Source organism: Planococcus sp. APC 3900 (assembly GCF_030407735.1).
GTDB classification, from domain to species: domain Bacteria; phylum Bacillota; class Bacilli; order Bacillales_A; family Planococcaceae; genus Planococcus; species Planococcus notacanthi.
This window is the reverse complement of sequence record NZ_JASDCT010000005.1, coordinates 226,388-279,475: the sequence shown is the minus strand read 5'-3', so window position 1 is coordinate 279,475 and position 53,088 is coordinate 226,388. Positions and strand designations below refer to the sequence as shown.

51 protein-coding genes and 1 riboswitch are annotated in these 53,088 nt (G+C 44.3%); of the genes, 42 read left to right on the top strand and 9 right to left on the bottom strand.

Annotated elements, in window-relative coordinates:
• Window positions 1-109: 109 nt before the first annotated feature.
• Window positions 110-391, top strand: a complete 282-nt coding sequence (locus QMA04_RS12620) for a hypothetical protein (RefSeq protein WP_191714178.1) — start codon at window positions 110-112, stop codon at window positions 389-391.
• Between the two features lie 27 nt (window positions 392-418).
• Here the strand turns inward: QMA04_RS12620 and QMA04_RS12615 are convergent, their stop codons facing one another.
• Complete coding sequence (locus QMA04_RS12615) at window positions 419-1,399, bottom strand: alpha/beta hydrolase (protein ID WP_191714179.1); 981 nt, start codon at window positions 1,397-1,399, stop codon at window positions 419-421.
• 12 nt (window positions 1,400-1,411) lie between these two features.
• Window positions 1,412-2,311 carry a hydroxymethylglutaryl-CoA lyase gene (locus QMA04_RS12610; RefSeq protein ID WP_290186133.1) on the bottom strand — a complete coding sequence of 300 codons (900 nt, stop codon included), beginning with the start codon at window positions 2,309-2,311 and terminating at the stop codon, window positions 1,412-1,414.
• Window positions 2,312-2,392: 81 nt separating this feature from the next.
• Here QMA04_RS12610 and QMA04_RS12605 point away from each other — a divergent pair, with 81 nt between their 5' ends.
• Both QMA04_RS12605 and QMA04_RS12600 read left to right on the top strand, forming a co-directional pair.
• Window positions 2,393-3,577: an acetyl-CoA C-acetyltransferase gene (locus tag QMA04_RS12605; protein ID WP_290186132.1), complete on the top strand. Its 1,185-nt coding sequence runs from the start codon at window positions 2,393-2,395 to the stop codon at window positions 3,575-3,577.
• Between the two features lie 12 nt (window positions 3,578-3,589).
• Window positions 3,590-3,799 carry a DUF3886 domain-containing protein gene (locus QMA04_RS12600; protein WP_290186130.1) on the top strand — a complete coding sequence of 70 codons (210 nt, stop codon included), beginning with the start codon at window positions 3,590-3,592 and terminating at the stop codon, window positions 3,797-3,799.
• A 117-nt stretch (window positions 3,800-3,916) separates the two neighbouring features.
• On the opposite strand, the gene QMA04_RS12595 is transcribed toward QMA04_RS12600, so the two are convergent.
• On the bottom strand, window positions 3,917-5,098 hold the full coding sequence (locus tag QMA04_RS12595; protein ID WP_290186129.1) for an MFS transporter: 1,182 nt from the start codon (window positions 5,096-5,098) through the stop codon (window positions 3,917-3,919).
• Between the two features lie 138 nt (window positions 5,099-5,236).
• The gene (locus tag QMA04_RS12590) at window positions 5,237-7,564 is read right to left on the bottom strand and encodes an S-layer homology domain-containing protein (RefSeq protein ID WP_290186127.1); all 2,328 of its coding nucleotides are present in this window, start codon (window positions 7,562-7,564) and stop codon (window positions 5,237-5,239) included.
• 369 nt (window positions 7,565-7,933) lie between these two features.
• On the opposite strand from QMA04_RS12590, the gene QMA04_RS12585 reads away from it, so the two are divergent.
• Both QMA04_RS12585 and QMA04_RS12580 read left to right on the top strand, forming a co-directional pair.
• Complete coding sequence (locus tag QMA04_RS12585) at window positions 7,934-8,971, top strand: zinc-binding alcohol dehydrogenase family protein (RefSeq protein ID WP_290186125.1); 1,038 nt, start codon at window positions 7,934-7,936, stop codon at window positions 8,969-8,971.
• A gap of 148 nt (window positions 8,972-9,119) precedes the next feature.
• The gene (locus tag QMA04_RS12580) at window positions 9,120-9,362 is read left to right on the top strand and encodes a hypothetical protein (protein WP_191714185.1); all 243 of its coding nucleotides are present in this window, start codon (window positions 9,120-9,122) and stop codon (window positions 9,360-9,362) included.
• Window positions 9,363-9,447: 85 nt separating this feature from the next.
• Here the strand turns inward: QMA04_RS12580 and QMA04_RS12575 are convergent, their stop codons facing one another.
• Both QMA04_RS12575 and QMA04_RS12570 read right to left on the bottom strand, forming a co-directional pair.
• Entirely contained in the window at window positions 9,448-11,292 is a 1,845-nt protein-coding gene (locus tag QMA04_RS12575; RefSeq protein ID WP_290186123.1) for a tetratricopeptide repeat protein, read from the bottom strand.
• On the bottom strand, window positions 11,289-11,714 hold the full coding sequence (locus QMA04_RS12570) for a hypothetical protein (protein WP_203339710.1): 426 nt from the start codon (window positions 11,712-11,714) through the stop codon (window positions 11,289-11,291). Before QMA04_RS12570 ends, QMA04_RS12575 begins: the two co-directional genes overlap by 4 nt.
• A gap of 461 nt (window positions 11,715-12,175) precedes the next feature.
• Here QMA04_RS12570 and QMA04_RS12565 point away from each other — a divergent pair, with 461 nt between their 5' ends.
• The 11 genes from QMA04_RS12565 (at window position 12,176) to QMA04_RS12515 (ending at window position 25,136) form a co-directional block, all read left to right on the top strand.
• Window positions 12,176-15,850 carry a nitrate reductase subunit alpha gene (locus tag QMA04_RS12565; RefSeq protein ID WP_290186122.1) on the top strand — a complete coding sequence of 1,225 codons (3,675 nt, stop codon included), beginning with the start codon at window positions 12,176-12,178 and terminating at the stop codon, window positions 15,848-15,850.
• Window positions 15,840-17,426: a nitrate reductase subunit beta gene (narH, locus tag QMA04_RS12560; RefSeq protein ID WP_191714188.1), complete on the top strand. Its 1,587-nt coding sequence runs from the start codon at window positions 15,840-15,842 to the stop codon at window positions 17,424-17,426. The genes QMA04_RS12565 and narH overlap by 11 nt, the downstream gene beginning before the upstream one ends.
• On the top strand, window positions 17,419-17,994 hold the full coding sequence (gene narJ / locus QMA04_RS12555; protein ID WP_191714189.1) for a nitrate reductase molybdenum cofactor assembly chaperone: 576 nt from the start codon (window positions 17,419-17,421) through the stop codon (window positions 17,992-17,994). Before narH ends, narJ begins: the two co-directional genes overlap by 8 nt.
• On the top strand, window positions 17,981-18,670 hold the full coding sequence (gene narI, locus QMA04_RS12550; protein WP_191714190.1) for a respiratory nitrate reductase subunit gamma: 690 nt from the start codon (window positions 17,981-17,983) through the stop codon (window positions 18,668-18,670). The genes narJ and narI overlap by 14 nt, the downstream gene beginning before the upstream one ends.
• Before the next feature lie 38 nt (window positions 18,671-18,708).
• Window positions 18,709-19,167, top strand: a complete 459-nt coding sequence (locus QMA04_RS12545; protein WP_290186119.1) for a GAF domain-containing protein — start codon at window positions 18,709-18,711, stop codon at window positions 19,165-19,167.
• A 32-nt stretch (window positions 19,168-19,199) separates the two neighbouring features.
• Window positions 19,200-20,234, top strand: a complete 1,035-nt coding sequence (locus tag QMA04_RS12540; protein WP_290186147.1) for a sensor histidine kinase — start codon at window positions 19,200-19,202, stop codon at window positions 20,232-20,234.
• The gene (locus tag QMA04_RS12535) at window positions 20,231-20,878 is read left to right on the top strand and encodes a response regulator transcription factor (RefSeq protein WP_191714192.1); all 648 of its coding nucleotides are present in this window, start codon (window positions 20,231-20,233) and stop codon (window positions 20,876-20,878) included. The genes QMA04_RS12540 and QMA04_RS12535 overlap by 4 nt, the downstream gene beginning before the upstream one ends.
• A 25-nt stretch (window positions 20,879-20,903) precedes the next feature.
• Window positions 20,904-21,431: a hemerythrin domain-containing protein gene (locus QMA04_RS12530; RefSeq protein ID WP_191714193.1), complete on the top strand. Its 528-nt coding sequence runs from the start codon at window positions 20,904-20,906 to the stop codon at window positions 21,429-21,431.
• 346 nt (window positions 21,432-21,777) lie between these two features.
• Entirely contained in the window at window positions 21,778-23,307 is a 1,530-nt protein-coding gene (locus QMA04_RS12525) for a nitrate/nitrite transporter (RefSeq protein WP_191714194.1), read from the top strand.
• Between the two features lie 57 nt (window positions 23,308-23,364).
• Entirely contained in the window at window positions 23,365-24,378 is a 1,014-nt protein-coding gene (gene moaA / locus QMA04_RS12520; RefSeq protein ID WP_290186117.1) for a GTP 3',8-cyclase MoaA, read from the top strand.
• A 59-nt stretch (window positions 24,379-24,437) separates the two neighbouring features.
• Entirely contained in the window at window positions 24,438-25,136 is a 699-nt protein-coding gene (locus QMA04_RS12515) for a Crp/Fnr family transcriptional regulator (RefSeq protein ID WP_290186115.1), read from the top strand.
• 63 nt (window positions 25,137-25,199) lie between these two features.
• Here QMA04_RS12515 and QMA04_RS12510 read toward each other — a convergent pair whose 3' ends face one another.
• Window positions 25,200-26,102: an aldo/keto reductase gene (locus QMA04_RS12510; RefSeq protein WP_203339468.1), complete on the bottom strand. Its 903-nt coding sequence runs from the start codon at window positions 26,100-26,102 to the stop codon at window positions 25,200-25,202.
• A 79-nt stretch (window positions 26,103-26,181) separates the two neighbouring features.
• Between QMA04_RS12510 and QMA04_RS12505 the strand changes: the two genes are divergently transcribed.
• The 7 genes from QMA04_RS12505 (at window position 26,182) to QMA04_RS12475 (ending at window position 32,861) form a co-directional block, all read left to right on the top strand.
• Window positions 26,182-26,733 carry an NUDIX domain-containing protein gene (locus tag QMA04_RS12505; RefSeq protein ID WP_191714198.1) on the top strand — a complete coding sequence of 184 codons (552 nt, stop codon included), beginning with the start codon at window positions 26,182-26,184 and terminating at the stop codon, window positions 26,731-26,733.
• A 104-nt stretch (window positions 26,734-26,837) separates the two neighbouring features.
• Window positions 26,838-27,299: a ferric iron uptake transcriptional regulator gene (fur, locus tag QMA04_RS12500; RefSeq protein ID WP_008430965.1), complete on the top strand. Its 462-nt coding sequence runs from the start codon at window positions 26,838-26,840 to the stop codon at window positions 27,297-27,299.
• Window positions 27,300-27,411: 112 nt separating this feature from the next.
• Complete coding sequence (xerD, locus tag QMA04_RS12495) at window positions 27,412-28,314, top strand: site-specific tyrosine recombinase XerD (protein ID WP_290186111.1); 903 nt, start codon at window positions 27,412-27,414, stop codon at window positions 28,312-28,314.
• Between the two features lie 67 nt (window positions 28,315-28,381).
• Window positions 28,382-29,569, top strand: coding sequence for a phosphopentomutase (deoB, locus tag QMA04_RS12490; RefSeq protein WP_290186109.1), 1,188 nt, complete (start codon window positions 28,382-28,384; stop codon window positions 29,567-29,569).
• A 56-nt stretch (window positions 29,570-29,625) separates the two neighbouring features.
• The gene (locus QMA04_RS12485; RefSeq protein ID WP_290186106.1) at window positions 29,626-30,930 is read left to right on the top strand and encodes a pyrimidine-nucleoside phosphorylase; all 1,305 of its coding nucleotides are present in this window, start codon (window positions 29,626-29,628) and stop codon (window positions 30,928-30,930) included.
• 68 nt (window positions 30,931-30,998) lie between these two features.
• A complete protein-coding gene (gene lysA, locus QMA04_RS12480; protein WP_290186104.1) occupies window positions 30,999-32,321 on the top strand; it encodes a diaminopimelate decarboxylase in 1,323 nt (440 codons plus the stop codon).
• A 180-nt stretch (window positions 32,322-32,501) separates the two neighbouring features.
• Window positions 32,502-32,861, top strand: coding sequence for a GNAT family N-acetyltransferase (locus QMA04_RS12475; RefSeq protein ID WP_191714203.1), 360 nt, complete (start codon window positions 32,502-32,504; stop codon window positions 32,859-32,861).
• A 1-nt stretch (window position 32,862) separates the two neighbouring features.
• Here QMA04_RS12475 and QMA04_RS12470 read toward each other — a convergent pair whose 3' ends face one another.
• Window positions 32,863-33,363 (bottom strand): DUF309 domain-containing protein, encoded by a 501-nt coding sequence (locus tag QMA04_RS12470; RefSeq protein ID WP_191714204.1) that lies wholly within the window; start codon window positions 33,361-33,363, stop codon window positions 32,863-32,865.
• Between the two features lie 83 nt (window positions 33,364-33,446).
• On the opposite strand from QMA04_RS12470, the gene QMA04_RS12465 reads away from it, so the two are divergent.
• The 11 genes from QMA04_RS12465 to QMA04_RS12415 all read left to right on the top strand — a co-directional run bounded on the left by QMA04_RS12465 (window position 33,447) and on the right by QMA04_RS12415 (window position 44,628).
• On the top strand, window positions 33,447-34,220 hold the full coding sequence (locus QMA04_RS12465; RefSeq protein WP_191714205.1) for a segregation/condensation protein A: 774 nt from the start codon (window positions 33,447-33,449) through the stop codon (window positions 34,218-34,220).
• On the top strand, window positions 34,198-34,788 hold the full coding sequence (scpB, locus tag QMA04_RS12460; protein ID WP_290186102.1) for an SMC-Scp complex subunit ScpB: 591 nt from the start codon (window positions 34,198-34,200) through the stop codon (window positions 34,786-34,788). Before QMA04_RS12465 ends, scpB begins: the two co-directional genes overlap by 23 nt.
• 262 nt (window positions 34,789-35,050) lie before the next feature.
• A complete protein-coding gene (locus QMA04_RS12455; RefSeq protein ID WP_191714207.1) occupies window positions 35,051-35,782 on the top strand; it encodes a pseudouridine synthase in 732 nt (243 codons plus the stop codon).
• Window positions 35,783-35,873: 91 nt separating this feature from the next.
• Window positions 35,874-36,434, top strand: a complete 561-nt coding sequence (resA, locus tag QMA04_RS12450; RefSeq protein ID WP_191714208.1) for a thiol-disulfide oxidoreductase ResA — start codon at window positions 35,874-35,876, stop codon at window positions 36,432-36,434.
• A 13-nt stretch (window positions 36,435-36,447) separates the two neighbouring features.
• A complete protein-coding gene (locus tag QMA04_RS12445; RefSeq protein WP_290186099.1) occupies window positions 36,448-38,106 on the top strand; it encodes a cytochrome c biogenesis ResB family protein in 1,659 nt (552 codons plus the stop codon).
• Window positions 38,103-39,287 carry a c-type cytochrome biogenesis protein CcsB gene (ccsB, locus tag QMA04_RS12440; RefSeq protein ID WP_290186098.1) on the top strand — a complete coding sequence of 395 codons (1,185 nt, stop codon included), beginning with the start codon at window positions 38,103-38,105 and terminating at the stop codon, window positions 39,285-39,287. Before QMA04_RS12445 ends, ccsB begins: the two co-directional genes overlap by 4 nt.
• A 160-nt stretch (window positions 39,288-39,447) precedes the next feature.
• Window positions 39,448-40,164, top strand: a complete 717-nt coding sequence (locus QMA04_RS12435; protein WP_290186096.1) for a response regulator transcription factor — start codon at window positions 39,448-39,450, stop codon at window positions 40,162-40,164.
• Entirely contained in the window at window positions 40,157-41,938 is a 1,782-nt protein-coding gene (locus tag QMA04_RS12430) for an ATP-binding protein (RefSeq protein WP_290186094.1), read from the top strand. The genes QMA04_RS12435 and QMA04_RS12430 overlap by 8 nt, the downstream gene beginning before the upstream one ends.
• 46 nt (window positions 41,939-41,984) lie before the next feature.
• On the top strand, window positions 41,985-42,518 hold the full coding sequence (sigX, locus tag QMA04_RS12425; protein ID WP_191714213.1) for an RNA polymerase sigma factor SigX: 534 nt from the start codon (window positions 41,985-41,987) through the stop codon (window positions 42,516-42,518).
• Window positions 42,508-43,692: a hypothetical protein gene (locus QMA04_RS12420; protein WP_290186092.1), complete on the top strand. Its 1,185-nt coding sequence runs from the start codon at window positions 42,508-42,510 to the stop codon at window positions 43,690-43,692. Before sigX ends, QMA04_RS12420 begins: the two co-directional genes overlap by 11 nt.
• Before the next feature lie 76 nt (window positions 43,693-43,768).
• Window positions 43,769-43,901, top strand: a riboswitch (FMN riboswitch).
• A gap of 145 nt (window positions 43,902-44,046) precedes the next feature.
• Window positions 44,047-44,628, top strand: coding sequence for an ECF transporter S component (locus tag QMA04_RS12415; RefSeq protein ID WP_191714215.1), 582 nt, complete (start codon window positions 44,047-44,049; stop codon window positions 44,626-44,628).
• Between the two features lie 207 nt (window positions 44,629-44,835).
• Here QMA04_RS12415 and QMA04_RS12410 read toward each other — a convergent pair whose 3' ends face one another.
• Window positions 44,836-45,087, bottom strand: coding sequence for a ferredoxin (locus QMA04_RS12410; RefSeq protein ID WP_142826477.1), 252 nt, complete (start codon window positions 45,085-45,087; stop codon window positions 44,836-44,838).
• Between the two features lie 106 nt (window positions 45,088-45,193).
• Between QMA04_RS12410 and QMA04_RS12405 the strand changes: the two genes are divergently transcribed.
• From QMA04_RS12405 to prsW, 8 genes are all read left to right on the top strand, one after another.
• Window positions 45,194-46,219, top strand: coding sequence for a YpbB family protein (locus QMA04_RS12405; protein ID WP_290186089.1), 1,026 nt, complete (start codon window positions 45,194-45,196; stop codon window positions 46,217-46,219).
• Window positions 46,216-47,643 carry a RecQ family ATP-dependent DNA helicase gene (locus tag QMA04_RS12400; RefSeq protein WP_290186087.1) on the top strand — a complete coding sequence of 476 codons (1,428 nt, stop codon included), beginning with the start codon at window positions 46,216-46,218 and terminating at the stop codon, window positions 47,641-47,643. The genes QMA04_RS12405 and QMA04_RS12400 overlap by 4 nt, the downstream gene beginning before the upstream one ends.
• Before the next feature lie 79 nt (window positions 47,644-47,722).
• Window positions 47,723-48,541, top strand: a complete 819-nt coding sequence (locus QMA04_RS12395) for a LysM peptidoglycan-binding domain-containing protein (RefSeq protein WP_290186085.1) — start codon at window positions 47,723-47,725, stop codon at window positions 48,539-48,541.
• Window positions 48,542-48,613: 72 nt separating this feature from the next.
• On the top strand, window positions 48,614-49,243 hold the full coding sequence (locus tag QMA04_RS12390) for a CBS domain-containing protein (RefSeq protein ID WP_191714219.1): 630 nt from the start codon (window positions 48,614-48,616) through the stop codon (window positions 49,241-49,243).
• 71 nt (window positions 49,244-49,314) lie between these two features.
• Window positions 49,315-50,067 (top strand): metallophosphoesterase, encoded by a 753-nt coding sequence (locus tag QMA04_RS12385; RefSeq protein ID WP_191714220.1) that lies wholly within the window; start codon window positions 49,315-49,317, stop codon window positions 50,065-50,067.
• 66 nt (window positions 50,068-50,133) lie between these two features.
• Complete coding sequence (locus tag QMA04_RS12380; protein ID WP_290186082.1) at window positions 50,134-51,111, top strand: YpdA family putative bacillithiol disulfide reductase; 978 nt, start codon at window positions 50,134-50,136, stop codon at window positions 51,109-51,111.
• 70 nt (window positions 51,112-51,181) lie between these two features.
• Window positions 51,182-52,150: an asparaginase gene (locus QMA04_RS12375; protein WP_191714222.1), complete on the top strand. Its 969-nt coding sequence runs from the start codon at window positions 51,182-51,184 to the stop codon at window positions 52,148-52,150.
• Between the two features lie 88 nt (window positions 52,151-52,238).
• The gene (gene prsW, locus QMA04_RS12370; protein WP_191714223.1) at window positions 52,239-52,934 is read left to right on the top strand and encodes a glutamic-type intramembrane protease PrsW; all 696 of its coding nucleotides are present in this window, start codon (window positions 52,239-52,241) and stop codon (window positions 52,932-52,934) included.
• Window positions 52,935-53,088 lie beyond the last annotated feature (154 nt).

Here is a 53,088-nt window from a genome sequence, read left to right as displayed (position 1 = left end):
TTTATTTTGTTCGAATCTGCTATTAGAATTTCGGATTTCGGGTATTGAGCCAGTAAGATGCCAATTTTTGATGGCGGCTTGTATGCAGAAATCAAAGGAGGAATTCAGGATGGCGGAAAATGAAGAACTGTTGTTTTATTTACCGGTCATTGAAGAAGATGACAAGGAAGCAGGGAAGTTTCATCTTGAAAGCAATCAATTGAAAAAGGCTTTTCCCGTCTCATTGGATAAGATCGATGATTTGGTGAAAGATATGACAGATTATAGCTTAGATACAATCGAACTCCACGTTACCGGTATTGTAAAAAGTGGACCGATTACGGAATTGTTCATTGGCGCTGAAGGGCAGGCAGGCATGAAGTTGGTCCTCAACAAAAAGAAGAAACCATAATAAAAAGCACTCCGCGGAGTGCTTTTGTCATTTTACGATAGACACGGCCGAATTTGCTGAGATAGTGTGTAGGTCCTGTTGTTTAGGCGTCAGTAAATCATACTTCATCAGGAAATTTGCAACTGCCTCTTCGTATTGATCAGGGTTGCTGTTGAAAGATTGCGCATGTGCGCCTTCTTCAAACATTTTCAATTGTTTTGGTCCTTCTTTTAATGCATAAAGTTCCTCACTCATTTTCGCCAGGACAAAATCATCATGAATACTGTGTATGAAGAGCACAGGTTTTTTTATATTGGCTACTGTTTCCCTCGGAGAAACAGTAGAAATGGAATAGCCATCACGCATTTTCATGAACAAACTGGCGAGCCGCAGAGCCAAAGTTGTGCGCAGGGGTGTCGTGGTTTTCATAACATGCAGAATCTGTTCATAAATGTCGGAATAAGCGCAATCAGAGATGTAGAAATCTGCGGTGTCTTCCATACCGGCGTAAAGCAAAGTTGTAGCAGCCCCCATGGATTCACCGTGGATGCCATAAAAAAGCTCATCACCAACATGCAGTTTTAATGCCGCTACGACAGCTTTCAAATCGATTTTTTCAAAATGTCCGAAACTGGTTGTTTTTCCTCCGGAATCTCCATGGCGCCGATGGTCATAAACCACCGAATTAAACCCTAAACGCTCAAACATCCGTGCGTACTTAAAAGAATTGACTTTCGTTTCGGTCACGCCATGGCAAATGATGACATAGCGATTAGTATCGTGAGGTTCGAGAAAAATAGCTTTTATCGGGTAGCCATTCTCGGATTCGATCCATTGCTCGCTTTTTGGGACATTGGCGTACCAGACTTCATCATAGCGTTTAGCGCTCGTTTCCCTTTCCAGAATCAGCTTTTCATCTTTTTTCTTTACATACATCAGCCGGTTGCTGGCGATAAATCCCGCAACTGTAGCTGTTGCTGTAAGGACGCTTGATATAATGGCGGAAGTCCAAAGCAATCTTTTTTTCATGGCATAAGCTCCTTAAGGCTGGTTTTTATATAAGGTATACATGCCTGTGGCAACTGGATTGGTTACGTGGGGCTCGATTTTTTCGATGGCTTGACATAAAAGATTCTCATCAATTCCTGTATAGATGCCCATCCGGTGGAGCATATTGACGACATCCTCTGTGGCGACGTTTCCGGTTGCGCCTGGTGCGAATGGACAGCCTCCGAGGCCGCCTGCAGAAGCATCAAAACGAGTGACGCCAGCCTGCAACGAAGCGAGTATGTTGGCAAGGGCCATTCTGCGGGTGTCGTGGAAATGGGCTGTCATCAAGACATCCGGAAATGCTTTGATTAGTTTTGTAAACAGTTCATAGCTTTCCTTCGGATTCGCCATGCCGATGGTATCGGCGACACTCAGTTCGTCGACTCCCCATTCCACGAATTGGCGGCATAAATCCAGTGTCGCTTCCGGTGATACCGCCCCTTCAAATGGGCAGTAAAAGGCAGTCGATATACAGGCGCGGACAAAGATGCCTTGTTCTTTCAAGTTAAGAATCAACGGTTTTAAAGTTTCCATGCTTTCAGCTGTAGTTTTATTGATATTTTTTTTATTGAAGGTATTGGAAACGCCAACAAAGACGGCGAGTGATTGAGCTCCAGCTTCGAGAGCTGCATTAATGCCGCGTTCATTTGGTGTCAACACGAATTGGCGCCCGGTTTTTTTCGTCTGTGTGACGATATCCCGGGCATCACCCATTTGCGGCACCCATTTAGGAGACACAAAGGATGTCAACTCCATTTCCTGAACTCCGGCGTCCTGCAAAGCAGCTATAAATTGAAGTTTATTTTCAGTAGTAACAAGTTTTCCTTCATTTTGGAGACCATCCCTTGGTCCGACCTCGATAATTGTTGCATTTTTTGGTAAACTGAACATAATATCCCCCCTGCTTTCCATTGTATATAGGGAAGGGATAAAAGAGCAACTAACAGACAATCACTCAAGGGGGAAAAGTACATGTCACAGGAAATCGTTATTGTAAGCGCTGTCCGTACAGCGGTAGGTTCATTTCAAGGGTCATTAAAAGACGTGCCGGCTACACAATTAGGAGCGATCGTCATCAAAGAGGCGATCGGACGCGCCGGGATTCAGCCGGAGCAAGTTTCTGAAGTCATTATGGGGAATGTTCTTCAGGCCGGGTTAGGCCAAAATCCAGCACGCCAGGCATCCATCCATGCGGGGCTGCCGGAAACTGTGCCCGCTATGACCATCAACAAAGTCTGTGGATCTGGATTGAAATCTATTCAGCTCGCTTACCAGGCGATTTATGCTGGGGATGCAGACATTGTCGTTGCAGGTGGAATGGAAAACATGAGCCGTGCACCGTATCTCATGGAAAATGCCCGCAGTGGATTCCGCATGGGGGATCAGAAAGTAGTCGACAGCATGCTCGTTGACGGCTTGACCTGTGCATTCAATGATTACCATATGGGAGTCACTGCAGAGAATTTATGTGATCGTTACGACATCACACGTGAAGAACAAGATCAATTCGCTGCCCGCTCACAAGCACGTGCCACCGCTGCAGTCGAATCTGGCAGATTTGATGACGAAATTGTGCCAGTGGAAATTCCCCAGCGCAAAGGAGATCCAGTTATCTTCAAGGTAGATGAATACATTAAGAGTGATTCCAATGAAGCGCGTTTAGGAAAGCTGCGTCCGGCTTTCAAAAAAGACGGTAGTGTGACAGCGGGCAATGCATCAGGCATTAACGATGGTGCAGCTGCAGTTGTGGTCATGTCCAAAGCGAAAGCGGATGAACTTGGACTGACGCCGCTGGCAACTGTAGTAGCAAACGGCAGTGCAGGAGTTGATCCCGCTGTAATGGGAATCGGTCCCGTGCAAGCTGTGAAAAATGCCTTAAAAAAAGCCGATATGGCATTAGAAGACATTGAACTGATCGAGGCAAATGAAGCGTTTGCTGCGCAGTCGATTGCGGTTGACCGTGAGCTGAAGTTTAATCATGATATACTGAATGTCAATGGAGGAGCCATTGCGATTGGTCACCCGATCGGCGCAAGCGGCACACGCATTTTCGTCACTTTGCTGCACGAAATGATCAAACGTGACGCTAAGACGGGATTGGCGACTCTTTGCATCGGCGGCGGCCAAGGGATCGCGACGGTTATTAAACGTCCTTAAGGAGAGAGAGCAATGGCTAAAAGAAAAGAAGAATCCAACAGTATGCTGTCTGACGATGTGTTGGCAAAACTGAAAGAAACGAAAAAAGAGTTGTTGAAACAAGAACAGAAGTTGGAAGAAGAAAAAGAAGCGCAGCGTTTATTCGAACGCAAAGAACGCGAGAAGAATCTGTCGTTTGCTGAACTTCTGGAGCGCCACGGAGATAAAGGGAATAAATTTTAGTTTTAAAAAGGAACACAACAGTTCCTATATGAAAAGGCAACGAATCTACTCATCACAGCAGCCAACCTCGAAAATTGAGGTTGGCTGTTTCTGTTTCAAGAAATCGGGTGGCTTGAACTATTTCTGTTGAGGGCCGTGAAAATAACGTGATTTGAGAACCAGAGATAGAACGAAAATGATAAACGCCAATACTGCAGAAACAACAAGCGCTGTATGTTCTCCGTATTTATCGATGATAAAAGTGTAAAAAATGGGTGAAATCGCAGACAACAAGAAGCCAGGTACTAATAATTTTCCTACGGTGGCTCCGTAAGTATTGTGGTCAAACAGAATCAACGGCAGGGTTCCACGCGTAATCGTCATCAATCCGTTGCCGGCTCCGAAAAGAAATGCAAACAATAAAGCAGCTGTAAGGAACCGGCCGCTGAGAAGTCCGCTGAAAAAACCAAGGGGCAATATACCTGAAGCTAAAATTGTCAATGAAATAGGATGGAGGCGGGCGCCGAACAGAACTTCGCAGACACGCGCAAAGGATTGCCCTATTCCCCGGAGAGTTGAAATCCATACTGAAAGAGCGGCGGTCAAACCGAGACCGGCAAGAATAGTAATCATGTGAGTCGACATGGCAGAGTTCAAAATATTTAACAGCGTGAATATCAATGCATAGAGGCTGCCTGCGACCCGTCGTTCTTTGTCTGCAGTAATGACAGGAAGGAGAGAAGGGGGCAACTCCTTTTTATTATTGAACCGCTGTTTAGGAAGAGATAGATGCAAAGGGATGGTTAAAAGGGCAAATCCCGCATAAATTAGAAGAGCTGCTCTCCATCCGAAAGCTTCAGCTAACATGAAACCGACAGGCCAAAAGACGCTGGAAGCCAATCCGCCCAAAAGAGTGATTTGTGAAATGGGGCGTTTTGCATGTATGCCACCTATACGCGCTAATGCTGCAAATGCCGCATCATAGAGAGTCAAGCGCATAGCAAACCCGAGCAGCACCCACGACGCATAATAAACCCCAATAGAATAGGGTAAAGCAATGCCGCTGCAGCCTAATGACAATAGGGCAGATCCCCCCGACATAACGAAGCTTCCGCCATAGCGGTCGATTAATCTTCCCGTCAGTGGAGATGTAATTGCCATAATCACTAAGGCTGTTGAAAATCCACCATAGACAGTCGTTTCGCTCCAGTCCAAATCAGCAGCGGTCCGTGTCCCGAATACAGCGATCGAATAATAGGAAATTCCCCAGCATATAAGCTGAGACATGCCGAGTGAAATCACGGTTTGGCGAGTGATCATTGTTTCACGTCCTTACCATTCCTTATCGATAATGCCATTATAGAATTTTTTAAGGGACAATGGTTCACTTCTAGAAAGTATCTCGGATGTTATTCGGACGAAAAAAGGAACCTGCAGCTGCAGGTTCCTTTAAGAGAATTAATGTGTTTCATCATATTTCAATGCTCTGTCCATGAAGACAGCAAACTCTGCTCTCGTGACGTCGGATTTTGGATTGAATTTTCCATTAGTTGAACCGATGGTGATCCCAGCAGCGTACAAAGTATCGATATACTTATCTGACCATCCGCCCTTTTTAACATCTGGGAAGTTATGGGAGCCTTTTGCTTCGATATCAAACGCTGTTACTAGCACCTTAGCCATCTCTTCGCGTGTCAGCTTGCTTTTCGGTTGGAATAGGTTGTTATATCCTTCGAAAATTCCGGCACGTTGTGTTGCTGTGATTGCATCGAAATTCGGATGCGATTTCGGAACATCTCTGAACGCTTTATATGGAAGTTCATTTTCTAAGTCCACTGCGCGATCGAACATCAGTGATACATGTTGACGTTGAATTCCATCTCTCCATTTGAAAGTTCCGTCTGGATGTCCTTTAATAATGCCTTCTGCTGCCATGCGCTCAATTGCTTCGTAAGCCCAAGCAGGCTTTTCAGGCGTTACATCCGGGAAAGTTGGTTTTGTCGGTTCTGGTTTTGGATCTGGTTTTGGATCCGGTGCAGTTGAACCAGTCGTAAATTGATAAATTGGTGATTTTTCACTCTCGCCTGCCGCATTGGTTATATTCATGTACCAATGATAAACGGTGTTTTTGCTTAAGCCTTTCCACTCGGCAGAAGCCACTTCGCCTGATTTCAAGTCTTTATCCTGGCCGATAGCCTGGTCGGTATAGATGTTGACGGCCACATAATCCGTTTCGATTTGTCTAGGGTTGTCTTTTGCTTTTACATCCGCTAAATCGAATTGCGCTGTAAAGCTTTCTTTTGCAGGATCAAATTGTTCGAAATCATAATCATTTTCAAAAGGAGAGTATGATACAAAATCCAATGTTTCATCTGTTGGATCGAACGTCAGCTTCTTCAAATAGCCTTGTCCACGGTCAGGAGCAGTATTGCCCTGATGATTTGCCAACACTTCCAACACTTCACGTGTTGAGCCATCTTCATTTTCAACCTGTTTGACACGGTAGTTAGCGCCGTGATGATGGCCACTGAGGACCATTTTAACATTTTCATTAGGGACGACAATTTCTCTGTTGACCACTCGTGCTTGTTCGGTTACGTATTGTGCCAATGAATTGATATTCTCATGCATGCCGACAATGGCATTGCGGTCTGCATGCTGCTTAAGAACTTTGTTTGCCCAAGCGACGGTTTCAGCTGATCCATCTCTTCCGTAGCCAAGATATAGAAAAATGAAATCATGATCGCCGAAAGAAAACAAATCGTAATGGTTTTGATTTTCTTCGTTCATTGCTTCACCAAACCACGATTTGTCTTTAAAGCGATCGATTCCAGCGTATCTCGCGAAAATGGAATAATCATAAGTTTTGTTGAGGGTGTCGATTCCTACATCATGGTTACCGGCTAGTACCCCATACGGAATGTTGGCAGCATCGAGCCGATCCAAGTTTTCCTCTGCAACTTTCCATTGTTCCTCATCGATTACATTATTGACAAGGTCTCCGGTATGCATGGCGTACTCATAAGTTCCTTTTTTGTATTCGTCGATCATCCAGTCTGTCATGGATGTCCAGACTTCAGGGAAATCCTGTGCATAGTATTGGGTATCCGTAAACCAGACCATAGAGAAGTCTTCATCTTTGGAATCTGTCAGCGTTCCGGAATCGTGGACCATGGCCTGAACTTTTCCATCTTTGACGAATCTCTCTTTATCAATTTCAGCTTTCAGGACAATTTCTTCGCCCTTTGCATTTCCTTCCGCCTGGTTCAAAGCGACCCAGTTGCCCGCTTTATAATCCCATGCTGAAAGATTGGCTAAACCACTTGCCAAAGTTTTTCCTTCCCAATACAGCTGGATCGCGTTGCCGGCTGCCAAGTCCTTGGAGACGTCAACTACAAAACGTTGAGAAGGAAAGCCGTTGCTGCTTTTGGTGGCGGCTGTTTTTCCGTCGTCAGCTGCCATTGCTTTTATTTGTTCACCCGTTAAAGGAGTGGCATTTGTTTGGATCGGCACAGTAATCGGGTTGTCGGCTGAATCATTTGCAAAGCCGGTTATCCCTTTGCCTGCAAAATCATATTTGAATCCTTTTTTGAAATCGACGGTTTTGATGCCTGCCCCTGTTGAATCTTTTACAATAGCCTCTAAGGTGGGTGTAAGGCTGACATCTTTTGAGTAATTAGCAGGCTTTACCTGTTCTGGTTTTTGCGGGGCTGCCAGTGGAGTTAACGAAACACTGGTTAGCACTAAAGCTACTGCCGCTGTGGTGGTGAAAAACTTTTTAATCATCTGTTGTCCTCCTTTAATGGGTGTTGCATGTTTAGTAGGTAAAAAGACTTAAATAAACAAAATTAATTATAAAAAAATAGTTTACTAGGGATATATATCCTTTCTTTTATTTTTTAGTGAACCTATTTATTCATAATAACAAATAAAAAATAAAAAACAACTTAATTTTCCATATTTTTAGAATATTTAATTATCTGAAGCATTACCTTCAGCTTACATGGGATAAAACAAGGCAGGATTACCTGCTTTATAGTTGGATAACATTGTCATAAAAAAAGGCAAAGTTTTTGAACCTATTTAGAGGGAAGAGTACAATGACTGGAGATTTATCAATAAATATTCATAAGATTGAAAGGGCGGCGAAGTGAAGTGAGTAAAGATAAGATGAATGTATTAGGCTTTTATAATCCAGGATCGAAAACAGCGGCGCCGAATTTTGAGAAGGTTGAAATTGACCGTCCAAAAGCGGCAGGAAGAGATTTGCTTGTTGAAGTCCGTGCGGTATCGGTCAATCCGACGGATCTGCGGACTCGTGACGCCAAAGGGGAAGATGATCAGACATTAACGGTCGTTGGACGTGATGCGGCAGGAATTGTTGTAGAAATAGGGGATGACTGCAAGTTGTTTCAGGTGGGAGAAGAAGTGTTTTATGCCGGTACAAGCATTGCGCCGGGAAGCCTTAGCGAAGTCCAGCTGGTAGATGAGCGGATTGTTGGAAAGAAGCCGAAAAGCATCGGTTTTGCGGAAGCTGCAGCACTGCCTCTGACCAGCGTCACAGCCAGCGAAGCGCTTTTTGATCGGCTTGGTGTATCACGGAATCCGACTGATAACAAAGAAAAAGTAATCTTGATTATCGGTGCAGCAGGCGGGGTGGGATCTGTGGCCACTCAAATGGCTAAATTAGCCGGATTGACTGTCGTAGGAACTGCTTCCCGTCCAGAATCAAAAGAGTGGGCGTTGAATCATAAAACAGACTTTATCATCAATCATCACGAAGCTTCTGAACCGCAATTGGAAGCTTTGGGTATTTCGGGGGTTCATTATATATTCTGTTTAACCAATATCGATGAACACATGGAGAGCATGGCTAATGCTATCCTTCCACAAGGTAAAATCTGTTCGATCTTACCGGCAATGAAGCCGCTTCATCCAGCTTTGTTTTCAAAATCGGTCAGCTTTTCCTATGAGTTGATGTATACGCGCTCAGTGTATCAAACAAAGGATATGATTTCACAGCATCATATTCTGAACCAGTTAGCAGATTGGGTGGATGAAGGGGAAATTCGTTCGACAATGTCCAAAAAACTTGCGCCTCTCAACCCAGAGACATTAAAAGAAGCCTATGAGATCCTGCTCACAGGGCGAACTATCGGTAAAATTGTCGTTGAGGGTCCGATTTATCCCTAAAATGCCAAAAGAAAACTGAGTCAAAATTATTCTATAAATTTTCTTCTGTTTTGAATAATCAGAAAAATGGTGTTATGGTGAATATGTATCCACCCACACTTCTGCTTGATGGAAATTTAGTTGACAATCATTAAAAGGAGGAACTTCAATGGCTGATGAAAAAAAAACGGAAGAAACTTATTCAAGCAGGGCTGAAAGAGAACGGATTGGCCGTGAAACGAATGCAGGTTTTGCGCGAGTGGAACGTGCGGAAAGAGAAAATAGTTCCACTGATATTCCGACAGGACCCATCGGAAGAAAGTTAACTGAAGATGAAATTCGCCAAAGGGTTGGTCAAGGGAATTTTGATTCTGCAAAAGACGACAATCAAACAAGTTCAATCAATAGCTGAATAAATTAAGAGGCTGCAACTTCTATTAAAGAAGAACAGCCTCTTTTTTTGATTTATTCAGTTGTTCTGCTGATTCGAATCTTGCTTACAGATTCTCGAGAGTAGGTGCCAAAAACGTCCAGATTAGCCCTGCTTCTTCAGGAGAACGTGGGGTGATGACAGACGATTTCGGATAAGGCAAAGCGGCAATCCGTTGTTCGACATATTTCTTTACGTATGGATTTTGATCGATGGCTTCTATATAAGTTGTTTGAGCAGTTTGGGAAAGTATTCCTTTCTGCCGCTCCATAGACCACCTCAACCAAGCATAGAATGCATTATCGCTGAGTTCTTCTTCGTAATGGCTGATCAGACTCTCGGCTTCTTTAAGGCGGCCCAAGGCGATTAACGCCGAAACCGCTAAATATCGTACCCCCTGATGATCTCCTGGGTTCAAACGCAGCAACTCATAATAAATAGGGAAAGCCTCTTCGAAGCGGGCTTGCTCCCAATAGAAATTTCCAAGCAAAAATAGGGATCTCAAATAAGGCCGGTTTGGAACGTACAACCAAGCTACATCCATTTCCGGTTCAAAGCGTTCTTTTCCGCTGGAAACCGCTTTTTGAAGCAATTGTTCTTTTAAGGACAAATTCTCTTCCATTTCAGCTGCCAGTAGGAAGGCATCTGTATTTTGGGGATCCAACCTCTGAATCTGCTCCACTTGGCTGGTCCGATTTATAGTTGTATAGGCACTGTAGGCAAGAAGTTGAGCTTTTTCAGCTTTGGTTTTCGGTTCATAGGATTTGCTGTGGTAGTACTCCATCTGGCGTTTCAATTCATTTTCACTTGTAATGGTCGCATTTTTCAAATGCATATATAATTGCCAATTCTGCAGTTCATTGCCTTTGGGATCCGTTCCGACTTCAAATGCATAAACGGCTCTTTTCTCTGGGTCTTCTTTGCTTTTGGCGGTGTGATAAAAAGAACCGAGGTCATTTTTGAAAAGTGTCAGTCCTTCTGTATCCACGCCAAAATGCTGTGCGGTTTCTTCAGTCTTCCAGTCGAGCTTCACCAATTGGTGATCGATGGCAAATTGGACTGCGCCGGCGACCGCTTCTTTAGGAATCATTGCTAAGGGTTCTGCGTAATGAAAGAAGGCTTCGATTAATTCGTCACTCTTCAAATCATGGGCAATTAGGAAATTCTCCAATTCCTCCACAGTTTCAAGAACAGCATATGCGACTTTTTCGGTGCTCAGAAGGCCACTGCTTAGGAGCTGGTAAACAGCCAAAATGTTCCGGCTGTAGAATTCCTTTGCGTTTGCCGTTTCGGATGACTGATACATCTCCTGAAGCTTTCGGACACTTTCCGGTTTCACTTTAACAGCAACCGTCAGGCTGTTCAACACCATCATGAAATGCTCGCCTATCCGGACATCGGGCAAATAGAAACCGGTGGCTATGTTTCCAGCTTCAACCGGAAAAGACTCATTAACTTCAATTTCCATAGTATCTTTAGTCAGCAAATCACGAACTTGAGCTTGGTAATTGGAAACGGAAAGAACTTCGCCGGCCATAAACAGTGGGTTAAGCCAGGATTCAAGGATCAGTTTGATTTGCATTCTTTCTTCCTTGATGATCTTCCGTTCAATAAAACTATTCCATACATCGACGCGTTCAGAAAAGAAAAAGATATCTCCGATAATGCCATTCGATTTATCTTCTCCGTAAAGTGGGACGAGAAGGTTTTCGACTTTATCTTTCCATTTCACCAATTCTTTCTGTTCTGACCGACGGGGATTATTTTCAAAAAAATCCCGAAGCGTCCCTTGCAGTACTTTGTTTTGTTCTTCAATCATCAGCTTGGAGGATCCGCCCGTCCCACAGCATTTTTTATATTTTTTGCCGCTTTCACAATGGCAAAGCTCGTTTCTGCCAATCGCTTTTATCATATAGAAGGCTCCTGAAGCAGCAGACGTTCTTCATCGCGGCTATGGATGGCGTTCACTACCAAAAGTGCATGAAACTGTTTCATGACCTCATAGCTGAGGCCTTCTTCTGCAAGCAATATTTTGATGTCAGCCACAATGATGCGCAAGATATCATGATCGCGTGTCAAATCAGCCACTGTTTGCTTGAGTTCTGGTTTCTGGTCGATCATTTCCTGATAAAATCCTTCTTCCTCTGCATCCGCATGGCTGATGATCCGTGTTTCCCAATACTCCAGCAAATGATCCGCCGCTTGATGGGCAACTTCGTATTCTTTAGCTCTCAATAAATCTTCAACTTCTTCTGTTTTAGTTACTGCTCCAGATAAGGCGCCTTCATGGATGGCATGATGGGCATGCAGCTGGCGCAAAGATGGTCCTGACATAGTCATTCATTCCCCTCATTTTTTTTCAGTATAACATGCCAAAAACCGCTGATTTTCCAGCTAGGGCATTTCCTTTGGTGAAAGAGGGAACTCCCTTATCCGATGAGAAACGGGGAGTTTTGAAGCTGGAAAAATAGATGGAAATCGGCATTTTTTTTCGGTTTTTCATTGGAGAAAATAAGAATCTGCTGGAATTCACTGTCTTGAGGCATATCTCAATGAAAAACAACCTGATTTTATTGGACAGCTTATCGGAAACCCTCGATAAATAATGGAATATGGAAATTTTGGGCTAAACAGTATTTTTGCAGTTTTCAATGAACAAGGGAATTCCAGTGCTTCTGTAGGACATTCCCTAATGGGAACTTGTATGGGGGACTAACATAATAAAAGCATACGAATGAATTTGTAATTGATTCCCTTCAATAGTTTTCATTCATGAGAAGGAGTGGGTATACGCGATGAAGAAAAAATTTGGATTGAATTTCTTTAAACCAGTCGAAAGTTATTCGGGCAGTTGGTCCATCTTGGAGGAAAAAAGCCGGGATTGGGAAAATATGTACCGCCAAAGATGGTCGCACGATAAAGTAGTCCGTACCACACACGGAGTAAACTGTACAGGATCATGCAGCTGGAAAGTATTCGTCAAGAATGGAATCATCACGTGGGAAAATCAGCAGATCGATTATCCTTCCTGCGGACCTGATATGCCTGAATTTGAACCGCGCGGCTGTCCAAGGGGTGCCACATTTTCTTGGTATGAATACAGTCCGCTGCGAGTGAAATACCCTTATATGCGCGGTAAACTTTGGCGTCTTTGGAAAGCGGCGCGAGCCAGCCATCCGAATCCGGTGGATGCATGGGCAAGTATTGTAGAAGATCCTGAGAAAGCGATGTTCTATAAATCTGCACGTGGAAAAGGCGGACACATCCGCGTCAATTGGGAAGATGCTTTGGAATTGATCGCAGCACAATTGATCTACACCATACAGAAATACGGACCAGACCGCGTGGCTGGCTTTACGCCAATTCCAGCGATGTCGATGGTCAGCTACGCTTCAGGAGCAAGATTTATTTCACTTCTTGGTGGTGAAATGCTTAGTTTTTATGATTGGTATGCGGATCTCCCACCTGCATCTCCACAAATATGGGGAGAACAGACAGATGTACCGGAGTCATCGGATTGGTATAACGCCGGGTATTTGATGATGTGGGGATCGAATGTTCCAATGACCAGAACACCGGATGCGCATTTCATGACAGAAGTCCGCTATAAAGGAACAAAAGTGGTATCGGTAGCTCCTGATTATGCAGAGAATGTTAAATTCGCCGATAATTGGCTGGCTCCTCACCCTGGAACGGATGCAGCACTAGCTCAAGCCATGACGCACGTTATTCTGGATGAATTCTATCAAAAGCGCCAAGAGCCGATGTTCATCAATTACGCGAAACAATATACGGATATGCCATTTATGATTTTATTGGATCCGCATGAAGATACATTAAAAGGTGGACGATTCTTGCGCGCCAGCGATTTGGGAGATACATCAGAGCATGCAGAATGGAAACCGGTCATCTTTGACGAGGCGGCCGATAAATTGATGGTGCCGAATGGCACGATGGGGCAGCGATGGGAAGAAGATAAAAAATGGAACCTGATTCTCGAAAATGAAGATGGCTCCAAAGTGAACCCGGCGATGAGTGTTGTTGGCCACCAGGAAGAATGGAAGGAAATCGTCTTCCCGTATTTCGATAATCAGGGAAATGGCGTCTTCAAGCGGGTTATTCCTGCAAGAAAAGTAATATTGGCAGATGGTACAGAACGCTACGCGGCAACTGTTTATGATCTGATGATGAGTCAATACGGAATTATTCGTACGGAAAGTGAATATAATGCAAAAGGCTACGACGATGAAACCTCATTTTATACTCCTGCATGGCAGGAAAAAGTGACATCCGTCAAAGCATCAATCGTTACGCAGATTGCACGTGAATTTGCACAAAACTCGATCGATACAGGCGGACGCTCGATGATCATCATGGGTGCTGGCATCAACCATTGGTTCAACAGTGACACGATTTACCGCGCAATTTTGAACCTGGTCATTCTGACAGCTTCCCAGGGCGTCAATGGTGGTGGATGGGCGCATTATGTCGGACAGGAAAAATGCCGTCCGATTGAAGGATGGTCGACTGTCGCTTTCGCGAAAGATTGGCAAGGCCCTGCAAGACTGCAGAATGCAACTTCCTTCTTCTATTTTGCAACAGAACAATGGAGATATGAGGAAAGTGGCGTAGATGTGTTGACGTCACCTTTGGCAGAAGATGTCGCCTATCAGCACCCGGCTGACTATAATGTGCTGGCAGCACGATTAGGCTGGCTCCCTTCTTATCCACAATTCAATAAAAATAGCTTGCTGTTTGCAGAAGAAGCTGCTGAAAAAGGTGCAAAGACCAATAAAGAGATTATCGATTACGCAGTGGAAGAAGTTATTTCCCGTAAAACGAAATTTGCGGTGGAAGATCCAGGTGCACCGGAGAACTTTCCGAGAACACTGTTCATCTGGCGTTCCAACTTAATTTCGAGTTCTGCTAAAGGCCAGGAATACTTTATGAAGCATCTGTTAGGTGCCAAAGATGGCTTGTTGGCTGAACCGAACGTCGATGAAAAACCAGAAGAAATCGTTTGGAGGGAAGATGTTGAAGGCAAACTGGATCTTATGGTTGCACTTGATTTCCGGATGACTTCGACTCCTCTATACGCAGATATTGTCTTGCCTGCAGCGACTTGGTACGAAAAGACCGATCTGTCTTCAACTGATATGCATCCTTTTGTACATCCATTTAATCCGGCAGTCAACCCCCTGTGGGAATCCCGTTCTGATTGGGATATCTACGCTAAATTAGCTGAAAGATTCTCAGAGATGGCGAAAACACATTTGCCTGGCGTCTATAAAGATGTGGTCATCACCCCTCTTGCACATGATACAAAAAGTGAAATTTCACAGCCGATGGGTGTCGTTAAAGATTGGACTAAAGGGGAAATCGAAGCAATCCCTGGCAAAACAATGCCGAATTTCAGTATTGTAGAGCGGGATTACACCAAAATACATGACAAATACATTACCTTGGGACCTAATTTAGCTGTCGGCAAAACCGGTGCGCATGGTGTCAGCTTCTCTGTAGCGGATGAGTATGAGGAATTGAAGCACATCAACGGTACGTTCTTTGATGAAACCATCAAAAATGGTTTGCCAAAAATCCAAACGGCTCGACAAGTGGCGGATGCCATGCTGAACCTTTCATCGGCAACAAACGGACGTGTTTCACAAAAAGCATATATTGAAGCAGAAAAAGATACAGGCGTAGAGTTGAAGGATATTTCAGCAGACCGCGCAGCAGAAAAAATCACGTTCCAAAGTATCACTGTCCAACCGCGTGAAGTTATTCCGACGCCGGTGTTCAGTGGATCCAATAAAATGGGGCGACGGTATTCTCCATTCACAACAAATATTGAGCGTTTAGTGCCATTCCGGACATTGACAGGCCGACAGCATTTCTATATCGACCATGAAATTTTCCAGCAGTTCGGCGAAGCTTTGCCAATCTATAAACCGACATTACCGCCGATGGTATTCGGCAAGAATGATAAAAAGATAAGAGGCGGCGTTGATTCGCTGGTGCTGCGTTATTTGACGCCTCACGGCAAATGGAATATCCACTCCACCTATCAGGATAATCAGCATATGCTGACGCTATTCCGCGGCGGTCCGACTGTCTGGATCAACAACGAAGATGCAAAAGCACACGATATCGACGATAATGCATGGCTCGAAGTGTATAACCGAAACGGCGTTGTCACAGCGCGCGCTGTCGTCAGCCACCGGATGCCGAGGGGTACGATGTTCATGTACCACGCTCAAGACAAACACATTCAAGTGCCTGGTTCTGAAATTACGGATACCCGTGGCGGCAGCCATAACGCGCCGACCCGCATTCACCTCAAACCGACTCAAATGGTCGGCGGATATGCTCAGCTCAGTTACGGCTTCAATTACTACGGCCCTATCGGTAATCAGCGCGATGAATACGTGGCAGTTCGGAAAATGAAGGAGGTTGACTGGCTTGAAGATTAAAGCGCAAGTAGCGATGGTGATGAATTTGGATAAATGTATCGGTTGCCATACCTGCAGTGTCACGTGTAAGACCACGTGGACCAACCGTAAAGGTGCAGAGTATATGTGGTTCAACAACGTGGAAACAAAACCTGGCATCGGGTATCCGAAGCGCTGGGAAGATCAGGAACTTTATAAAGGCGGCTGGCAGCTCCGCAAAGGGAAACTGGAATTGAAGTCAGGGAATAAATTATCAAAAGTCGCGTTGGGGAAAATCTTTTACAACCCGGATATGCCGGAAATGAAGGATTATTATGAGCCTTGGACATATAATTATGAGCATTTGACCAACGCTGGAGAATTGGAACACTCACCGGTTGCACGTGCACATTCAGCCATCACTGGGAAGAAGATGGACCTTGAATGGGGTCCGAACTGGGAAGATGATCTGGCAGGAGCGCATATTACGGGACCGTTGGATCCGAATATCCAAAAAATCGAAGAAGAAATCAAATTCAATTTCGATAAAGCGTTTATGGTGTATTTACCGAGACTTTGTGAACACTGCCTGAATCCGAGCTGTGTAGCATCATGTCCCTCTGGCGCGATTTACAAACGCGAAGAAGATGGTATCGTCCTCGTCGACCAGGAAGCTTGCCGAGGCTGGCGCTATTGTATGACAGGCTGCCCTTACAAAAAAGTTTACTTTAACTGGCAAACCAATAAAGCCGAGAAATGCACATTCTGCTTTCCGCGGATCGAAGCGGGGCTGCCAACCGTTTGCTCAGAAACCTGTACGGGCCGCATCCGTTATTTAGGGGTGCTTTTGTATGATGCAGATCGCGTGCTGGAAGTGGCTTCCACACCAGACGAAAAAGATTTATACAAAGCGCAATGTGACCTATTTATTGACCCGTTTGATCCTGAAATGATTGCGATGGCCAGAAAAGATGGCATATCAGAAGACTGGATAGAAGCAGCGCAGAACTCGCCGGTTTACAAACTGGCGATTGAACATCAACTCGCTTTCCCGTTACATCCGGAGTACCGGACTTTGCCGATGGTTTGGTATGTGCCGCCGCTTAGTCCAATCATGAACTATTTTGAAGGCAAAGATTCTATTAAAAATCCGGATATGATTTTCCCGGCAATCGAAGAAATGCGGACCCCGATTCAGTATTTGGCGAATATGCTGACGGCCGGCGATACGGAAACAGTTAAGAAATCGCTGCAGCGCATGGCAATGATGCGCTCGTATATGCGTGCCAAGACAACTGGCAAGGAATTCGATGAAAGCCGCCTGGAACGGATCGGCATGACAGCCCATCAGACTGAGAAAATGTACCGCCTTCTGGCAATCGCCAAATATGAGGATCGTTTCGTCATTCCAAGTACGCATAGAGAAGGACGTGTCAATCCGTACCGTGCGCAGGGGATGGAAGGGTTTGATACAGAAGGCATGGGAGGGTGGGGAACTGACTCCGGTGGATCCTGTGACAGCTGTGGCCCGGCAACGCCAAGCCCAACTGGAACAGCTACGAAAACCGGTAAAGAAATTTATGAAGAAAACTTCTACGGAGGTATATGGCGTGATTAATTTAGAGAAACTATATCGTTATAAATTGTCATTCGGTTTTTTTGCCCATCACTTGACCTATCCGCAGAAGCTTGATTTTCATCCATCGTTGATTGAGGAATCATTCGATGCGGATCATCCGGCGTATAATTATGTTCAGCAATATTGGGAACTGATGCATGAATTGAGCTTGGATGAAATCCAGGAAATGTATACCGATATTTTTGATTTTGACAAAGACAGCACGCTGTTCATGACCTATTTCAAGTTTGAAGATGCCAAAGAACGGGGCCAGATGCTTGCTAAACTGAAAGTCTCGTATGAAATGTTCGGTCTTGAAATGCCGGATTCGGAATTATCCGATTTCCTGCCACTCATTTGCGAATTTCTTTATGCAGCTGAGTGGCTGGGGGATCCACGGGCGCCTCAGAGTTTCCAGATGCTGATTGCCGTTCTGGAGGATGGAACCTATCATCTGTTGAAATCACTTGAGAAAAAAGACAGCCCCTATTTCCATCTTGTTAAAGGATTGCGTGAAACGTTTAAAGTCTGTATCGAGCAGGAGGTGCCTGTCGATGGAAACGCTTGATAGATTAATTTGGGTGGTCTTTCCTTACCTCTGCATGGCCATCTTCGTTTTTGGGCACATCTATCGCTACCGAGTTGATAAATTTCATTGGACAGCCAAATCCAGTGAATTTATTGAAAAAAAACAATTAATGATTGGCAGCTTGATGTTTCACCTTGGCATTATTCCTGTCATTTTTGGCCATATCGGAGGGTTGGCAATTCCGATTGCCTGGATGAATGCTATTGGCGTCAATGATCATTTGTATCATATCGGTGCTATCTATATCGGTGGGATTTTTGGTTTCATGACGTTGATCGGCATGATTATTCTCACTTTTCGACGCTTTTCGCTGTCCAGTGTCCGCAAATTAAGTTCTTTTTCTGATCTTGCAGTAAACTCACTGCTTTTGTTCATTGTGTTCGTCGGAATGTATGCCACGTTGGTCACGAATGTAGTGCAGCCCGACTTCGATTATCGCATGACGATTTCAGTCTGGTTCAGGGATTTGTTCTTGTTTAGAGCAAATCCGGCTATCATGGCAGACGTGCCTTGGTCGTTTAAAATTCATGTTTTAACAGGCTTTGCCATATTTGCTTTTTGGCCGTTTACCCGTCTTGTGCATGTTTGGAGTGTACCGTTGAATTATGTAGGCAGAAGTTATATCCTGTACAGGAGACATAAACCAACAAATTAAAGAGATGTTCTCTTTTTAGTTTAATAGGAGACAAAAGCATGGATTATACAGAAGAATATCAATTGCAAATTGAAAAAATCCGGGAAGCTCTTGGTTGTGATATTATTGCGCTTGCTTTAGTCGAACCGGCGGAAAACTTGCATGTATTAAAATGGCAATACATTTCAGGCAACATAAGTGAACGCATAAAAAAAGTAGTGCTGCAATCAGGCAAAGGAATAGCGGGAGGCGTTTTTAAGAATGGCAAACCTATTCTGGTGGCTGATGTGGAAAAATTTGCAGCAAAGGAAGATTTATTCAACTATCCTATTTTAAAACTTGAAAACCTAAAGAGTATTGGCGCTGCTCCGTTATGGCATAGCGGAAGAGTGGTAGGGGTGCTGTTGGGCGGCTTTAGAGAACCCCATTTGATGACACCGGAAAGATTTCAGATGCTGATCAGCATGTCTAAATCCGACATAGGAACGCTGGACGGGAAGGAATTGATGTGGAATTGATTTCGGGGAAAAAAGATCAATTGATTGATCTCATGCTGAAGATGTACGAAAACAGCACAGAAGCAATTTTCTTTTTTACGAGCGAAGGCAGTACCATTTCAATGAACCCGGCAGCAGAAAATATAATGGATGACCATGTGCTGGAACAGCTGAAAAAAGGAGCCGAAAACGCCTTATGCAATGTCTGCAGAGGGTATACCAGCGAAAGCGATCTGACAACCTGCAAAGACTGTTATTTCACAAGTTCCAATCATGAGGACTTCACCTCTTTTCAGGTTTTTTTGGAAACAGTCGGAAAAGGCATTGTTCCGTACGCAGCAACCTTCCATGTTATCGATGCGGAAAAAGGCACTAGGGTCTTCATCTTAAGGGATTTGTCGATGCAATTTGAAACGCAAAACAAACTGCAGCAAAACAAAATGATGAAAAATGTCATTAAAGCCCAGGAAAATGAACGCAAGCGGATTTCAAGAGAGCTGCATGACAGCGTTGCGCAAGAACTTTTAAGTGCGGTCGTGGATTTGCGTGCACTTAAATACATGACAGATGACACAGAAGTCTTGAAGAAAACCAATGAAAGTACGTCAACATTAATCCGGTTGATGGACGATATCCGTAATCTGTCTGTAGAACTGCGTCCCTCAGCGCTTGATGACTTTGGGCTGGAGGCGGCTTTCCGTTCCCACTTTAAACGGGTGGAGGAAAGTTTCGGTTTAACCATTGATTTTAAGTCGACAGTCAAAAAGACCCGTTATGAAAATGAAGTCGAAACCGTATTGTATCGGATCTGCCAGGAAGCTGTTTTGAATGCGATAAAATATGCGCAAGTGGAGACTATCCAAGTTCATTTATTCGAAGAAGGGGATAGCTTGCAGTTGAGCGTAAAAGACAAAGGTGCAGGTTTTATCGTTGGAGACCATCCGATGGGCACAGGGCTTGGCCTTTATGGCATGAACGAACGAGCTGAATTGGTATCGGGAAATGTAATCATCGATTCTGAAGTCGGTAAAGGAACGACCGTGCATTTGCGTGTGCCTTTAGACGAAAAGCGGGAGGTGGCGAAATGAAGATAGTCATAGCGGATGACCACGCGATTGTGCGCAGTGGGTTTTCAATGATCCTCAATTTCCAAGAGGATATGGAAGTGATCGCCATGGCAGCTGATGGAATTGAAGCTTACCAGATGGTAGCCAAGCATCAGCCGGATGTGCTGCTGCTGGATTTGAGCATGCCGCCTGGCGAGAGCGGATTAGTGGCGACAGGGAAGATCAAGGAAGATTTTCCTGAAACCAAGATTCTTGTGCTGACGATGCATGATGATGAAGAGTATTTGTTTCATGTATTAAAAAATGGCGCTTCGGGTTATATGTTGAAAAGTGCGCCGGATGAAGAATTGCTTCAGGCCATTCGCGTCATCTACAATGGTGGAACCTACATCCATCCCAAAATGGCTACTTCATTGGTACGCGAATTAGTCAATAAAGACCACAAAGTAAAAGAATCGGATCCTTTTGAATTATTGTCCAAAAGGGAGATCGAAGTTCTGCCATTGGTTGCGAAGGGTTATGGCAATAAGGAAATTGCCCAAAAGCTCTTCATTTCTGTAAAAACGGTCGAAGCCCATAAAGCAAAAATTATGGAAAAGCTCCAGTTGAAGAGCAGGCCTGAATTAGTGGAATACGTATTAAAGAAAAAACTATTGAATTTTTGACGAAAAGCTGGGAGTTGGTCTTTTGATGACAGAAAAATCAGAGCTTCGTTTTAAGGAACCTGGTATGAGGCTATTGGAAAATGAACATGCTTATTTAACGTTCTTAATGAATGAATGGCATGCGCTGGTCCTGTCTTTTGAAGATGAAGGGCTTAGCCTGGAAGCTGGCCGTGAAAACATGAAGATTTTACGCCAAAAACTTTTTGAGTTTATTGAGCCTTTTAAAAATCATACGGACAAAGAAGAAGAATTCTTTTTTCCCGCATTAGGAAATTATATCGGATTCGAGCAGGGCCCGCTCGTCGGTATTCAAGACGAGCATCAGGAGATCGATGCGTATATCGGTCATTTCTTTCACCATACCCGTGACAATATCGACTTATTGACATTGGAACAGATGAAGACAGTCGCTCAGGATGCGGCAGAGGCATTTGAAGTCTTGACGGTCCATTTCATGAAAGAGGAAACCGTGCTGTTTCCGATGGCTGAAAAAGCCATGAAAGCAGCCGATCAGGATGAATTATACAAAAAACTGAATACCCTTATCACCTGAAAAGCTTGAGGGGCTGTCCCAAAATCATAAAAAATGATTTTGGGACAGCCTTTTTTTATTGGTCAAGAGATTAGGCGCTTGCGCTTTTCTTATTTTTTCAGACTCCAGCGCCCAGTCCCTCGAGTCGCTTCGGCAATACCGACAATGGCAAGAAACGCCATTACCGGCATTTCCTCCAGCGCTGGTCGGGACTAAACGGGCGCTTGCGCTTTTCTTAATTTAAGGGTTTCCCCTCCCAGTAGAAGGGCTCTCCCTTATTAAAATGCAGGTACTCTCGGGATACAATGAAGGCAGGGAATCAATATGAAAAAATCGTACAGAAAATTCAGTGGAAAAGGTGATTTTGATGATCAAGAAACTGCAATTGCCCCTTCAAACAATGAATCTCGTGGTCGGTTTTATGGTGTGGGTGATTATATCTTCCCTGATTCCATTTATCAGCGAAGATATAACCATAGCTCCAGAAAGACTGGCTATCGTAACGGCTGTGCCGGTTGTTCTGGGCTCAATTCTGCGGATTCCACTTGGCTATTACGCCAATGTCTTTGGAGCGCGAATTATTTTTCTAGTAAGTTTTATCCTGCTTTTGTTTCCGGTCTTTTACTTAAGTGAAGCCTCCAGTTTTACAGACCTCATCATCAGTGGATTATTCCTGGGAATCGGCGGAGCAGTCTTTTCAGTAGGGGTAACCTCGCTTCCGAAATACTATCCGAAGGAGAAACACGGACTCGTCAACGGAATTTATGGTGCCGGTAACATCGGTACAGCCGTCACTACATTTTCTGCTCCACTGATTGCCACACAGATTGGCTGGTCAAACACTGTCAAGATCTACCTGATCCTGTTGCTGATTTTTGCAGCATTGAATTTCTTCTTTGGTGACCGCCATGAACCGAAAGTGAAAACCCCTATTATTGAGCAGATTAAGGGTGTTTATAAAAATGAAAAACTTTGGTTCTTTTCCTTGTTCTATTTCATCACATTCGGCTCTTTTGTAGCATTTACGATTTATCTGCCCAACTTCCTTGTCAGCAATTTCGGACTGGAAAAAGTGGACGCGGGCATGCGGACTGCCGGCTTTATCGCACTTGCGACTTTTCTTCGGCCGGTAGGCGGATGGCTTGCCGATAAACTGCAGCCTTTGCTGCTGTTGATGGGGACGTTCTTCATCTATACCATCGCTGCGATCGTGTTGGCTTTTTCTCCAACAATCGGAATTTACACAGTCGGTACGCTGGCTATTGCAGTAAGTGCGGGTATTGGCAACGGCGTAATCTTTAAACTAGTGCCGTTTTACTTCAATAAGCAGGCCGGTATTGCAAACGGAATCGTATCCATGATGGGTGGCCTCGGCGGATTTTTCCCACCGATTATGCTGTCGATTATCTTTTCAGTTACGGGCCAATATTCAATCGGATTCATGCTCCTCTCCCAAGTAGCATTGGCGAGTCTCGTGCTGGTTGTCTGGATGTACTACCAGGACCGTCTGCAGCTGGCGGCCGAAGTTTTCAAGTCAACCGGACAAGGCATTTTGGTGACAGACATTTCCGGAAAAATAAAAACGGTGAATCCGGCTTTCACTAAATTGACCGGCTTTGAAGAATCGGATGTCATCGGCCAAAACCCAAACATCATGAAATCCGACAGACAGCCAAAAGACTTCTATAAAGAAATGTGGCAGGAAATTGAGCAGAAGGGAATGTGGCAAGGCGAAATTTGGAACCGCCGCAAAAATGGCGAGGAGTACCTTCAATGGTTGAATATCAGTGCAGTAAAGGATGATACGGGTGAAGTCGTCCGATATGTCGGTACATTCACTGATATCACTTCTGAATACAAGAAAAAAACCGTCACCATTCCAGTGATGACTACATGAACAAGAGACCAAAAAATCTCTTTTATACGAATGAAGTGTTTAAGAAAGGTGGATAAGATGATGGAACCATTGACCGATCAACTGGGGCGTCCAATGAGGGATTTGCGCATTTCTGTTACAGACCGCTGCAACTTCCGGTGTTCTTACTGCATGCCAAAAGAGGTGTTCGGTGACGACTATGCATTTTTGCCTAAACAGGAATTGCTGACTTTTGAGGAAATCCAAAGGCTTACCAGATTATTTGTGTCGATGGGGGTTAAAAAAATCCGATTAACGGGCGGAGAACCTTTATTGCGCAGGGGGTTGCCGGAATTGATCAAAATGATCTTTTCAGTTGAAGGAGTAGAAGATGTCGGATTGACCACTAATGGCTTGCTGCTTAAACGGCATGGCCAGGCTTTGTACGATGCGGGACTCAGAAGGCTGAACATCAGCCTCGACGCACTGGATCGGGAATTATTCGGAAGCTTGAACGGTCGGGGGGTCAGCTCAGAAAATATTTTGGAACAAATAGACTACGCAAAAGCTCTTGGATTTGAAATCAAAGTGAATATGGTGGTCCAAAAAAATGTCAATGATGCTGAAATCCTTCCTATGGCGGCATATTTCAAGGAACGGGAAATCACATTGCGTTTTATTGAGTTTATGGATGTCGGAAATGACAATAATTGGAGCTTTGAAAAAGTCGTAACCAAACAGGAAATCCTCCGGAAGCTCGAATCGGTTTATACATTAAAGGCTGTCGACGAAGAATATTTTGGGGAAGTGGCTAAACGGTACCGTTATGAAGGCAGCGAAGCCCAAGTTGGTTTTATTACTTCCGTTTCAGAATCGTTCTGTTCTTCGTGTACAAGGTCCAGATTATCGTCAGATGGTAAATTCTACACGTGTCTTTTCGCTACGGAAGGATTCGATATCCGCAAACTTCTTCGGGATGATTGGGATGATCTACAGCTACTTGATGCAATCGGTGCAGTTTGGAGCGGGAGAAGAGATCGTTATTCCGATGAACGGACTGAAGAAAGTGCCAAAAGCCGAAAGAAAATCGGCATGTCTTATATAGGCGGTTGATCTTTCGGGTATAGTTAAAGGAGAGATCTAACTATATGGATCAATACAGGAGGGAAAGTATGGAGAGCAATGGGTTAAAGCAACCATCTTCGCCACTTGAGCATCTATGTGTATCCATCGTTCCAATTTTTAACCATCTTGAACAAGCCGAACTGAAAGAAGTCGCCGCTACGACCAAAGGGCGAAAGTTGCCAAAAGGCGAAATTCTCTACAGGGCTGGCGAAAAATCCAATTCCTTGTACATTATCCATAAAGGAAAATTGAAAGTATACCGTTTGACTGAAAGTGGCAAAGAGCAGGTGATCCGGATTTTGCAGCCGGGTGATTTCACAGGAGAACTGGCTCTTTTTACAGACAATGTCCACGATTCTTATGCAGAAGCGATGGAAGCTACAGAATTGTGTACGATCAGCAGTGGAGACATAAACGACTTGTTTTTGAAATATCCGCAAATATCTTTGAAAATCATCAAGGAATTTTCATTGAGACTGGATCAGGCAGAACATCAAGTGACCAGTTTTACAACAGAAGATACGGAGACGAGAGTTGCGTTGTATTTGATCCAGCAAGCTGAATCCAGCCAAAGCAAAGAGATCCGATTGCCGATGTCGAGAAAAGATCTTGCTTCTTATCTCGGAACTACGCCAGAAACGATCAGCCGGAAATTGGCCAAGTTTGAAGATGAAGGATGGATCCAGCAATTCGACCAACGGGCCATCCGGATCGTGGATATGGAAAACTTGTCGCTTTATAAATAGAAAACCAGCAACAATCCCGTCGGTTAACAACGGATTGCTGCTGGTTTTTTTGTTAGGTTTAGCTTATTCTCGATGATCCTGATAGAGATCTTGGCGAGTCAGTGTTTTAGCCTCTGTGATTTGCTCGGTGGAAACCGGTGTTTTGTATGCTTGGATAGTCGTTTTGAGCTGATCGGCTGAACTGGCTCCAGCGACGACAGAACTGACCGTGTCGTGCTGCAATACGCTCTGTAATGCCAAGGCATGCAGGTTGTCATGGACTGCCGATAATTTCTGAAGAGTGGTTTTCAATTCCTCTGCCGCATACCCCATATAGCTGCCCATTTTTTCTGCACGCTGAAGTCCTTCACCAGTCAATAGACCTTTCGCAAGCGACCCGCGTGTAACGACTGATTTTCCAGCTTGTCCAATGCTGTCGAGAAGTTCTTCCGGCCGGCGGTCCAGTAGGCTGTATTGCATCATGATTGAAGAAATATTACTTTTTTCGAGAAAGCGTTTGATGACGTTAGGCCGGATGGAGGAAATGCCATACGCACGAATGAGCCCTTCTTCTTTTAATTCTTCAAAAGCCTCAATGGTTTCTTCGGAATCATCCGTGATCATGCCGCCATGCAATTGATACAAGTCGATGTAATCTGTCTGCAGGCGTTTTAAACTCGCGTGAATCTGTTCTTTGATATACGCTTTTGTCGGATTCCACTTGACCTCATCAGAATGCGTATTCCATTGGTTGCCCACTTTAGTGGCTAGGACAATATCTTTTCGGTGGCGCTTTAAAGACTGCCCAACTACCTCCTCATTGATGCCTTTGTTATACAAATCCGCCGTGTCGAAATAATTGATGCCATGGGCAATTGCGGCATCTACAATGATGCCTGCTTCTTTTTTTTCTGTTGGCAGGGACATGCAGCCCAAGCCGATTTCACTTACCTCAATTCCGCTATTTCCCAAAAAACGTTTCTTCATTTCTGCACCTCATTTAGTCTGTCGTATCTTATATGGTATACTTTTCCTCAGAGAAACAACAAATGAAAAGAGGATTCCAATGAAAAAGTTTGAAGAAAAGACGATCTCTTCCAATCGTATATATGAAGGGAAAATTATTAACTTGAAAGTTGACGATGTGTCTCTTCCGAATGGCCATACGTCAAAACGTGAATTGATTGAGCATCCTGGAGCGGTCGCAATCATCGTTATTACGCCCGAAAACAAAATTGTTTTGGTGGAACAATACCGTAAAGCGCTTGAACGGTCCTTGGTGGAAATTCCTGCAGGAAAGCTGGAGCCGGGAGAGGCACCTGAATATACGGCAATGCGTGAATTGGAAGAAGAAACAGGGTACACAGCAGAGAAATTGGTTAAAATACAAACTTTTGCCACATCTCCCGGATTTGCGGACGAAGTGGTTCATTTGTTTGCGGCAGAAGGTTTAAGCAAAGCAACAAACGGCGCTGTGTTGGACGACGATGAATTTGTGGAATTAATGGAAGTAACGATTGAAGAAGCAGAACAAATGGTTTTGGACGAACGAATTTATGATGCCAAAACAGCATTTGCGATACTGTGGGCAAAGCAACGATTATCAATTGAGAATTGAAACAATTATCACTTTGTAACGATTCTAATTAAACCACAGATAGTATGGTTGTAATTGAGAACTCCCTTTTGATATAATAGAGGCAGTTTAAGGGAGGGCGTCGCATGGAAACCAGAATCGATCGGATTAAAAAGCAATTACACGCTGCGAGTTACAAATTGACGCCACAGCGTGAAGCGACAGTTCGAGTTTTACTAGACCATGAAGAAGACCATCTGAGTGCTGAAGACGTCTATCTTTTAGTGAAAGACATTGCACCGGAGATTGGATTGGCAACTGTTTACCGAACGTTGGAGCTTTTAACGGAATTAAAAATTGTCGACAAAATAAATTTTGGTGACGGCGTGTCGCGTTATGATTTGCGTCAGGAAGGCGCAGCACATTTCCATCACCACCTTGTCTGCTTGGAATGTGGAGCAGTCGATGAAATACAGGAAGATCTATTGGAAGATGTCGAGAATATAGTAGAGAAACGCTGGAATTTTCAAATTAAAGACCACCGTCTTACTTTTCATGGCATCTGCTGGCGCTGCAATGACAGCAATTCTCAAAATCCATCAGAATAACTGATGCCAAAAGGACGGCCCATACTGGCCGTCCTTTTTGAATGGGAAAACTGTGAGATGTCTACGAAGACTAGGATTTACCTACCGGGCAATAGATAAAGGAGGCAGACAGATGAACTTTGGCAAAGATGCCCTCGACGATTATGTGCATTTTCTCCGTGTTGAAAGACAGCTTGCCGACAACACATTATCGTCTTACGAACGCGATTTGAAAGCTTATTTACAGTATTTAAAAGAAGTGGAGCAGCTGGAATCCTTGAGCAAGGTCGAACGGGTACATATCTTAAATCATTTGCGCCATTTGAAAGAATCGACCAAAACTCCGCGGACAGTCGCACGCCATATATCGTCCATTCGGTCATTCCATCAATTTCTGATTCGGGAACGGATCGTTGAAACGGATCCGACCGTCCATCTTGAGATGCCTCAAATGGACAAAAAGCTGCCGAACATCCTGTCAATTGAAGAAGTGGACGCTTTAATTCTGGCGCCCGCCACCAACAAAGCAAATGGGTTGCGGGATCAGGCAATGCTGGAATTATTATATGCCAGTGGAATGCGTGTCAGTGAATGCATCAATTTGGATATAGAAGACATCCATCTAACAATGGGGTTTGTCCGATGTACTGGTAAAGGCGGAAAAGAACGAATCATTCCCTTAGGCAAATCCGCATTGAAATCATGCCAGACATATTTAGAGGTGGGACGCATGGAGTTGCTTAAGAGTGGAGAAAAAACAGACGCCATGTTCATCAATCAACGCGGCAAACGGCTGACGCGCCAAGGCTTCTGGAAACTGCTGAAGCAGCATGCCCAAAAAGCGGGAATCCAAAAAGAATTGACGCCGCATACGCTGCGCCATTCTTTTGCGACGCATTTATTGGAAAACGGAGCAGACATCCGTGCCGTCCAAGAAATGCTTGGACATGCAGATATCTCGACTACACAAATTTATACACACGTCAGCAAAACTCGTTTAAAGGATGTCTATTCTCAATTTCATCCGCGCGCTTAAAAGAGGTCTGACTTCCGACGAGAGACGGATGTGTGGTAAAATTAAATGAAAATAAGGAGGAACATATATGACAATCAAACCATTTAAACGCGTTCATTTAGTAGTGCTGGATTCAGTGGGCATCGGCGAAGCGCCAGACGCTGAAGCTTTTGGAGATACAGGTTCAGATACATTAGGCCATATTGCGGAAGCGGTAGGCGGACTTAATATGCCGAACATGGAGAAGCTGGGTCTTGCAAACATCGTTCCCGTGAAAGGGCTTGCATCTTCGGACTCACCGGCAGCTTATTATGGTAAATTGCAGGAAGCCTCTGTCGGCAAAGATACCATGACTGGCCACTGGGAAATCATGGGTTTGAACATTGATACACCTTTTAAAGTATATCCGGATGGTTTTCCTGAAGAATTGATCCAACAACTGGAAGAAAAAACAGGCCGGAAAGTTCTCGGCAACAAGCCGGCGAGCGGAACCGAAATTCTGGACGAGCTTGGCCAACAGCATATGGAAACAGGCGCAATCATTGTTTATACATCTGCGGATCCGGTCTTGCAGATTGCAGCTCATGAAGAAATCATTCCACTCGAAGAGCTTTATCGCATCTGTGAAATCGCACGCGAACTGACGTTGGAACCTGAATACCTGGTTGGCCGCGTCATTGCACGCCCATTCTTGGGGCAGCCTGGAACTTTCAAACGGACATCGAATCGTCATGACTATGCGTTGGCGCCTTTTGAACGCACTGTAATGAACGAATTGAAAGATGGCGGCAAAGACGTGATCGCTATCGGAAAAATAGATGATATTTATAACGGCGCAGGCGTCACGAAAGCTTTGCGTACAAAAGACAATATGGACGGCATGGATAAACTTGTGCAAGTCGTAGGTGAAGAATTTAATGGATTGAGCTTCCTGAACTTAGTAGATTTCGATGCGCTATACGGCCATCGCAGAGATCCGCAAGGTTATGGCGATGCGCTTGAGGCATTTGATGCCCGCTTATTGGAAGTGCTGGAAAAAATGCAACAGGACGACTTATTGATTATTACAGCCGACCACGGCAACGATCCAACCTTCCCAGGGACCGATCATACGCGTGAATATGTTCCGTTATTGGCTTATTCTCCGCGCTTCACAGGCGGCGAACAGCTGGAAACCGGCAAAACATTTTCGGATATCGGCGCGACGATCGCTGAAAACTTTTCAGTGGCAATGCCTAAATTCGGCAAGAGCTTTTTGGCCCGGTTAAACGGATAGTCCAATAAACGTTGATTCACCTGATTTAAAACAAAACCAAGAAGGTGGTAAAATTCATGAGAATGGTAGATTTGATTGAAAAGAAAAGAGACGGCCACGAGCTGTCGACTGAAGAAATTAAGTTCGTTATCACGGGCTATACAAGTGGCGACATCGCAGATTATCAAATGAGTGCTTTTCTGATGGCTGTATATTTCCAAAACATGACTGAGCGCGAACGGGCTGACCTGACATTGGCGATGGCCGAATCAGGCGACCAGATCGATCTTTCTGCAATTGACGGAATCAAAGTTGACAAGCATTCCACGGGCGGTGTCGGCGATACAACGACTCTTGTTCTGGGTCCATTAGTGGCAGCTTGCGGCGTTCCTGTTGCAAAAATGAGCGGACGCGGCCTTGGCCATACCGGCGGTACAATCGATAAATTAGAGGCGATTGATGGATTCCACGTTGAATTGTCAACAGAGGATTTCATCAAACAAGTGAACGACCATAAATTGGCGGTTATCGGACAAAGCGGCAACTTGACTCCTGCCGATAAAAAAATGTATGCATTGCGTGATGTAACTGGAACTGTCAACAGCATCCCGTTGATTGCGAGCTCCATCATGAGCAAAAAAATCGCTGCAGGAGCCGACGCCATTGTCTTGGACGTGAAAACAGGTGAAGGTGCGTTTATGAAGACGCCTGAAGATGCTAAGGAATTGGCTCATGCCATGGTCGGAATCGGCAACGCGACCGGCAGAAAAACAATGGCCATCATTTCTGATATGAGCCAACCGCTTGGCTTTGCAATCGGCAACGCTTTGGAAGTCAAAGAAGCAATTGAAACCCTGCAAGGAAAAGGTCCGGAAGATTTGACGGAATTATGCATGGTCCTCGGCAGTCAGATGGTTGTAGTCGGCGGAAAAGCGGAAACTTTGGAGGAAGCCCGCACCATGTTGGAACAAGTGATTGAAAATGGACAAGCGTTGGAAGTTTTCAAGCAGTTTATAAAAGACCAAGGCGGAAATCCAGCAGTAGTGGATGATGTCACATTATTGCCACAAGCTGAATTCGTGACAGAAGTTCCTTCTAAAGAAGAAGGTTACATTTCCTTCATGGAAGCAGATGAAATCGGTACAGCAGCTATGGTGCTGGGTGCAGGCAGAGCAACAAAAGAATCAGAAATCGATTTGGCTGTCGGCATCGTCCTCCACAAGAAAGTGGGAGACTTCGTTAAGGCCGGAGAATCGATTGCAACTATTTATTCCAATGTAAAAGAAGTCGCAGAATGTTCTAAAATGATATATAATAGTATCGAATATACAAGTGAACCGGTTGATAAAATCAAGCTGATCTCAGCTTTGATCACCGATTGACAAAAATCTTGCTGGGTAGTTGCTCAGCAAGATTTTTCGCATATAGACATAATCAGGAGGGGCTTTTATTGCATTTATACGGCACACAAACGATTAATGAGCAGGGCCATTTGACGATTGGCGGAACCGATTCAGTTGAATTGGCGAACACCTACGGCACACCACTTTACGTCTACGACATCCAATTGTTCCGGGACCGGGCAAGAGCATTCCAGCAAACTTTCGAAGAGGCAGGAATCGGCTATCAGGTTGCATATGCCAGTAAAGCATTTTCAACGATCGCCATTTATCAAGTGGCTGCAGAAGAGAGCCTGTCGTTGGACGTGGTTTCTGCAGGTGAATTGTACACCGCCATCAAAGCCGGATTCCCGGTTGAAAAAATTCACTTCCATGGCAACAACAAAAGCCTGGAAGAACTCCAAATGGCTTTCGAGGCAGGGATTGGCTGCATCGTTGTGGATAATTTTCACGAAATCGATTTATTAAAGAAACTTTCAGAGCAATTGAAACGACCAATGAATATTCTGTTGCGTGTAACACCGGGAATTGAAGCCCATACACACGATTACATCACGACAGGACAAGAAGATTCGAAATTCGGTTTTGACTTGAAAAATGGCCAGGCTGACAAGGCATTCCAGCAAACCTATGATCATGGCTATCTAAAACTGATGGGCCTTCACTGCCACATTGGATCGCAAATTTTCGATACAGCAGCGTTCCAGCTGGCTTCAGAAAAACTGCTCCAGAAAATGGCTGCGTGGAAAGAAGAGACAGGCTATACGTGTCCGGTCTTAAACCTTGGCGGAGGATTCGGCATTCGTTATACAGAAGAAGACCAGCCGTTGGAACCGGCTGTCTATGTAAAACAAATGATTGAAACCGTCAAACAGACTTCCGAAGCATCGGGTTATCCGATCCCGGAAATTTGGATTGAGCCGGGCCGTTCTTTGATCGGTGATGCGGGGACGACACTTTACACCATCGGCTCGATGAAGGAAGTACCGGGCACCCGCAAGTATGCGGCAGTAGACGGTGGCATGTCGGACAATATCCGTCCGGCACTGTATGGAGCGAAATACAGTTCTCTATTGGCCAATAAAGCAAATGCTGTACTGGACGAAACCTATACCATTGCAGGGAAATGCTGCGAGTCGGGGGATAAGCTGATTGAAGAGGCTAAATTGCCGGCAGCCGAACCTGGTGATATTTTAAGTGTTTTCTGTACGGGAGCTTATGGCTATTCGATGGCCAGCAATTACAACCGTATTGCAAGACCGGCAGTTGTTTTCGCAGAAAACGGCAATCATCAGCTGGTAGTAAAACGCGAAACGAATGAGGACCTGATTAAACAAGATCTCTCGTATTCGCAGCAGGCATTGAAGAAATGAGAAAAGGAAACGTAGTTTTATTGCTTTTCATCTTGGCAATGGCAGTGGCTTGGGGAATTGTTTATTGGATCTTTTTTGCAGAAAATGTCATAACCGGCTAAGCGATGCTCTCTTGAGTTATCGGAAGATCTATAGTAGTATGGTAAAAGCCGCTTATAGACGAAAATGAGGGATTTGACTATGCTGTACAGATATAAGAAATCATTCGAGAAAATCGCTATGGGCCTGTTGTCGTTTATGCCGAAAGAGCGAGAGTTGAAAAAACTTCAGCAAACCATGCACATCTATGAAGAGAATCCCGATTGGCAATTATTCCTTTGGAAAAAAGGGGATGATTTTGTCGGGTTATTAGGAGTGGAAGTCGGCGAAGAAACTTATACGATTCACCATTTATCGGTAAATCCATCGCATCGCGGATATGGAATCGGCCATGAAATGGTGGACAAGATCCAAGATATCATGCAGAATCGTAGAATGCTTGCAACAGAAGAAACCGAAGCATTTCTAAAAAAATGCCCAGTAAAAAAAGGCGGCCTTTAAGTTAAAGGTTCCGTCTTTTTTTTTGTTCCCGCAAACTGATGATGGAAGTGCGGTCACGAAGTCTATGTTTGTGCATCAGAAAGTAGGGATCCTGCTGTGCAAGCGGATGTTCTGAATGATAGGCATCCACTGCTTTTTTCAGCTCTTCTGAAACAATCGGGATTTCCTGCACAAAAAATGGGCGGCGGTCAGTGACAGCTTCAATCGAATCGGTTAAAATGCTGATCAGCTTTTCGTGGTCGAAACCCTCGACCCAAACGCCTTCTGCAGCCAATTTTACTTTGGCGCGGATGAACGAGCGCAAAGCACCAGGGTAATTGCTTCTTCTCCAATGATACATGCCGACCGCCAGTTGGATCCAGCCGGTAAGCGGGTGCATTTTGTCTTTAGGGGCCACGGCTTTCCAGTATTCTTCGCCAACTTCGTGGCATTCGAAAAAGTCTTTTTCTTCATTGAAATTGATGATGTATTGAATAAACAGCGGATGTTGAAGTGGATGCATTTTGATCCCCTTTCTACTATAATAAAGGTTAACTGCCCATTAATTGGGATGGATGAGTATTTTAACAGTCAGGTGGTACAGTCATGTCGTACGAAGTAAAAGTGGAGGCTTTTGAAGGCCCTCTAGATTTATTATTGCATTTAATCCACCGTTTGGAAATTGATATTTACGATATTCCTGTTTCACAGATTACTTCACAGTATATGGAACACATACGGGCGATGCAAGTCCTGGAATTGAACGAGGCAAGTGAATACCTTGTGATGGCCGCTACTTTATTGGCAATCAAAAGCAAAACGCTGCTGCCGGTCCATGAAGGGGAACTGGATGAAATTGAATTTGAATTCGATGAACAGGACCCCCGGGAAGAGTTGGTATCACGGCTGGTCGAATATCGGAAATTCAAGGAAGCTTCTGAAAATCTAAAGGACCTGGAAAGCCAGCGCTCCTTTATATACACGAAAGCACCGATGGATCTATCGGAAATACAAGCAGCCATTCCTCACGATCAAGTTGATCTTGAAGTGAACGCATACGATATGCTAGGCGCGTTTCAGAAAATGCTTCGGCGCAAACAGTTAAAAGCGCCGTTATCGGCGCGTGTTGCCAGACAGGAAATTTCCATCAAGCATCAGATGACTGCAATCGTTGACCAATTAAAGATATCGAAAGGACGCACGACTTTCAGCAGTTTGTTCCCTTCAGATGATAAATCCGTACTGGTTGTGTCTTTCCTTTCGATTTTGGAATTGATGAAACGCCAAGTGGTTGCGGTAGAGCAGGAAATGAATTTCACCGATCTGATGGTGGAACTCAGAAAGGAAACGTGGGAATATGAAGACGAATCTTACGAGTAAAATAGAAGCTTTGCTTTTCGTTGCCGGAGATGATGGATTGACGCTCAAGCAGCTTCAATTTTTAACGGAAGCAGATAAAGAAGAAGTGCTGGAAGCTTCGAAAGAGCTGGAGACGCGTTATCTAAACACAAACAGTGGCATTTGTTTAAAAGAATTGGCAGGCGTTTTTCAGCTGGTGACCAAACAAGAAGTGGCTGAGACGATTCAGAAACTGGTGGAAAACCCCACTGTTCAAGCACTTTCGCAGGCATCTCTGGAAGTATTGGCGATTATTGCATACAAACAGCCGATCACGCGTGTGGAAGTGGAGGATTTGCGCGGAGTAAAAAGTGAAAAAGCGCTGCATACATTAGCTGCAAAAGGCTTGGTTCAGGAAGCGGGCCGTGTTGAAGGGACAGGAAGAGCCATTTTATATGGAACGACCAAAGAATTTTTAAATTATTTTGGCTTGAAGAATTTGGACGAGCTTCCGCCATTGCCTGAAGAAGCGGCAAATGACCTTGACGAGGATGCCGATTTGTTCATGACCAATTTTCAAGAAACCTTTAAAGAAGAAGTGAAAGTATAAACGTGTTTCCGGAAGACTGAGCAATTGACAGTCTTCTTTTCTTTTGAGCTAAGCACTTTCGCTTTTCGGGGAAATGTGACATAATTCCGAGAGGAACGAACGGCATATCGAGTTATTGTAAAAAATTTGCAGTACTTGGCTAGGCAAGGCCGAAAGTGGGTTCTTGCACTTTTCGGCTTGTCTGGCTTCAGCCTCCTTCATTCTTTTGAATGGGAAGGTGCGTACGCTTTTCGAAAAAAATACTAATGAGGTGAACTTATTTATGGAAAGATTACAGAAAGTACTTGCACATGCAGGCGTGGCATCACGACGTAAGTCGGAACAATTGATTTTGGACGGCAAAGTGAGGGTCAACGGAAAAACGGTGAAAGAATTAGGGGTGAAAGTTTCCAGTTCAGATAAGATTGAAGTGGAAGGCGTTCAGCTTGAAAAAGAGCAGAAAGTCTATTATTTATTGTATAAACCACGGGGCGTTATTTCTGCGGTTTCTGATGACAAAAACCGCAAAGTCGTTACCGATTTCTTTGGCGATATTGAAAAACGGATTTATCCGGTCGGACGATTGGATTATGATACATCTGGCTTGCTGATAATGACCAATGATGGGGAATTTGCCAACATGCTGACTCATCCGAAGTTTGAAATCGAGAAAACCTATGTAGCCCGTTTAAAAGGGATTCCCGAAAGAGAAGACCTGAAGAAATTGGAGCGCGGCATCAAGCTGGAAGACGGCATGACGGCCCCTGCTAAAGTGAAGTTTCTGTCAGGCGATAAAAAGACGGGCAAAGCCATTGTCCAGATCACCATACACGAAGGAAGAAACCGTCAGGTCAGAAGAATGTTTGAAGCGATCGGCTATCCTGTCCAGAAATTGAGCCGGGAACAATTTGCATTCCTGACATTGCACGGACTGAATGCAGGCGAATCACGCGAGCTGTCTGCCCATGAGGTGAAGTTGCTGCGTGTTATGGCTGAAACAGGCAAGCGCATCTAACGTTCACAAACCCTTCAAAAGTCGCGATTTTTGACAGTTTAAACTTTGCTATAATTGAGTTTGCATAATATCCCTCGAAGGAGGATCATGTATGGGCGAACAAGTAAAACAGAAGAAGAAGAACAAGAAACAAAAAAGAGCTGTGATGAGAACGGTCATCCTGGCGGTTTTAGTAGCCGCTATCGGTTACACCATCTACAATAGCGCTACAGCTAAAGATGTCACGCTGCTGGAAGTCGGAGATAAAGCACCCGACTTTGCCTTAGTGGATCTTGAAGGCAATGACCATAAATTATCGGATTATGAAGGCCAAGGAGTCTTTTTGAATTTCTGGGGTACATGGTGCAAGCCGTGTGCAAAAGAGATGCCAGCTATGGACCGGCAATACGAAGCTTTCTCTAATGACGGCGTTCAAGTGCTTGCAGTAAACATTGCTCAATCAGATTTTGAAGTCCAATCTTTCGCTGATCAATATGGTTTGTCTTTTCCAGTAGTGATTGACAAAACGAAAAGTGTGATGACGGCCTACAACATCAGGCCATTACCAACTACCGTGCTTGTGAATCCGGAAGGGAACATCGAGCGCATCATTACGGGTGAAATGACGGAACAGGATATTGCAGGGTTTATGGAAGAAATCAAACCTGAATAAGGAGATTTTTTGGATGGAAAATTTACAATGTCAATGTGGTCATACGAATCCGCCTGGTACGAAGCTTTGTGAGTCGTGCGGGCGGTCTTTGACTGAAAAAGAGCAAAACAGCAAACTTGTCGATATGCGTTACGAAGGAACGGCCAGAAGGTCACAAACTTACAATAAATCCATCATCGACAAAATTTGGAATTTCTTTTCAAGCGTAAAAGTAGGCGTCAGCATTATCGTTATCTTGCTTGTAGCTGCAGCAATCGGTACGATTCTTCCTCAACAGGCCTTTGTGCCAGCTAGCACAGAAGCGACAATCAAGGATTACTATGCCGACACATATGGCAGCGTAGGGCGTGTCTACCATTTCCTCGGATTTCATGACTTATACAGTTCTTACTGGTTTATCGCGTTGGTCGGGATGCTTGCCATCTCGCTCGTCATTGCCAGTCTAGACCGTTTTGTGCCTCTTTATAAATCATTGAAAAACCAACGGGTTCTGCGCCATCCAAGCTTTATGGACAAGCAGCGGATTTACGCTGAAGGTCCGGGAGTGGAAGATACGCTGTTAAAAGCGGAAGAGAAATTAAAAGAATTGAAATACAATGTCCGCACAGATAAGAATGGCTTGCTGGCTGAAAAAGGCCGGTTCTCCCGATGGGGCCCGTATGTGAATCACATCGGTTTGATTATTTTCCTATTTGGTGTGATGTTGCGTATGGTTCCTGGTTTCTATATCGATGAAAGCCTATGGCTGCGCGAAGGAGAAACAAGAGCAATTCCTGAAGTGCCAGGCTATTATCTGGAAAGCAAAAACTTTGAGCTTGAAAACTATACGGGTGAAGACGGCGAAGAAGTATTCGGCGAAGCCCTCGACCGTGTAGGTACTGTAGCGAAAAATTACCAAACGGATGTTATTCTGTATCAGAAAGCAGAAGATGCATTGCCGGGGGCTTCTGACAGTCAAGAGGCCGTTGGAGAATATGCGATCCGCGTCAATCAGCCTTTGAAGTTTGACGGCTATGCCATCTATCAGATGGATTACCGATTGGACGAGCTGAAAGCGATGAAATTTGCTTTCACCAACAAGGAAACAGAAGAATCCCTGGGCGAGTTGACCATCGATTTGATCGACCCGGAAAAAACGTATGAACTTGAAAGTGGTGCAAAAGTTGAATTGCTTGGGTATTATCCGGACTTTTCAGGATTTGAAGGCGGAGAACCCCAAACGGCAACACCGCTGCCAAATAATCCGGGCTTTCTTGTAAAACTGACTACTCCTGAAACGCCTGAAGGAGAGACCAGTTTTATCACCATTCAAAACACGGTTGAGCCTTTAGGGGAAAATGATTACAAATTAACTTTCCAAAGCGTAGAAACACGTGATGTTTCGGGGCTAACCGTACGGAAAGACAGCACTTTGCCGATTCTTGGACTTGGCGGTTTAATCTTCATGATCGGTGTAGCGCAAGGCATGTACTTCAACCATCGCCGTTTCTGGATTCAACAGAAGGCTGATGGTACGATCTTACTGGCTGGCCATACCAATAAAAACTGGTTTGGCTTGAAGAAAGACCTTGATCAAGTTGTTGACTATGCATCATTGCCTGCTTACACAGACCAGCAAGATGAAATCGACAAAAAAGAGAAAGCGGAAAAGGAAGGTGAAGCATTGTCATGACGTTAGCTGAAATGAGTTCAAATCTATTATACGTTGCCTTTATTGCTTACCTTATTGCGACATTCGTCTTTGGCGGAGCAGTAAAAGGAAATAAACAAGGTACGTTCAAGTCTGAAAAACGATGGGGCATTGCCGCAATTACCATCACTTTGATCGGTTTTGTAGCCAATCTTGGTTACTTCTTTACACGTTGGGGCGCAACTGGACATCCGCCACTAAGCAATATGTTCGAGTTTACAACAGCATTCGGTATGACCTTGGTCGGTGGATTCATTATTTTGTATTTCCTCTATAGAACACCTGTCTTGGGCATGATTGTACTGCCTGTCGCTTTATTGATCATTGCCTTTGCGAGTATGTTTCCGAGTGAAGTCAGCCCGCTTATTCCGGCTCTTCAAACAAACTGGTTGGCGATCCACGTCAGTACAGTAGTGATTGCAGAAGGAATTCTGGCCATCAGTGCGGCTGCGGGTCTGATTTATCTATTGAAAGTTGTGGATCTTACAAAGAAATCAAAACAGCGTTTTTGGCTTGAAGCCATCATGTATTCATTGGTATTGGTAGTTGGCTTTGTAGTAGCCAGTTCGTTCTTCTCGTTGACCGGTTATGAAGCTGAATTCAACTATGTGGATAAGGAAGACAATGAAGCGGCTATTACCTATGCCATGCCTCCTGTCTTCGGAATGCACGAGTACGTGGCGTTGACAGATGGCGCCATGACGCCATTAGTTGAAACACCCGCAATGGTTCATGCCGGCAAATTGACGACAGTGTTCTGGTCAGTGTTGTTCGGTACCGTTATTTATTGGCTGATCCGCTTGATTTTTAGAAAGCGCATTGCCGGCATATTGAAACCGTTCGTCAAGAACGTCAATCTGCAATTGATGGATGAAATCAATTACCGCGCCATTATTATCGGCTTCCCGATCTTTACTTTGGGTGCTTTGATCTTTGCTATGATTTGGGCGCAAATCGCTTGGTCACGCTTCTGGGGCTGGGACCCGAAAGAAGTATGGGCATTGATCACTTGGTTGTTCTATGCCGCTTACTTGCATTTGCGATTGGGCAAAGGCTGGCAAGGCGAGAAATCCGCCTGGTTGGCTGTGATCGGTTTTGCCATCATCATGTTCAATCTGGTCGCAGTAAACTTAATAATCGCGGGATTGCATTCCTACGCATAAAGCTGGATGAACAAATGGGCCTTTTCCGGAAACGGAAAAGGCCTTTTATTGATTGTTCGGGCTCAAACGTTGAGATATGGCGGGGGTTAGCGCTTTTCTTTATTTTTGACAGGGTTATCGTTACAATAGTAATTAACAGAAGAAAGTTGGAGGGGTTAGCATGTCTGAAGAAATAACGGTATTGGTAGTAGACGATGAAGAACGGATTCGGCGCTTGCTGAAAATGTATCTGGAGCGCGAAGGATATTTAGTGGAAGAAGCCGAAAATGGCGTACAGGCATTGGATATGGCAATGGAAAAAGATTATCATTGCATCCTTCTCGATCTGATGATGCCTGAAAAAGATGGCGTCGAAGTGGCAACTGAACTTCGCGAAACGAAAATGACCCCGATCATTATGCTTACCGCAAAAGGGGAAGAAGCTAACCGTGTAGAAGGCTTTGAATCTGGAGCGGATGATTATATCGTCAAGCCGTTCAGCCCGAGAGAAGTCGTGCTGCGCGTTAAAGCAATCTTGCGCAGATCATCGGCCTATTCTCCGATTTCCAATTCCACCGTTTCAAAAGATTTGGTCGTCTTTCCGCATCTGACCATCGATCACGATGCACATCGCGTAACAGCTGATGGTGTGGAAGTAAATTTGACGCCAAAAGAATACGAACTCTTATACTTTTTGGCGAAGGCGCCGGATAAAGTATTCGACCGGGAACATTTGCTGAAAGAAGTTTGGCATTACGACTTTTTCGGTGATTTGCGGACTGTCGATACGCATGTTAAGCGCTTGCGCGAAAAATTGAATCGTGTGTCCGAATCTGCAGCGAAAATGATTGTCACCGTATGGGGCGTCGGTTATAAATTCGAGGTTGGCAATGAATAGAATATGGAATAGTGTCGTCGGGAAGCTTTGGATTACGATCCTGCTTCTCGTTTCCTTTGTCCTTTTTATTGTGACAGTCCTGCTTTTGGAGTTTCTGGGGAACTATCACAGTGAAACAGTGGAAGAAGCACTGAACAGTGAAGCGAACATGATTGCCAACATTTTTAACGAACATGACGAAGTGGAAACTTCACTCGAGGTCATTAAAGATGTATTAGGTCCGGAAACCAATGCGGTTATTGCTGAGGAGCCCTATGAAAGCAGCTATTACATTCATGATGGGTTGAATGGCGACGGCACGAGAGAGAAAATATTAAATGAACCGTCCTTCCAAAAAGTTTTTGAAACCAGTGAAACGGTCATGAAGGAAATGCTGTTGCCTTCATTGACAGAAGAAAATCGCCTTGAGTCCTATATTGTTCTGGCAAACCCTCTAAAGACCAGTGAAGAGCAGCATGGCGTAGTATTTATCTATCAATCTCTTGAAGTGATGGACCGAACGGCAGAGCGGACTACAAATATCGTCTTTCTGTCTGCATTTATCGCTCTAGTGTTAACGACCTTTTTCGCGTTCTTTTTGTCGTCGCGGATTACGTCGCCGCTCCGTAAAATTCGGGAAGGCGCGTTCGAATTGGCGAAAGGGAACTTCGATACTAAAGTCACAGCCTCTTCAAGTGATGAAATCGGCCAATTGGCTACTGCTTTTAATCAGATGGGCCGCCAGTTGAAGCATCATGTCGAAGTGATCAATCAGGAGAAAGAGCAATTATCCAGTATTTTGACATCCATGGCCGATATCGTCATCACTTTTAATCAGGATCGAACTATTCTTTTAAGCAATCCGCCAGCAGAAAAATTACTGCAGCAATGGATTTTCAAGAACGGGTCTTCTGAAGCGCAACCATTGCCTTCCGAAATGCTCCACATGCTTGACCATGTGTTGGATTTTGAAGAAGAAATCGAAGAAGAGCTTGAAATCGAAGGGGCTTATTACGCCATCAATTTCAGTCCTTTATACAGCGGCGCGTCTATTCGGGGAGCGGTTGCTGTCCTGCACAATATGACGGAACAGCATCGCTTGGAGAAGCTTAGAGAAGACTTTATCGCTAATGTATCACATGAATTGCGGACACCGATTGCCATGCTCCAAGGCTATAGCGAAGCGATTCTCGATGATGTTGGTGCAACAGAAGAAGAACGCCGTGAAATGACTAAGATCATCTATGAAGAATCACAGCGGATGGGCCGTCTGGTTACGGATTTATTGAATTTGGCACGGATGGAATCGGGCCATATGCGCCTTTACAAAGAAATCGTTCAGCTGAATACTGCCATTGAAAGAATGACGCTTAAATTCTCCCAAATCGCTAAAGAAAATGATATTCAGTTGTTGTTTGAAACCGTGATTGATGATTGGGCGGCTTGTGATATGGATGAAGACCGGATTGAACAGGTCATGACCAATTTGATCGATAATGCAATTCGCCATACGCCTAAAGGAGGGCAAGTGGTGGTCCGTGTCGAAAATCAACAAGAGTACGCCAAAATCTCGATCAACGATAATGGTGTAGGAATTTCAGAAAAAGATCTGGAATTCGTTTTTGAGCGATTCTATAAAGCGGATAAAGCCCGTACGCTCGGCAAGGGCGGTACGGGTCTGGGTCTTGCGATCGCCAGCAATATCATCCAGGCGCATGAAGGGAAAATCTATGCAGAAAGCAGAATGGGGCAAGGAACTTCATTTGTCTTTTTGCTGCCTTTGAAGAAGATGTAACTTTCTTTTAGGCTGGACGACTAATCCTAAGAACGGGGGGAGTAGAGTGAATGACTCCGTTTTTCATCGGCTATATGAAGAATACCATCAGGATGTTTTTCAGTTCCTGATTTATCTTGTGAAAAACAGGCACTTATCAGAAGACTTGATGCATGAAGTATATATTCGTGTATTTCGTGCATATGACCGGTTTGAAGGGAAGAGTTCTGAGAAAACATGGCTTTTTTCGATTGCAAAAAATGTAGCAATCGATCATTTTCGGAAAACGGCTGTGCGAAAAAAACATTCCATGGAGTTTTTTGATTGGGAAACCCAGCAATTGGTGTCGACCGAAAGGATTCCTGAAGAAGTCTCCATGTTGAACGAAGATAAGATTTTACTCTATAAAACATTGGATACCTGCACAGGCGATCAGAAAATGGTGATCATCATGCGTTTTTTTCAGGATTTGTCGATAGCCGAAACGGCCGATATTTTAGGCTGGACGGAAGGCAAAGTAAAAACCACTCAACATCGTGCAATCAAAGCCTTGCGTGAAAAATTAATAGCCAAGGAAGGGGGAGATGAAAATGCCGAATAACAAATGGACCGATGATTCCATCGAAGATTTGTTGAAGGATTTCCCCGCAATAAAAGACCATCGGCCAAAAGAAGAAGTTTACAATCGGTTGGTTCAGAAAGAGAAAAGTCCAAAACGGCCGAAAAAATGGTTGCCTTTGCTGGCAGCTGCATTGGCGTTTATTACTATCGGCATTTTGGTTGCTGCAATCATCAATCAAAATGGTATTGATTCTGCCCAAAACCCCCAAAATCCGGTCGAAGAACCTCAAGAACCTTCTGCTACCCAAGATGGTGCAGCAGAGGAAACAGGCGAGGTTCCTGAAGCGGAAGGAGCAGGAGGGTTTACCACAGCGCAGGTGGACGAGCCGTCACGGACTGCTGCCTATGAAGAACTGATCGGTGACCAAACACTGATGACGATCGGCCTCACTGAAAATGCATTTGTCGTGCCGGTATCGTTTTTGGTTCCTGAAGAACAGATAAATGCGGTTTTTGGAAATGCCGCTCCGTCTTCACTTGAGCTTTATCAGGAATTTGCAGATGACATCGATGAGACACTTCTCGGCTTTGACGAATACCATCCGTACGCTGGAAGCTTTGAAGAAACATCCATGGGTATTCGGCACCTATTGCCGCCTGACCATGCATACGACTTGGCTTCTGCAAGCATCGGTGTCTACTTCAATACCTTGGCAGCGACATTCCCGGATGCAAATGAAATTGAAATTGCCAATGAAGATGGATCGCCAGCAGAATTCGGTGAAATCGGTCCAGTAGAACCAATGAAACCTAAAGTGGAAAACCTCGCTTATTATTCTTATTCTGCTGCTAACGGTGAAGTTTACCTCGTTCCTGGATACGATATGCCGTTTGATACAGCAAATGAAGCAATTGAGGCGTTGGCGAAAAATCCAAATGATTTTTATCAGGCAACCATACCAGTTGATACGGACTTTGAAATTACGGAAGCGGAAGGCATAATGCAAGTTGAATTTAAAGAGACAGTTGATTTGGACTCGCTAGATCAGCGGGAAGCGGGTCGGATGATTGAAAGTCTGGCCTTGACCGCTTCGGCTTTTGATAAAGAACTGGCTATAACGGGCGTTCAGCCGGAAAAGTGGAACAGCTTCGACTTTAGCCGACCTTTGCCGGTTCCGTTAGCGCCGAACTTGATGGACTGGCCGATACCTTAATAAAAGGAGCGTTGTAAAACAAATATGTTTACAACGCTTCTTTTTTATACTAAGATTAGGCCATAACAAAATATCGATTCATCTTCGGGGCAGGGTGCAATTCCCTACCGGCGGTAATTGAACTCTGTTCATAAGCCCGCGAGCCGTAAAACGCAGGATTTGGTGAGACTCCAAAGCCGACAGTATAGTCTGGATGGGAGAAGGTGAAGGTGCGGACGTTTGTCGTTTACATGTAGACGGAACGCTTATTAAGTGTGCCTTTTCTCCCTTAAGTGTTTGTTGCTTAAGGGTTTTTATATGTAAATGCAGTGTCCAAGCCTTTCTTCTGGTGAATCACGACAAGGAGAGAGGAATATGAAGAACAAGAAGTTGCAAACGATGATCGTAATTGGGATGTTGAGTAGTATTTCATTTATTTTAATGCTTTTCAACTTTCCGCTGCCAGCTTTACCTGCATTTTTGAAAGTTGATTTCAGTGACGTTCCTGCTTTGATCGCAGCCGTTACGATGGGGCCAGTTGCCGGAATATTAGTGGCATTCTTCAAAAATGTATTGGATTGGCTATTTGCTGGAAGCCCGACAGGCGTTCCCGTCGGCCATATGGCCAATTTTGTGACAAGCCTGCTATTCATCTTGCCGGTTTATGCCATCTACCACAAAGTAGCGACAAAGAAAGGCATGGCATTCGGATTGGCGATCGGTACATTATCGATGGCGATCGGGATGAGTGTATTGAATTACTTGGTCTTTCTGCCAATGTACACTTACTTCCTTAATATGCCAGCAGAAACAGGCAATGCCCTATTTGGCACCATCGTTTTAGGGATCCTACCATTCAATTTAATCAAAGGCGTACTTTTGACTGCGGTCGTTCTGTTGATGTTCAGCAGTATGCACACGTGGATCGAAAAGCAGCGTTCCTATTATTTATCATAGATAGAAAAGCGCAAGCAGCCGTTAAGCCCCGACAAGCGCTGGAAGCTTTACCGGGAAAGGCGTTCTTTGCCATACAGCTGGGTTGACTTATGACCCTAGGACCTGGTCCGCTGGAATGTGGCCATAAAAGAAAAGCTGAAGCTGACATAACGCAATAAAAAGAAGGCGTTCGGGAGTATTTACTCCCGAACGCCTTTTCCATTTAAATCAGTCTTCGTATTTTAAAGGGTCGCCTTCGAATGATGAATCTGCAACTTTAATGGAGTCTGTTGGACATCCTTCAAATGCATCTTCCATGTCTTCTTCGAGTTCGTCTGGAACTTGTTCTGTCCCCATGTTATTATCTAAAATAACAAATGCGATTCCTTCGTCGTCATAATCATAAATATCAGGTGCCGCTGCACCACAAGCACCACAAGCGATACAAGTATCCTTGTCGACAATGGTATACTTAGCCATATTGTTTTCCTCTCCTTTATCTCCGAACAAGTTCAGTTATACTATCGTTTTTATTCTAAAGGTGTTTGAGTAGTTTTTCAACCCAAAACCGCTAGGGGGCGCAAGCTTGTTATTCACCGAACTGATTTTGGCCATTATGAAAGCCGTCGACAGGCAGCGGACGCTCACTTCCCCATTTCATTTGATCAAAGGAAAGAAGTCCGGCCAGACCATCCAGGATATCGGTTATTTCAACCTATATCCTTATTTCGGCGTGTTACCTAAACTGGATAAGAAAGCCTATGACCAAGCGGTTCAGCGCTTGTTTATGGAGGGGTATTTGTTGGAAAATGAACAGGTAATTGAATTGACTCCGAAAGCGCTGGATGCTGAGGTCGCTCCATCCCCGTTAAATGGCTGGAAATACCGTGGAAATGAGATTATTTTCTTTCAACGGTTGTCACTAATTGTTCAAACTTTATCTAATACGAGCCAAGGCATTAAAATATTTGATCCCATTGTCAATAAGGAAGAAGTGCAGGCATGGGTCAAAACGTATTTGAAGCGAATCGGATTTCGGGATTTAACAGTCGTACAAACGTTTAAAGAGCAACTATTGGCCACCTTAACCAATACGAAAATATCAGAAATACATAAAATGATCCTGATGGAGCGTTTATCAGGACATGAATTGAGTGGGCTAACATGGCAGCAGATCGCCGATTCCAAGGAGTTGGCGATTCTGGATGCCCAATTGATGTTCGTGGAAGCACTGCATGGATGGATGGCTGCCATTGAACACGCAAAACCATCCCTGCTCATTGGATTAATGGAAGGAATCATTCAGCAGTCTTCTTTGACAGAAACCGCCAAACGCACAGAAAAATTATTTGAAAGAGGATTTTCATTGGAACAAATAGCTTCTTTGCGGCAATTGAAAACCAGCACCATAGAAGATCACTTCGTGGAATTGGCGATGAACGATCCCTATTTCAATTTTACGCCGTTTGTAGATCCGCAGTTGTATGAAGCCATCATTGCTGAAAGCCGGCAACGAAAAACGAAAAGATTGCGTGATATCAAAGAGCATTTGCCTCAAGCCAGTTATTTTCAAATCCGTTTGGCTTTAGCCATTAGGGAGGAACAAGGATGAATCTAGAGAAATTATTGTATTCTGCCTACGGTTTTTCTTCATTCCGTCCAGGTCAACGGGAGATCATCGAGCAGGTATTGGCTGGAAAAGATGTCATTGCACTGCTGCCGACAGGAATGGGGAAATCCATCTGTTACCAGCTTCCAGCAAAGATTCTGCCTAACAGTGTATTGATTATTTCCCCGTTATTGTCTTTAATGCAAGATCAAGTGGCGCAGTTGAAGAAGATGGGGGAAAAATCAGTAGTTGCCATCAATTCTTTTCTGAAGCCTGAGGACAAAGAAAAGGTATGGAGCAATCTCGGCTCCTATAAATTCATTTTTGTTTCACCGGAAATGCTGGTTCAGCCATATGTGAAACAAAAGCTTCAGCAAATACGAATTTCTTTACTGGTTGCTGATGAAGCCCATTGCATTTCTCAATGGGGATTTGATTTCCGGCCGGATTATTTGCGGATTTCAGAAATCCTGCCCGCTTTAAACTTTCCGCAAGTACTGGCATTGACGGCGACTGCTACAGATAAAGTAACGGAGGAAATAAGGGAATACTTATCCTTGAAAGAACCCTATATCTATAGGCATCCAATGGACAGGGAAAATATTGTCTATGATATCAAGAAATTCGATGACCAACGTGACAAGCTTGAATTTCTGAAGGGGTTTATTCGTAAGTTCAGCGGTCCCGGAATCATTTACGCAGGAACTAGAAAAAAGTCCCAAGAACTTTCTTCTCTTTTGGCAGAACAGGGAGTTTCTTCGGCATTTTACCATGGCGGTATGGAACATCAGGACCGTGTCTTTGTCCAACAGCAATTTCAAAACGGAGAGCTGCAATGGATCTGCTCAACAAATGCTTTTGGCATGGGTGTCCATATACCGAATATCCGGCACGTCATCCACTTTCAATTGCCGACTTCGATAGAAGGTTATGTTCAAGAAGTGGGAAGGGCCGGACGGGACGGACAGCCGGCATTGGCTACCCTGCTTTATGCGCAAGGAGATGAAGCCTTGCTGGAAAGTTTGGTGATGGACGACTTGCCGACACAGCATGAAATCGAAGCTGTTTATCGAAACGGCACGGCTGCAACTCATTTAATCGACCAAGGAATCGTCCGGGAGACGGCTTTTCGGGTTGCTTCTTATTGGATCACCAAATTGCCATTGGAAGGCGTAAACAAGCAAATGGAGCTTCTTAGACGAGGGAAATGGGAGCAGGCGGCAAAAATCCGTGAATTGCTGTCATTGGAAAGTTGTTTGCGGAGCTATATCATCAGCTGTTTTGATCAACAGCTTGCCGATAAGCCTTCGAATTGCTGTATCAACGATGGAATTGATTATGAAGTGTTTGCGGAGTTTTTGCCTCCGGCAGAAAAGCAGCAACCGCTTGATTGGCAAGATCGATTGCGTGTAATATTACCTATATAAGATTCTCGTTAACTGTCATTTACAAATGAGTCTTTTTTCGTCATAATAGATATATTAGTACAGATAGGGGTCGTCATGAATGGGAAATAACAGTTATTATGAGTCGGTTGAAAAAAACCGGCAGGAAATATCGATAGACAAAAATTCTGCTTTGTCGAGAGCAGCTCAGCGACAGGCACAAAAGCCTAGGCCAAACCCTAAAAAGAACAAAAGCCTATTGATGCCTGCGTTATTCTTTATTTTTATCTTAATACCCGTTACTTTACTGATTTTTGTAGCTTTCTTATATGAACCCGATGATTCATTGACAGCTAAACCTGCAGAAAATGAAGTGAGTTTTGAGATGAATTCCCAACCATCCAATTCTGCTGTAGTGGCGGCCGAGGAAGAAGAAAAAGAAAAAGACAAAGAAAAAGCGAAAAAAGCAGCTGAAGAAAAAGAGAAAGCTGCTGCAGAAAAAAAACAAGCTGAGAAAAAAGCTGCTGCAGAAGCCGATGCCGCTGAGAAAGCTGAAGCTGAAGCAAAGGCGAATGCTGAAGCTAAGGCAATAGCCGATGCACAAGCGAAGGAAAAAGCTGAAGCAGAGGCCAAAGCGAAGGCGGATGCAGAAGCGAAAGCCGTTGCTGATGCTCAAGCGAAAAAAGAGGCAGAAGCGAAAGCTGCTGCTGAAGCCCAGGCGAAAAAAGAAGCGGAAGCAAAAGCTGAAGCGGATAAAAAAGAAGAAGTGCCAAGCGCAAACGGCAAAACTTACGTGGTCCAGTCCAGTGAAACGCTTTACCGCATCGCCGTCAATAATTACGGTGCTGCAGGAGCCGCTGCGGCAGTCGAAAAGATCAAACAGGCTAATGGCTTGAGTTCAAACAGCATCAGCCCTGGCCAGACATTGATTCTGCCATAAGCAAATTCGGCTGATTAATAAACTTCCGAAAAGGGAATAGATGTTTATAGATTATAGAAGTGAGGCGAGCAGATGTTTGTAAAAAGCGTAATGGTCAAAAGAGAAAAATGCCATACTGTGCAGTTGGATGATTCCGTACAAGTAGGTTTTGAGTTGCTGGAAAAATACACAATTGATGCATTGCCTGTAGTGGAGGGAACCGAGTACAAAGGGATCTTCACTTGGTATTATGCCTATCGCGCATTTTTCCATTCCGGAAAAACAAAAGAAGAGTTTGCCAAAACCACTAAGGTCCGTGACGTCATTGTAAATGAAGATGTGTATTTGAATATCAATGATGTTTATGAAAAAGCATTGGTGGAATTGAATGATTTCCCGATCATTGCAGTTGTTGAAGACCATCAATTTTTGGGGATTGTAACCAGGTTTGATGTTGTCAATCAATTGCAAAGTGCTTTTGGCATGGACAGACCGGGCTATCGCATCACATTTACATCCGTAGAATCAGAAGGCCGTATCGGCCGCCTTGGTGAGATCATCGAAAAGTTCAAGGAATCGGTTGTTTCCCTTGTGACATTTGATGAGACCAATAAAATGGTTCGCCGCATTGTCCTGAAAATTGAAAAGAAAGACAACATTGACCGTTTTGTAAAAGAACTGGAGAAATCCGGCTTCCGTGTCTTGGATATCGCAGAAGATTAATTTTAAACTAAAATGAAAAAGCATAAGCCTCGCTTATGTTTTTTTCGTTTTTTGGAAGGACGCATCCCCTGATGAAATATTTTATCCGATTAGCTCTAGCAGCTTTTGCGCTGCTTCTTTTTATGGTGCGAAACGCTTTTGCGGAAAAGCTGAATAAGCAAACTATCCATCTGGCCTCAGAAAAGCCATTTGATCCATTTCAACTTCTTTTCATAGCAGATATCCATAGACGAACCATTAAAGCTGATCTTATTGATTTTCCGATCGATCTTATTGTCATCGGAGGCGATCTAGTCGAAAAGGGAGTGCCTTTGAAGCGAGTCGCTGAAAATATCAAAAACCTGACAGCTATCGCACCTGTTTATTTTGTATGGGGAAATAATGATCGCGAAGTGGATGAAACTTCACTCAGAAAAATTTTCGCGCATTACGGTGTGACTGTGCTGGATGACGAATCGGTGTCGCTATTCGGCAATAGCCGGTTGAAACTGGTTGGGCTGGATCATTTCGCTTACAAACCTGATGGCTTTGACAATGCATTTAAAGCTGTTGAAGTCGGTGATACCGTATTGTTTGTATCCCATACCCCTTTTGATTTTTGGAAAATCAAAGGGCCTTATTCAGCCGAATTGCTGCTGGCTGGCCATACTCACGGTGGCCAGATACGCATTGGCCCTTTCGGACTATTTAAAAAAGGCTCGCTGAAAGTGAAAGAGGACCGGGTGGAGTTGATCAGCAATGGATTCGGTACGACAACACTCCACTTGCGTCTGGGAGCTCCAGCCGAATTTCATGTGCTGACCATAAAGCCTAAATTGAAATAAAATTTGTCACAAAGTGGATCCATCCATTATGCTTAAACAAGGATCAAGTACAGGAGATGTTTTGGAATGGAATATGTAGATGCTCTTATTATTGGAGGCGGCCCATGCGGATTGTCGGCCGCCATTGAATTGAAAGAAATCGGACTGCAGACGGTTGTGATTGAAAAAGGCAATATCGTTAATGCGATTTTCAACTACCCGACGCATCAAACCTTTTTCAGCACAAGTGAAAAGCTGTCTATAGGCGATGTCCCGTTCATCATTGAAGGACGCAAGCCGAAGCGCAATCAGGCACTGGTCTATTATCGTGAAGTGGTAAAACGGAGCGGCATAAAAGTGCAGCCGTTTGAGACCGTGGAGCACGTGGAACGGAACGAGCAGGACGGTTCGTTCAGCGTCAAGACTTCAAAAGGCTATTATCAAGCAAAATATGTCATAGCGGCAACGGGCTATTACGATCAGCCCAATGCCTTGAATGTAGAAGGTGCAAAACTGCCGAAAGTGATGCATTATTTCAAAGAAGGCCATCCTTATTTTGATCAGGATGTGTTAATCATAGGGGGCAAGAACTCTGCTGTCGATGCTGCTCTGGAATTACATAAAGCAGGCAGCCGCGTCACGGTCTCCTATCATGGAACGAGCTACTCGAAAAGCATAAAACCATGGATTCTTCCGGAATTTGACGGTTTGGTAAGAAAAGGTGAAATCACCATGTTGTTTGATTCGATGGTCGACAAAATAACAGATACCAGCGTGGAACTGACTGTCAACGACCAAAAAGAAACGATTCCCAACCACTTCGTCTTTGCCATGATCGGCTATCATCCAGACCATGCTTTCTTAAAGTCGATGGGAATTTCCATTGATCCGGCTTCCGGTCGCCCGACTTTCAATGAGCAAACAATGGAAACCGAAGTGGAGAACCTTTATATCGCCGGCGTGATTGCGGCAGGCAATAATGCCAATGAAATCTTTATTGAAAATGGGCGCTTTCATGGACAGCAAATTGCGGAAGCTATTGCAAAAAAAGAAAGCACAGTTTAAATGTGCTTTCTTTTTTGTTTTGTTTTGATTTGAACGGATATAAACCGTGAACAAGAAAGGGTGTTTATTTATGAAAAAGAAAGTTTCACTAATTACAACGGGCGGAACAATTGCCAGCAGGCAGGTGTCTAACGGGCTCTTGAAATCCGGAGCGATTTCAGGAAAGGAATTGGCTGAACTTTGCCAACTTCCTGAAGAAATAGAAGTCAAAGTGATTGACGTATTTCAATTGCCGAGCATGCATATCGGATTCGATCAAATGCTGGAAATCAGAGAAGCCATCCTCCGGGAACTTCAGGATCCGGAAGTGGAAGGGGTTGTCGTTACACATGGCACGGATACATTGGAAGAAACCGCTTATTTCCTGGACCTGACAATCGGCGATGATCGGACGGTTGTCGTTACGGGGTCTCAACGTTCACCTGAAGAAGTTGGAACCGATGTTTATTCAAACCTGCGCAATTCCATTTATGTGGCTGTAGATCATAATTTAAGAGGCATAGGGGCTGTGGCAGTCTTTAACGAACGGATTTACAGCGGCAAATACGTAAAAAAAGTCCATTCCAGCAATCTGCAGGGATTTGATTCGTTTGGGCATGGTTATTTAGGTATCATCGACAATGACACGGTACGTGTATACCAGAAACCTGTAATGCACGAAGTCCATTTGGTTGAAAGTCCATTGCCAAGAGTGGATATCATAAAATGCCATTCCGGACAGGATGGTTACTTGATTGATATGTTGGTGGCAGGGCCAACTAAAGGGATTATTTTGGAAGCGGCAGGAAGAGGCCAGGTATCACCGCATATGGTGGAAGCGATTGACCATGCAATCAGACAAGGGATTCCCGTAGTAGTGACGACCAGTGCGGAGGAAGGAAATGCTTATCCGGCTTATAGCTATCCGGGAAGCGCGCATGATTTGCTGACTCGGGGTGTCATTCTTGGAAGTGACTATGACAGCAAAAAAGCGCGCATCAAACTTGCGGTCTTATTGTCTGCCGATGCGGACATTCCAGCGAATGCTTTTGAAAGATAGGGAATCTTAAAAGACAGCTCAGGAAACCTGAAAATCATGGCAATAAACATGATACAATTAAGGTAATACAAACAAAGGGGTATAGCGTATGATTATTTTATTAACTGTAGCAATAGCCCCGAGTTTAGCCCTGTTCAGTTACTTGTATTTGCGTGATCAATTTGCCAGTGAACCTTCGAAGCTGCTGTTTCAAAGTTTTTTATACGGAGCTATTTTGACTTTTCCAATTCTATTTGTCCAATATGTATTCGATGCTGAAGGCGTTTTTACCAGCGGCTTTGCCCAAAATGTCATTTTTTCCAGTGTAATCGAAGAATTTTTCAAATGGCTGGTTTTATTGATAGCTGTATACCGCCATGTCGATTTTGAAGATCCTTATGACGGGATTCTTTATGGAGCCAGTGTTTCTCTGGGATTTGCGACGGTGGAAAACATTTTGTATTTACTGGAATTTGGATTGCAGACCGCATTTCTGCGGGCATTTTTGCCGGTATCCAGCCATGCTTTGTTCGGCGTTGTCATGGGTTATTATTTCGGGAAAGCAAAATTCTCGAAAAGCAGCCAGCGCAGGCGTTGGCTTGGCTGGGCATTCCTCAGCTCTGTGATTCTGCACATGGCTTATAATACCAGTCTATATGTCTACGATAATATCATGTATGGAGCGATTCCATTTATGCTGTTTCTCTGGTGGTTTGGCCTTAAAAAAGTCAAACAGGCGCATTTGCTTTCTTTATCGCATTACCATGACCGCAATTCATCGATGCAATCCAGCGAACTGAAATAAATACCCGAAGAAAAGCCTCGATCTTAAAGGCTTTTTTTTGTTGGAGAAATTTTGCTTTCAGCCGATCATTTTATGTTTGGAGTTAAGTTCAGCCCGGGCGCTGGTGCATTTCTTATGGTAAAATATGATGAATACATATGATGAGGTGACTATT

Excerpts from the sequence above, each read along its gene's own strand:
- QMA04_RS12620 (WP_191714178.1), top strand. The coding sequence starts at position 110 with ATGGCGGAAAATGAAGAACTGTTGTTTTATTTACCGGTCATTGAAGAA.
- QMA04_RS12615 (WP_191714179.1), bottom strand. The coding sequence starts at position 1,399 with ATGAAAAAAAGATTGCTTTGGACTTCCGCCATTATATCAAGCGTCCTT.
- QMA04_RS12610 (WP_290186133.1), bottom strand. The coding sequence starts at position 2,311 with ATGTTCAGTTTACCAAAAAATGCAACAATTATCGAGGTCGGACCAAGG.
- QMA04_RS12605 (WP_290186132.1), top strand. The coding sequence starts at position 2,393 with ATGTCACAGGAAATCGTTATTGTAAGCGCTGTCCGTACAGCGGTAGGT.
- QMA04_RS12600 (WP_290186130.1), top strand. The coding sequence starts at position 3,590 with ATGGCTAAAAGAAAAGAAGAATCCAACAGTATGCTGTCTGACGATGTG.
- QMA04_RS12595 (WP_290186129.1), bottom strand. The coding sequence starts at position 5,098 with ATGATCACTCGCCAAACCGTGATTTCACTCGGCATGTCTCAGCTTATA.
- QMA04_RS12590 (WP_290186127.1), bottom strand. The coding sequence starts at position 7,564 with ATGATTAAAAAGTTTTTCACCACCACAGCGGCAGTAGCTTTAGTGCTA.
- QMA04_RS12580 (WP_191714185.1), top strand. The coding sequence starts at position 9,120 with ATGGCTGATGAAAAAAAAACGGAAGAAACTTATTCAAGCAGGGCTGAA.
- QMA04_RS12575 (WP_290186123.1), bottom strand. The coding sequence starts at position 11,292 with ATGATAAAAGCGATTGGCAGAAACGAGCTTTGCCATTGTGAAAGCGGC.
- QMA04_RS12570 (WP_203339710.1), bottom strand. The coding sequence starts at position 11,714 with ATGTCAGGACCATCTTTGCGCCAGCTGCATGCCCATCATGCCATCCAT.
- QMA04_RS12565 (WP_290186122.1), top strand. The coding sequence starts at position 12,176 with ATGAAGAAAAAATTTGGATTGAATTTCTTTAAACCAGTCGAAAGTTAT.
- narI (WP_191714190.1), top strand. The coding sequence starts at position 17,981 with ATGGAAACGCTTGATAGATTAATTTGGGTGGTCTTTCCTTACCTCTGC.
- QMA04_RS12545 (WP_290186119.1), top strand. The coding sequence starts at position 18,709 with ATGGATTATACAGAAGAATATCAATTGCAAATTGAAAAAATCCGGGAA.
- QMA04_RS12540 (WP_290186147.1), top strand. The coding sequence starts at position 19,200 with ATGCTGAAGATGTACGAAAACAGCACAGAAGCAATTTTCTTTTTTACG.
- QMA04_RS12535 (WP_191714192.1), top strand. The coding sequence starts at position 20,231 with ATGAAGATAGTCATAGCGGATGACCACGCGATTGTGCGCAGTGGGTTT.
- QMA04_RS12530 (WP_191714193.1), top strand. The coding sequence starts at position 20,904 with ATGACAGAAAAATCAGAGCTTCGTTTTAAGGAACCTGGTATGAGGCTA.
- QMA04_RS12525 (WP_191714194.1), top strand. The coding sequence starts at position 21,778 with ATGATCAAGAAACTGCAATTGCCCCTTCAAACAATGAATCTCGTGGTC.
- moaA (WP_290186117.1), top strand. The coding sequence starts at position 23,365 with ATGATGGAACCATTGACCGATCAACTGGGGCGTCCAATGAGGGATTTG.
- QMA04_RS12515 (WP_290186115.1), top strand. The coding sequence starts at position 24,438 with ATGGAGAGCAATGGGTTAAAGCAACCATCTTCGCCACTTGAGCATCTA.
- QMA04_RS12510 (WP_203339468.1), bottom strand. The coding sequence starts at position 26,102 with ATGAAGAAACGTTTTTTGGGAAATAGCGGAATTGAGGTAAGTGAAATC.
- QMA04_RS12505 (WP_191714198.1), top strand. The coding sequence starts at position 26,182 with ATGAAAAAGTTTGAAGAAAAGACGATCTCTTCCAATCGTATATATGAA.
- fur (WP_008430965.1), top strand. The coding sequence starts at position 26,838 with ATGGAAACCAGAATCGATCGGATTAAAAAGCAATTACACGCTGCGAGT.
- xerD (WP_290186111.1), top strand. The coding sequence starts at position 27,412 with ATGAACTTTGGCAAAGATGCCCTCGACGATTATGTGCATTTTCTCCGT.
- deoB (WP_290186109.1), top strand. The coding sequence starts at position 28,382 with ATGACAATCAAACCATTTAAACGCGTTCATTTAGTAGTGCTGGATTCA.
- QMA04_RS12485 (WP_290186106.1), top strand. The coding sequence starts at position 29,626 with ATGAGAATGGTAGATTTGATTGAAAAGAAAAGAGACGGCCACGAGCTG.
- QMA04_RS12475 (WP_191714203.1), top strand. The coding sequence starts at position 32,502 with ATGCTGTACAGATATAAGAAATCATTCGAGAAAATCGCTATGGGCCTG.
- QMA04_RS12470 (WP_191714204.1), bottom strand. The coding sequence starts at position 33,363 with ATGCATCCACTTCAACATCCGCTGTTTATTCAATACATCATCAATTTC.
- QMA04_RS12465 (WP_191714205.1), top strand. The coding sequence starts at position 33,447 with ATGTCGTACGAAGTAAAAGTGGAGGCTTTTGAAGGCCCTCTAGATTTA.
- scpB (WP_290186102.1), top strand. The coding sequence starts at position 34,198 with ATGAAGACGAATCTTACGAGTAAAATAGAAGCTTTGCTTTTCGTTGCC.
- QMA04_RS12455 (WP_191714207.1), top strand. The coding sequence starts at position 35,051 with ATGGAAAGATTACAGAAAGTACTTGCACATGCAGGCGTGGCATCACGA.
- resA (WP_191714208.1), top strand. The coding sequence starts at position 35,874 with ATGGGCGAACAAGTAAAACAGAAGAAGAAGAACAAGAAACAAAAAAGA.
- QMA04_RS12445 (WP_290186099.1), top strand. The coding sequence starts at position 36,448 with ATGGAAAATTTACAATGTCAATGTGGTCATACGAATCCGCCTGGTACG.
- ccsB (WP_290186098.1), top strand. The coding sequence starts at position 38,103 with ATGACGTTAGCTGAAATGAGTTCAAATCTATTATACGTTGCCTTTATT.
- QMA04_RS12435 (WP_290186096.1), top strand. The coding sequence starts at position 39,448 with ATGTCTGAAGAAATAACGGTATTGGTAGTAGACGATGAAGAACGGATT.
- QMA04_RS12430 (WP_290186094.1), top strand. The coding sequence starts at position 40,157 with ATGAATAGAATATGGAATAGTGTCGTCGGGAAGCTTTGGATTACGATC.
- QMA04_RS12420 (WP_290186092.1), top strand. The coding sequence starts at position 42,508 with ATGCCGAATAACAAATGGACCGATGATTCCATCGAAGATTTGTTGAAG.
- QMA04_RS12415 (WP_191714215.1), top strand. The coding sequence starts at position 44,047 with ATGAAGAACAAGAAGTTGCAAACGATGATCGTAATTGGGATGTTGAGT.
- QMA04_RS12410 (WP_142826477.1), bottom strand. The coding sequence starts at position 45,087 with ATGGCTAAGTATACCATTGTCGACAAGGATACTTGTATCGCTTGTGGT.
- QMA04_RS12400 (WP_290186087.1), top strand. The coding sequence starts at position 46,216 with ATGAATCTAGAGAAATTATTGTATTCTGCCTACGGTTTTTCTTCATTC.
- QMA04_RS12395 (WP_290186085.1), top strand. The coding sequence starts at position 47,723 with ATGGGAAATAACAGTTATTATGAGTCGGTTGAAAAAAACCGGCAGGAA.
- QMA04_RS12390 (WP_191714219.1), top strand. The coding sequence starts at position 48,614 with ATGTTTGTAAAAAGCGTAATGGTCAAAAGAGAAAAATGCCATACTGTG.
- QMA04_RS12385 (WP_191714220.1), top strand. The coding sequence starts at position 49,315 with ATGAAATATTTTATCCGATTAGCTCTAGCAGCTTTTGCGCTGCTTCTT.
- QMA04_RS12380 (WP_290186082.1), top strand. The coding sequence starts at position 50,134 with ATGGAATATGTAGATGCTCTTATTATTGGAGGCGGCCCATGCGGATTG.
- QMA04_RS12375 (WP_191714222.1), top strand. The coding sequence starts at position 51,182 with ATGAAAAAGAAAGTTTCACTAATTACAACGGGCGGAACAATTGCCAGC.
- prsW (WP_191714223.1), top strand. The coding sequence starts at position 52,239 with ATGATTATTTTATTAACTGTAGCAATAGCCCCGAGTTTAGCCCTGTTC.